This is a genomic window from Pandoraea thiooxydans, from assembly GCF_001931675.1.
Taxonomy (GTDB): Bacteria; Pseudomonadota; Gammaproteobacteria; order Burkholderiales; family Burkholderiaceae; genus Pandoraea; species Pandoraea thiooxydans.
In genome coordinates, this window is record NZ_CP014839.1 from 2049722 (window position 1) to 2107392 (window position 57671).

Consider the following 57671-nt stretch of genomic DNA (forward strand, 5'->3'; position numbering starts at 1 on the left):
ACGCAGGCGGTAACCCAGTTCGGCGGCAAGAATCACGCCCCGCCCCAGGTAGGTGCGGTCCTGCGCGTGAAAGCCGTCAACCTCGGCGCTGCCCTGCATGAACCAATGCGCCTGCGAGTCCCACTGCGCGCCCACGCGCAGCATGTCCTTGGTCGAGGCCACCTGCATCTGCGGCGAAATATCGGTGAACTGGTTGAGCCCGGCGGTAATGTCCGTGGTGAGCGGGCCGCCCCGGTTGAATTCGCCGTGCACCTTGAAGGTATAAAAGGAATTGACCGCGTTGCGATGCCCGAGGGTCGCCGACAGGTCGCGCTCGACCGTGTGGTCGCGCAAGGTGGCTTCGATGGAGCGGTCTTGCGCCGGCACCCAGGCCAGCTGGCTCGTATCGGACGAGTGCTGATTGCGCTGGATCGCCTGGATGATCAAAGCCAGCCGGCCGGTCAGAGCAACGCCGCCCAGCAGGGAGCTCGTGATGCTGTTGAGCGGGCTGGCGCGCGTGCCGTACACATCGAAGCCAAGCGCCGGGCGGTCGCGCAGCAGTGTCTCGCGCAGCGACTCCTGCAGCGCGTCGTTGTCCGGCGCGCCCTGCATGGCGTCGAAGGCGACGGTCTCGGCCTCGTCGGTGCGTCCCAGGCGATTGAGCGCATCGATGCGATTGCCCATCGGCACGCCGCCGCGACCGTGCGCCAACGCTCGCGTCAGCGCCTCGCGGTCGTTGTCGGCTAGTGCCAGCGCAATCTGCGCATCGGCGGGCCGCAGCAGGCGATCGGTGTACTCCCTGGCCAGCCAGGCGCGTGCAAGTTCATTGTGCTCGCCGCTGATCGCCCAGGCCTCCACGACGTCCTTGGCGGCCGCGCTGATCAGTTGCCGGCGGGCCTCGGCCGCTTGCGCGGCCTGGCCGGGTGCCTGGTCCGGCGTCTCGAGATCGGACGGCAGCCCTGCGGCACGCATGCCGAGCAGGGAACGGGCCACCGCGGCACTGCCGCTCTCGCGCCGGTCGGCCTTGAGCATGGCGATCAGCAGATCGCGCGAGCGGTCGCCATTGGTAAATGTCTGGCTTAGCGTCGCCTGAGCCATGCGCGCCTGGGCAATCGCCTCGGGCGTGCCGGGTAGCGCGGCGACGTGAGGCCGGGCTGAGCCGGTGCCGCCGCCATGGGTCGGCGCAACTGCAGCGAGCTTGCCCGGCAGAGCCCGCCAGGCCGCGCGGCGCAGTCGCCAGGCGATGTCGGCATGGCCGGCCGACTCTTCCGCATCGGCAGTCGCGATCAGCCACAACGGATCATCCGGCGCCTGCGACAGCTGGCGGCGCAGATAACTGAGCGCTTGCGCCGGGTTACCCAAACGTACCTCGGCCGCGCCATAGGCACCCCAGTAAGCTGAATTGCCGTCGGCCAGCGCGCGCCATCGGCGCGTTGCCAGCCGCAGCTCGCCATCGGCGCCAAAGTCGACCAGCGCCCATAAATACGAGACCTTGGTATCGTCGCTGGCGTCGGGCAGTGACGCGGCGCGCCGCAGATCGGCGAGCGATGCATCCCAGCGCCCGATCTGGCGCTCGTAGTCGGCGCGCGCGGCCAGCAGCGCACTCGAGTGATCGAACATATCGCGCTGCGCGGGGGTGAGGCTGGCCAGCAAATGCCGGATGCGCGGCCACGCCTGAGCCACGGTGTAGAAGTACAGCGCCGATTGCAGCGATCTGGCCGAACCGTCCTTGCGGAACGCCATTTCGGCGGTGCGCCCGGCGTCGATCGGATAGCCCTGATAGAAATAGGCCATGCCGCTCAGGTCGGTCGCCTCGGCCTGCCCGGTGGCCAGCAGACGCTGGTAGGCGAAGTTGGCATCCTCGTCGTGCCGCGTGAGCCGCGCCAGCTCGCTGTAGGTGCGCCAATACAGTGCGTCCTGCGGACGGCTCGCCGTTTTGCCGCGAACCTGCCGCAGGGCTTCGAGCGCCACGTCATAGTGGCCCTGCTGGTATTCGAGGTTGGCAATATGCAGCGCGTATTTGGCGTTCGGGCCAAATTCGGTTTGCAGGGTGCGGTACGTGCGCAGCGCCTCGCCGTCGTGCCCCGCCCGTTCGGCGACCAGCGCATAGCGCTCGAGCAGCGGCTCTCGCTGCGCACCCACCGCGCGTCGCTTCAGATAATCGAGCGCCTGCTGCGGCTGCCCGAGGCGCTCATAGGCGTTGATCAACTGGTCTTTCAAGACCAGGTTGGCAGGTTGACGATCCGCTTCGTGAATCAAGGCCGCGACATAGGCGGTGTCGTCATCGAGTTGCGGCGCCAGCTTCAGGACGTTTTGCCACGCCTCTTCGTTGCCGGAATCGCGTGCAAACGCCAGCCAGGATTTCAGCGCCAGCGCCGGGTGGTTGTTCCATTGCGCGACCTGTGCCAGCCGACGGGTCCAGACCAGCGGATCCATGTGGTGGGCGAGCGCCTGCTCGGCAAGCTTCTCGGCGTCGTCGAGCGCGCTGCTCTCGACAAAGGCCTTGAAGGCGAGATCGTAATCGCTGGGGGTAACGGCATTGGCGTTCGCCCCAGGGGTGTCGGCGATCAATCGAAGTCTGGCGCCGCCGAATCGGGCATTGCGCAGACTGGCCTCGTATCCGTCCAAATAGCGCGGCTGGTGGCGGTCCGCGCGGCGCGAATTCGCTGCCGCGAAGGCCGCGACGTGAGGGCCGGCCGGCTCGAGACTGGAGAGTTTGCCCAAGGCGCGCGCGTAACGGGTCATCAGATCGGTGCGATGCGCCTGGCGTGCCAGATCGATCAGGAAGCGCAGGGTTTGCGGATCGTCGGCCAGCTCGCCGATGCGTTGCGCGGCTTCGTCACAGGCTTTGCCCACCTGATCGCCCGAGACCAGCACCTTGAGCGCGGCGAGAAAATAGCGCCGCTTGTCCTGCAAGCTCTGCGCGGCATCCTGTGCCGCGAAATATGCATTGGCGGCGTCGCCATAGGATTGCTGAGCCAGCGCCTCGGTGGCGAGTTTTTCGTCCCACTCGGTGCGATTGGCGCTGTCGGCGGCCGCCAGCTCGCGATAAAAATGCAGCATCACGCCGGTGGCGCCCGCGGCATGGGCCTTGGCCGCCAGCTCCCGCATCACCGGCACGTCCCAGGTCCGCTGCGTGGTGCGCTCGAGCAGCGCAATGTACTCGACCATCAACGGCGGCCGCCGGGGATCGTCGGGACCGACCGCGTAGGCTCGCCGTTCGGCCGCCGTGAGCTGGATCAGCAGCGCTCTGGCGCGCGCATCCTCGCCCCCCATCAGGGCCAGCTTTTGCGAGGCCAGCTCCGCTTTCTCCCATTGCCCCAGCCCCATGTACTGATCGACCAGCAGACTCATGTAGGTCGACGAGTTCGGCTCGATGCGAAGCCACGCCTCGAGGTAGGCGACTGTCACTTCGCTCGGCGGCGACGCCGCCAGCATGCGGGCCTGCATGCCCCCGCGCGGATAGGCCGCCGCCAGGGCCAGCACGATGCCCACGGCGATCAGACCCGAGAGCCATGGCGGACAAAGGCGAGGACGATCGCTATTCACAGTTCACCTTGAGCGAATGGTAGGTCACTTGCTGCGCCGCGCGCCCGGCAACGTCGACGCGCAGCACGCCGTTCCTGACCGGCGCCGCGACCGCCTTGCCGTCGACTGTCACGCGGCAGCCGTTCGCATCGGCGAAGCTCACGAACGGCTTGTAGTAGCCGCCAAAATCGAAGCTCATGGCGCGTGCGTCTCGCCGATAGTGGCGCACGAATCCCGCCGCCTCGGCGATATAGGGAATATCGCCGGCGCCGCGGGGGGCGATCGAGAAACTGGCCTGATCCCCGCCCATATGGATATAGAGCCCGCCGGGTCCAGGCAGGTAGCCGCTCACCCCGGTGGCGGTCTTCAGGTCGGGCACGCCGTGTCCGAGCGGCCAGCGCAATTCGCGCAGATTGGCACCCGAGCGCACCAGCCAGCGGTTGCCCTCGCGGGCCACGGCGACCCGGCGCCAGTCGAGTACGCGCTTGATGTACTCGGTGGTATAGATGGGCAGAACCGCCTGCTTGAGGGTGCTCTCGTATACCTGGCGCAACGCGCGCAGCGAGGCGAGCTTGGTGCCCGAGTAGAAGTGGTAGTAGATGTCGATTGCCTTGAAACGGATCGGCCGGTCGGTCAGCGCATAAGTCTCCAGCACACGCGTGAAGCCGTAAAACGGGCCGGTCCAGTCGCCCGTATAGACGTTTTCGTCCATGTCGGCGGCATAGACCTGAAAATCGTCGGGCTGCGGTCCCTTGGATACGCCGTACGGCGCAATGTCGGTCCAGCTGTTGTTGGTTTTGGTAATGACCGTATCGCCGCCGTTGATATTGAGCACGCCGGCAGCATAAGCACGACGCACCGCGATGGCCGGCGGCGCGGCATCCCCAGGCCATTGCAGCACGACCACATGTTTGCCGGGCGGCGCCAGGCGTCGATCGATGTAGTCGATCGAGCCCTGGATTTCGCGATTCAAATTGAATTTGTAGTGCGGGATATCGAGCGAGAACGCGCTGTCCCCGCCCCACTCCTTCTTGACCTTGCCGGTGATGCGCGCGCCGGTCTTCGGGTCGATCATCTCCAGATTGAACGGATGCGAGTACGTATGGCTGCCGATTTCGACGTTTGGCAAGGCAAAGATCTCACGCGCGATGGACTCGAGCGTAGGCGATATCTTCGGGTACAGGCCGGTCGGCCCCACTTCCCCTTCGATCACCGAAAGGGTCATCGGAATCGGGAATTTGGTGAAAATCTGATCGTACAGCGCCTGCCCGCCATAGGCCGGCCCGGGGAACTCCGTGCGCGAGGCGAAGCCGTCTCCGTCGACATGCACGAACAGCAGCCTGCGGCCATTCTCGGTCGTCACGTCAGGCACGGGCATCTCGGGCAGCGCCAAGGCCTGCTCGAAGAAATCGATCGGCTGGATCGCCCAGCGCTCCTGCTGGATACCGCCCAGGGTGGCAATACCGTAAGGGTCGAGCGTATAGCCACCCCACGGCAGCATGCCAGCCATGTCATAGACATAGCTGCCGGCCTTCAAACGCAGCAGCGGCTTGCCCTGCGCACCGACGCGCACGCCCAGTGCGTCGCGAATATCCGGCGGCGGCAGAATCTCGAAGCCCATCATCGGCGCCTTGTCCACGATGTGCGGTGCAACGTCGGGGGGCGCAGCCCCCGGCACAACCTCGAGTCCGAGCGCGCGGGCGGCTTCCTGGTCGATCGGGAACCCGAACTGACCGAGCACCGCCACCCGCACGCCGGCGCGGATGCGCCCGAGCAGCCAGCGGCGCCAGGCATCGGGGTTGTCGACTGTCCGATCGATCGCCACCACGATACCGGCATAGCGGTCGCTATCGATGTCGTGCGGCAACGCCTGATTGGCGTCGGCATACTGAATATCGTAGCCAAGATAATTGAGCGGCATCGCGATGTCTCGCACACCGGCCGTCAGATCGAGCGGCTCGCCCTGCTCCGGGGTCTGCACCACCAGAATCTTGCGCGGCATGACCTCGATGCGGCCAATGCCGACCGTCGCGAAGCTCGGGTCGGTGACGAACGGCGTGAGCCCATCGTGTTCGAGCCGGTTCGCGGCGTCGCGCCGGCACGCCCGGTCATCGCGAGCACAGTAGTCGACGGCCACCACGGCCAGCGACGCGCCGCTGCGCCGCAGCGCCCCGATCCGCTGCAGCGCTTCGGCACGCTCGGCGGCGGGCACGTCGGCAAAGAATCCGCCCAGCAGGTCGTAGCGCCGGTACAGAGAGTCGACCATCACCGCGCTCAGTTGATCGGCGATGTGCGCGGCCAGTCCCAAGTGATTGCGCAGCATCACCCGCGCCTGAGGGTATTGAGCGTGAATCGCCTGCACCAGCCCGGCCAGCCAGCCATCGTCGGGCCTATCGTTCTGATCCAGCGGGGCGCCATCGTCGAGCAGGAAGCCGCGGTACCCCCTATTCCAGAGCGGGGTTACTGTCTGCGAGACATACGCGGCGGGCGTTTGCGCGGAATTATCGGTTTGCGTACGCAGGTCGATCCGCGCCAGCCAAGCGGTATGAGGCGTGCTTTGGGCGTCGGGAGGCGTCGCGGTGGCGGGATCGATCACCACATCGTCGAACGCCTGCAACTCGTCGACCGGCGGATGAGCGCCGTAGTAAAACGCAATATTGGGATTGGCAATGGCCAGAGCCGGGGTGCCGGCCGCCATCGCAAGGCTGGTGCCCCCGATAGGTAAAAACCCCATGACCGCGAGCAGCAGACCGGTCAGCAGTCCGTTCAAGCCTGCGGCCGACGGTCCCCCGCCAAAATGAAGCCTACGTACGATCACTTTTTTCCCCGAATGATCAAAGCCTGCTTCCAGCATCGTTCTTATCTGGATACCACCGACTAACCAACCCTCCGCCCCCGCCAGCGTCTGTCTGGTCGGGCGACACATCAAACAGGCCGGCCAGCCAGCCTGATCTTCGGGATTCCCGATAATCGAGTTACTCGTAGCAATCCGTAATTTCCCCGGGGCCAAGAATAATCGATTAGTTGTTTTCTGTATATAGGGGTTTTACAAAGCAAAAGATGCTTATTTGATGATATTTATCAATAAGCCGGCAATATTGCGATCGTGGTAAAAAGACGGATTTTGGAGCAATCTTTTTCTCCCTCGCGAGTCGATGGCCGCCACGCCTTAACGAGTTGGCATCGAAGCCAAATTTAAATGAGTTTAAAAATCGCAGAGAAATTTATCTGTCGAACTTAAGGAATAATGAAGAAAAATTTATCCTTTTGATAAGGAGAACGCGATCCTCCGGACAATTTTCCAGCGTGATTTTCCAAAAACATCATCGCCGTCCTGAATCGAATTGCAAACACCCGACCGCAGCAAGTCGACGATTTAACGGTAATTAACAATTTTGGCTCGTGACGGTCGCCAATGCAGATGCTCGGCGAGGTCGCGAAGACATTGTCGAGAGGAGAGTCGCCCCGAGCGCGAGCGCGCCGGGTGAGCGTAAAGTCGCCCCGCCGGGCAACTCGGGCGTCGAGCCCAGCGGTCCGCTGGGCTGCGCCGATTCAGGAAGACAGGAACGATGCCAGCGCCTGTGCCTGGCTTGCGAAGTGCTCCCGGTCGGCGCCCTTGAGGCGATGCTCGACCGGCAAGCGCGCGGTCAGCGGATTGACCGGTACATTGTCGCGACGCAGTTCGAAGTGCAAATGCGGCCCGGTCGCCCAGCCGGTTTCGCCCACGTAACCGATGACCTGCCCGCGGTGCACCGCCTGGCCGCGACGCAATCCATGCGCGAAACGCGACAAATGCGCGAACAGCGTCGAGAAATCATTCGGATTGCTCAGTATGACGACCTTGCCGTACCCCCGTTGCCAGCCGACGAACTTGACCCGGCCAGTAGCCGTTGCGTGCACGGGCGTGCCCACCGGAGCGGCCAGATCGACACCGTCGTGAGGACGCACGCGCTTGAGAACCGGATCGAAACGGGCCAGGGAGAATGGCGACGACACACGGGTAAAGGCAATCGGATAGCGGGAGAAGGCCGGCAGCGTGCTGTTGCCGTTCAGCGTGTAATAGCTTCCAGTGCCGCCCGGCTTGCGATACCAGTAGATGGTGTGCGTGGTCGAGCCGAGATCGATTTTTGCCGCGACCGGCTTGCCGTCGGCTGCAACGTCGCCGGCATCGCCCGGGTCGCGCTTGAACACCAGCGTAAAACTGTCGCCCTTTTGCAGGTCGCGACGAAAATCCACCTTCGCCGAAAACGCCTTGACCAGCGACGCCGCCACCTGAGGGCTGACGCCAGCCTTGAGCGCGGCACTGTCGAACGAGTGCTCGATCGTGACCGAGCGCGTGACGTACGGGGCCGCGGCCGGCGGCGTGGCCGGCCGGGCTGCCGCCGCGTCGCTCGCTGTCGACGATGCGCCGTTGCCGGGGTCGAGCGCATCGTCAGTGGGCGCCGCAGCATGGCCCGACAAATATTCGATGCTGCGCGGAGTCACGGCAATAACCGCCAATCCGAGCATGACGCAGAGTAGCTGTTTGGTTGAAAGGCGAGACAGGGCGGTGCTTGACGGCGGTGGCATCGGCAAATCCGGACAGTGGCAAGCGGGCAGCAAAAGTTTTCCCGATACGCCGATTTGCAATCGTGGATATGACGCGCCGGGGGACTTCGCAAACACACAGAGGTAAAACAGACCGGGCGATGAAGACAGACCACTCGCCCGCGTGAACGCGAATGACTATAGCACGCGTGTGCTCGCGCGCCTAGTCCATTGGACCAAACGACTCGCATCAACTGGTACTATCCCGCCCTTTTTTGCTTGCCCATACTCAAACGATCGCATCGACGTGCCGCCGGGCACGCCATTGCGGCACCGCGGCGACCGATCCTATCGCCGACAAGCGATGCTTCGCGCGTGCCATGCGCGGAACATGCCATGACATGACCGGCATCCTCGATGCCGGCCGCGCCCGAGACATAAAACAGAAAACCTGAAGACAAGCGGAGACAACATGCTCAAATTCTTGATTGGTATCGGCATCCCTTATATCGGCGTGATTGGTTTATTGCCGTGGGTTTCGTCGATCAACCTGACGGTACTCGGCATCCCGTTCCTCTACGCGTGGATCTTCGCCTGGTTCGTTTTGACTTCCGGCTGTCTATTGCTGTGCTGGCGCCTGTTCGACGGCCACGCAAGCGACGCCGACCCGCAAAACACCTAAAGCCAGGAGCGTATCCCCATGTCGACCGTCGTCTTTCTTGGCTTAATCATCTTCTCCATTTACTTGGCAGTTCGATCTAAAAAGGGGCATGGCGCGCAAAGCGTGCACGATTTTTTCGTGGCATCGCGCCAGTTCGGCGCCTACCTGGTGTTCTTTCTCGCGGCGGGTGAAATCTACAGCATCGGCACCATGGTCGGGTTCCCCGGCGGCATTTATGCCAAAGGCCCCACGTATGGCATCTGGTTCCTGGGCTATATCCTGCTGGCCTACCCGATCGGCTATTTCATCGGGCCCAAAATCTGGGAGGCCGGCAAGCGCTTCAACGCGATCACGTTGCCCGACCTGTTCAAAGGACACTATCGCAGCCGCGCGCTGGAGATCGTCGTGGCGGCATCCGCCATTCTGTTTCTGTTGCCATGGGGACAGTTGCAGTTCACCGGCCTGGTCGCCGCGCTCAAAGGGTTGGGCTGGGATTTCCAGCCGCTATATCTGATTCTGATCGCCGCGGCGCTGGCGTTCACCTATATCGCCATCTCCGGCGTGCGTGCTTCGGCCTACATTGCGGTACTCAAGGACGTGTTGATGGTGCTGGCGATTGTGATCACCGGCGTGGCGGTCGCCTGGGAGACCGGCGTGACGCACGTGTTCCACACCGCCAGCCAGCACTTCAGCAATCACATGGATTCGCGGCAGCTGTCGTTCTCGATGAGCACCATGCTGTTTCAGTCGCTCGGCTTTTACATGATGCCGTTCGGCGTGCAGAATTTTTTCACGGCCAGGAGCGCCAATACGATCCGGCGCACCCAGGTGGCCATGCCGCTGTATATGCTGATGTATCCGTTCCTGGTGCTGGCGTCCTATTACGCGCTGAGCCAGAACCTGCATCTGGGCTCGCCCAATGAGGCTTTCTTCGCTGCGGCAATCCGCCTGTTGCCGGGCTGGCTGCTCGGCCTGGTGGCCGCCGGAGCGTCGCTCTCGGGCCTGCTGGTGCTGGCCGGGATCTGCCTGGCGATCGGCCCGATCGTCACGCGCAATCTGTTGCCGCACATGCCGGAGAGCAAGCAAAAGACCGGCGCGAAGGTGGTGATCGTCATCTACCTGCTGGTGTCGATCGTGATGACGCTGCTCACACCGAAGCTGATGCTCACGCTGATCAACACCGCGTACTATGGCATCACGCAGTTCTTCCCCGGCATGATGGTGATTCTGTTCGGCCTGCGGGTGAAGCCCGTCGCAATTGCGCTGGGCATCCTGACCGGTCAGATCATGGCGGTCGCGCTCTACCTGCATCACATCGATCTGGGCGGCCTGAATCTCGGGCTGGTCTGCCTGGTCGCCAATATCGCGGTTGCCTCGGTGGCCAATCTGCTGGCCGGCGGCCAGGCGCGGGTGCAGTCCGCCTCGTGAGCCCTGGCGGGCTCGTTTTTGAATTCGGAAAACCAGGAATAAAAGTCGCATGCAATCCAGTCAGATCAGCATTTTTGTCGCCAGGAAAATCCTGACGATGAACCCGGCTCAACCCTTTGCGACCCACGTGGCCGTGCGCGATGGCAAAGTGCTGGCGCTTGGCGGTCTCGACGACGTACGTCAATGGGGCGAGGCCGAAGTGATCGACACATTGCGCGACAAGGTGCTCATGCCCGGCCTGGTCGAAGGCCATTGCCATCTGATGGAAGGCGCGATGTGGGACGCCGTATACGTCGGCTACTACGACCGGCGCGGGCCGGACGGCAAGCTCTGGCACGGCTTGAAAAGCCTCGATCAGGTGATCGAACGGCTGCGTGCGGCGCAGGCGGCGCTGACCGACCCGGCCGCGCCGCTGCTGGCCTGGGGCTTCGATCCGATCTTCTTCGGCACGCAGCGCCTGTCGGTCAAGGAGCTCGACACCGTCTCGGCACAGCGCCCTATCGTGATATTGCATGCCAGCGTGCACCTGATGAACGTCAACTCGGCCATGCTCGGGCTGGCCGGCATCGACGAGGATACCGATATCGATGGTATCGACAAGGATGGCCTGGGACAGCCGACCGGCGAGCTGCATGAGTTCGCGGCAATGTTCCCGGTGTACCGGGTGATCGGCAAGCAGTTGTCGATTGCCGCCAGCGAGAAGCCGAGCGCGATCTGGAATTTCGGCAGGGTCGCGCAGCTCGCCGGCGTGACCACGGCCACCGACCTGGTCAATGACCTCTCCGCACTGGGCAATCGCAATCTACACGAGGTCACCGCCAGTGCCGACTATCCGGTGCGAATCGTGCCGGCCTTCGCGCCGCAGCGCAGCCCCGGCGAAGGCGCCGAAAAAGTGCTGGCGGCGATGGCCGGGAGCACCGACAAATTGAAATTCGGCCCGATCAAGTTTATCGTCGACGGCTCGATCCAGGGCTTCACCGCCCGCCTGCTGTGGCCCGGCTATTTCGGCGGCCAGGCCAACGGATTATGGCTGGTCCCGCCCGACCAGCTGGTCGAGCTGTTCACGCCCTATCATTGCGCGGGCTTGCAGTTGCATATCCACACCAACGGCGACGAAGCCACCGAGGTGGTGCTCGATGCGCTCGAGACGATTCTCGATCAGCACCCGCGCCGCGATCATCGTCATACCTTGCAGCACTGCCAGATGGCCAGCCCGAGCCAGCTCGCACGCGCCGCGCAATTGGGCCTGTGCATCAATTTTTTCTCAAATCACATCTACTACTGGGGCGACGCCCACTACAGCCAGACCATGGGGCCGGACCGCGCCAACCGGATGAATGCCGCGGGCACGGCCCGGCGCCTGGGGATTCCGTTCGCATTTCATTCGGACGCGCCGATCACCCCGCTCAACCCGCTGTTTACCGCATGGTGCGCGGTCCAGCGCACCACCGCCTCGGGCCGCGTGCTCGGCCCGGGCGAGCGCATCAGCGTCGACGACGCGTTGCGCGCGATTACGCTGGGCGCTGCCTACACGCTCAAAATGGATCACCTCGTCGGCAGCATCGAGGTCGGAAAATTTGCCGATTTCGCGGTGCTCGACGACGATCCGACCGAAGTCCCCGCCGAACGCCTGAAAGACGTGAGCGTGTGGGGCACCGTGCTGGCCGGCCGCGTTTTCCAATCCCCCGAACATGACTGAGATGCCGTGCGCCGACGCGCCGCCGATCATTCTGGCGGTCATCGGCGGTTATCTCGGGGCGGGCAAAACCACCCTGCTCAACCACGTGCTCGCCCATGCGGGCGGGCGGCGCATCGCGGTACTCGTCAACGATTTCGGCGACATCAATATCGACGCGACGCTGATCCGCGAGCGCAGCAGCGACGTCATTGCGCTTGAAAACGGCTGCATCTGCTGCTCGATCGGCGGCCGCCTGGCCGACGCGCTGATGGCCATCGCCGAGCGCGCCGAGCGGCCCGAGCTGTTGCTCATCGAAGCCAGCGGGGTTTCCGACCCGACCAAGGTAGCCCAGATCGGCATGCTCGATCCGGCTTTCCGTTTGCACGGCACTATCGTGGCAGTCGACGCCGAGCGGCTCGACGCGACCCTGGGCGACGCACTGGTGGGCGATATCGCGCGGCGCCAGATCGCCGGCGCAACGGCGTTGGTGCTGACCAAAGCCGACCGCGTCGAGGCGCCCCAAAAAGCCGCCGCACGGCGCACCCTCCAATCGATCGCACCCGCCGCCTTGCAATTCGAGGCGGTGCACGGCGCGGTGCCGCTGGCGCTGTTTTTCGATACCGAGGCCATGCCGCGCGCGCCGCGCGGCGCTTCGGAGCTTCTGCGTGCAGCGCGCCCGGCGCCGCCGCACCCGGGCATCAGCAGTTTCTCCTGCCGCTCCGACACGCCGTTCGACAAGGCCTGCCTCAAGCAATTGTTCCACGACTTTCCAGCACCGTTGCTGCGCGCCAAGGGGATTGTCCGGCTTGCCGGCAAATCCGCGCCCCAGACCTTGCACGTGGTCGGCGGGCGAATGCGCGTCGCGCCTTTCACCGGCGCGGCCCCGGCGGATTCGGTGCTGGTGTTCATCGGCTGCTTCGATAGCGACGTCGAGTCCATCGTCGCCGCACGGCTGGACGCAGCCAAAATCGTTCACCGCGGCTGACGCGCCTTCGAAATTTTAGGTATTCTCGCGGGGACCTTAGGGTCGATTGAATCAACCGGATCACCAGCCGACGCGACTCTGCTCGCGTCAGCCACTACCCAGGAAAGACAAGCATGAAACAGATTCCCACGCTAGAAGCCGCCGACGTGCGCAAGATCCTCGACGCCGCGCAAGCCGAAGCGCTCGCGCAACAATGGAACGTCTCGATCGCGGTGGTCGACAACGGTGCCCAACTGCTCGGCTTTGTGCGCCTGGACGGCGCGGCGCCGCTGTCGGCGAAAATCGCCGTGGGCAAGGCCAATACCGCCGCCATCTCGCGCAAGGAAAGCAAGTTTTACGAGGAAGTCGTCAAAGGCGGGCGCACCGCGTTCCTGTCGGTGCCCGACATGGTGGTGCTCGAGGGCGGTGTGCCGATTCTGGTCGATGGACAATGCATCGGCGCGGTCGGCGTGTCGGGTGTGCGCTCCGACCAGGACGCCCAGGTCGCACGGGCCGGCATCAAGGCGCTCGCCGACGCGCACGGCCTGAACATCGCACTCTGAGCCGCGCGAGCGCCGGCACCGCCGGCGTTCGCCGAAACGGCAGCCCTTCGTTACAGCCCCTTCTCGACCATCGCCAACAGCCGCAGTCCGATCGCGTCGATCTGCTCGCTTGGCTGGGCCCGCAAGGGGCCGTCGATCACCAGCAGCGCCAGCCCGTGCACGGCCGACCACGCCAGGTATTCGGCGTCGGGCCGCCGCTCGTGTGGCAACACGCCGGCCACCACCAGCCGGTCCAGCGCGGCACTCAATAGCTGAAACGGATTCAGCCCGCTGTTGCCGGCCTTGGCCGGATCGACATCGTTCTCCACCTCGTCAGGCACCGAAAAGGCCGTGCGGAACAGCCCGGTTTCCGTCCGGGCAAAGCGCAGGTACCCAGCGCCAATGGCCGCCAGGCTCGCGCGGGCGTATTCCGGCGAGCGCGGTGGCGCCTCCAGCTTGTCCAGTTCCTCCTCCATGGCGATCGCCAGCGCCGAGAGCGACGCCGCCCTGACCGCCTGCAGCAGATCCTGCTTGCTGGCGAAATGACGGTAGGCCGCATTGGGCACCACGCCGGCGCGCCGCGTCGCCTCGCGCAACACGACCGCCCCCGGCCCGCCGTCGCGCGCCAACTGCAACCCGGCCTCGAGCAGCGCCTGGCGCAAATTGCCGTGCCGGTAGGTGGTTCGGGCGGGCTGCTTTGCTTCCAGATTCGACATTCTGACTCCTTGTGGACGGCGTCCATTTTATCTGCTATCTTTTGTGGACAGTGTACACAAATTTTCCATCAAGCGCGGCCAAACCGCTTGACCCACGGCGTTCGCGCCATCCACCTGAAAGGAGTCACGATGCAAATTTTCCCGTACCTGTTCTTTGATGGACGTTGCGACGAAGCGATCGAGTTCTACCGCGGCGCGCTGGGCGCCGAGGTGACCATGCTCATGCGCATGAAGGACGCCCCGCCCGACGTGCAAGGGCAATGCGCGCCGGCCGGAGCCGAAGAGAAAGTCATGCACGTCACGATGCGCGTGGGCGACACGCTGCTGCACGCGTCCGACGGCGCCACGGGCGGCATGACCTTCAGTGGCAAGCCGGAATTTCGCGGCGTATCGCTGTCGCTGACGCTGAGCGACCCCGATGACGCCCGGCGGCGCTTCGACGCGCTGGCTGCAGGCGGTCAAGTGCTGATGCCGTTGGACAAGACCTTCTTCTCGCCCTGCTTTGGCATGGTGACCGACCGCTTCGGTGTATCGTGGATGGTGATCATTCCCGAACACCCGTAGGCCAATAACCCGTCTGCAAACCTGGAGGAACAACCTGCATGACCCACGCTGACGACGAACGCACACGCTGGCTGGCCCTGCTGGTACTGTGCCTGGGCGTGCTGATGATCGTGCTCGATACGACCATCGTCAATGTCGCCCTGCCCTCGATCCGAGCCGATCTTGGCTTTTCCGAGACGTCGCTGGTGTGGGTCGTCAACGCCTATATGCTGACCTTCGGCGGCTTCCTGCTGCTCGGCGGCCGGCTGGGCGACCTGTTCGGACACCGCCGCCTGTTCCTGTGCGGCATCGTGTGCTTCACCGCCGCCTCGCTGGCATGCGGTCTGTCGAACTCGCAGTGGCTGCTGATTGCCGCGCGCACCGTGCAGGGCTTCGGCGGTGCGGTGGTGTCGGCCCTCGCGCTGTCGCTGATCATGAATCTGTTCGTCGAGCCGGCCGAGCGCGCCCGGGCGATGGGGGTCTATGGCTTCGTGTGCGCCGGCGGCGGCAGTATCGGCGTACTGCTCGGCGGCGTGCTTACCGCATCGTTGAGCTGGCATTGGATTTTCCTGGTCAATCTGCCGATCGGCGTCGTGGTCTTTTTCCTGTGCCGCACACTGCTGCCCGCCCACCGGGTCACGGCCGAGGCTGGTCGCCTCGATGTCGCCGGCGCGCTCACCGTGACGGCGTCGCTGATCCTGGCGGTCTATGCCATCGTCAACGGCAACGCGGCGGGCTGGGGGTCGCTGCGCACGCTCGGCCTGCTGGCGATCGCCGCGCTGTGCTTCGCGTTGTTCATCGGCATCGAGGCGCGCATGCGCCACCCGCTGGTGCCACTGGGCCTGTTTCGCGCACGCAACGTCACCATCGCCAACGTCGTCGGCGTCCTGTGGGCCGCCGCGATGTTCGCGTGGTTTTTCATCTCCGCGCTGTATCTGCAGTTGGTGCTTGACTACAGTCCGATGCAGGTCGGCCTGGCATTTCTGCCGGCCAACCTGATCATGGCAGCCTTTTCGCTGGGCCTGTCGGCCAGGCTGGTGATGCGCCTTGGCATCAAACGGCCGCTGGTCGCCGGGCTGTTGATGGCATCGGTCGGCCTGATGCTGTTTGCCCGCGCTCCCGTGCACGGCAATTTCCTGGCCGACGTGCTGCCCGGCATGCTGCTGCTGGGGCTGGGCGCGGGGATCGCCTTCAACCCGGTGCTGCTGGCGGCGATGAGCGACGTCGCGCCGAGCGACTCCGGACTGGCCTCGGGCGTGGTCAACACTTCGTTCATGATGGGCGGCGCGCTTGGTCTGGCAATTCTCGCCAGCCTGGCTGCGGCCGTTTCGAGCGGCACGCAAGCCGCCGGCGCGAGTTCCCTCGCGGCGCTCAATGCCGGCTATCACGCCGCCTTCATGTCAGGCGCGATCTCCGCGGTCGCGGCCGCCCTGATCGGCGCTTTGCTGCTCAGGGTGCGGGAGCCCAACGGCGACGGCGCGATTTTGTCATCCGATGCCACGGGCTCCTAGCGGGCCGTCGCGCGCGACGGGTTAGAATTGCCGTCCTGCGCAATACCTCCCGGAACCCGCCTGGCCATGACCGAATCCGTTTCGCTATCGCATCTACCCGACCCATCCGCCGCCGACGACACCGCGCCGATACAGGCCCCGCGACTCTGGCGCCAGGACGGCTGGACCGCACAGGTCATCAAGAATGAAGACGACGAGGGCTGGGCCGTGGCGATGTATAAGGACGGCGAGGCCGAACCCGCGCTGGTCGGCCCGTGGACCATGGGGCGCGACAAGAAGAACCCCAAGCCGCTGGACGGCGCGGCGTTCCGCACCTTGGTGAAAACCGCCTCGGAGGTATTGCGCCGGCACGAGCAGCATCTGCAGGCGATGCTGCACAAGCGCATCGACATCGCGACCGCCGGCGGTACTATCACCGTGCTGCTCGACATCGTGCCGGACGAAGACGATCCTTATGCCTGCCTGAGCGCACGCGACGCGGGCGATGAACTGCTCGCCGAGGTGCGCGTGAGGCCCGGTTTCAAGCTCAACGCCACCACGGCGGCCGCCTGGATCGCCGATGACTTCAATCCGCCGCGCTGATTCGCGAGATTTTCAGTAGGTTTCCAGATGCAGCCGGCCGTCGCGTTTTAGCTTGGGCCACAAGGTCTCCCACGCCAGGCCGTGCTGATCGGCGATGGCCTGCAGCGCCTGCAGCACGCCGTCCTCCATGCCCTTGAGGCCGCACACGTAAATGTAGGTGCTGTCGTCGCGCAGCAGTTGCGCGACGTCGGCCGCACGCTCGCGCATCACGTCCTGGACGTATCGCTTGGGCTGCCCCGGCGTGCGCGAGAAGGCGAAATTGGTGTCGATGAAATCCTTGGGCAGGTTCAGCAGCGGCCCGAAATAGGGCAGCTCCTCCTGCGTGCGTGCACCGAAGAAAAGCATGAGTTTGCCGGTCGCGCCCTTGAGCCGGCGCCGCCGCCGATACTCCGTCATGGCCCGCATCGGCGCCGAGCCGGTGCCGGTGCAGATCATCAGCAAATGCGAGTCGGCGTGGTTCGGCATCAGGAATGTATTGCCGAAGGGGCCGATCACCTCCACCGTGTCGCCTTTCTTCAGATCGCACAGATAGTTCGAGCACACCCCGTCGACGCGCTTGCCCTGATAGTCTTGCGTCACGCGTTTGACCGTCAGCGAGATGTTGTTGTAACCCTTGCGCTCGCCGTCGCGCGGACTGGCAATCGAGTACTGGCGAGCATGGTGCGCCCGCCCGTCGGGCGCCGTGCCCGGCGGCAGAATGCCGAGCGACTGCCCCTCGAGCACGGGGAACGGCGTGGTGCCGAAATCGAGCACGATGTGGTGGATATCGCTCTCGGTCGCGGCTTCGGTGAGGCGGTAATTGCCCACCACCGTCGCCCGCAGCGGCGCCTTGTGCGTATAGAGGTTGACGTACGGCTTGGCGGCCGACCACGGCGGCACGGTCGATCCACGCACCGTATCGACCTCGATGCCGGCCGGCTCGGCAGCAGCCTGCGCGCCAACGCCGCCTTCGGCCTGCCCGGCGCGCAGCGCATCGTCGGCGGTGGTGCCCTGCGCGGGCAGCACGTCCCACGTGAATTGCTCGTCGATGCTGTAGGCTTCGGCCCGCAGCACCGTGCGCCAATTGTCGATCGCGCCGGTCGGACATGGCGAGACGCACGCCATGCAGCCGTTGCAGACGTCGGCCCGCACGACATAATTATTGTCGTCGTGGGTGATCGCATCGATCGGACACGTCTCTTCGCAGGTATTGCAGCGAATGCAGATTTCGGGATCGATCAAATGTTGCTTGAGTACCTCGATCGAAACTGGGCCGTTCATAGTTGTCTCCACCACCGTCCGATAACCACCGTCAGCGCTTAGTTGAAGCGGACGTATTCAAAATCCACCGGCTGGCGATTGATGCCCATCGCCGGCGGCGCAATCCAGTTGGCGAACTTGCCGGGTTCCATCACCCGTCCCATCAATGACGCGACGTAAGCGCGGTCCTCCGGCGTGGGCAGCCACTTGGCCTGGTTAGCCTGCCATTCGGCCTCGCTGATCACGCGCCCGTCGGGCGCCACGCGCACCCCGGCGAAGGTGCCGATCTGACGGTTGAAAGCCTTGTGCGGCACCGTCAGGCGCACGTCGATGCCCGCTTTCTCCAGCACTTTGTTCCAACGCCCGACGCCAGCCACGGAGTCCTTGATGTAGTCGTCGCGCAGCACTTCGTTCATGGCGTTGAGCATCGGCACTTCGCGCTCGACCAGCTTGCCGTCCTGCACGTCGAGCAAGCGGTACATCTGGCCGTTCAACTGATGATCGTCGTCGCGCTTGCCTTCTTCGTAGCGCCCCTTCAAACCGGAATTATAGAAAGTGGCTGCGTTCGACGACTGATCGGCGCCGAACAGATCGATGGTTACCGAATAATGGAAATTGATGTAACGCTGGATGGTCGCCAAATCGATCACGCCGGCCGCGCGGATCTTGCTCACATCGTCGGTCTTGAGTTCGTTCATCACTTGCGCGGTGCGCTGGATCACGCGCGAGACGCCCGATTCGCCGACGAACATATGATGCGCTTCTTCGGTCAGCATGAACTTGGTGGTGCGGGCCAGCGGATCGAAGCCGGATTCGGCCAGCGCGGAGAGCTGGAACTTGCCATCGCGGTCGGTGAAGTAAGTGAACATATAGAACGACAACCAGTCAGGCGTCTTCTCGTTGAAGGCACCGAGGATGCGGGGATTGTCGGCGTCGCCCGAGCGCCGCTCGAGCAGCGCCTCGGCTTCCTCACGGCCGTCGCGGCCGAAATAGCGATGCAGCAGATACACCATCGCCCACAGGTGGCGGCCCTCTTCCACGTTCACCTGGAACAGGTTACGCAAATCGTACATCGACGGCGCGGTCAGCCCGAGGTGGCGCTGCTGCTCGACCGACGCCGGTTCCGTGTCGCCCTGCGTGACGATGATGCGGCGCAGGTTGGCGCGATGCTCGCCCGGCACCTCCTGCCATGCCGCTTCACCCTTGTGTTCGCCGAAGTGAATCTTGCGGTCTTCCTGACCCGGAGTCAGGAAAATGCCCCAGCGGTAGTCGGGCATCTTCACGTGATCGAAGTGCGCCCAGCCGCCGGCGTCGACGCTGACCGCCGTGCGCAGATACACGTCGTAGCCGTGCGAGCCCTCCGGGCCCATATCGCCCCACCACGACAGAAAATTCGGCTGCCACTGCTCGAGCGCACGCTGCAGTGTGCGATCGTCTGCCAGATTGACATTGTTCGGGATCTTTTCGCTGTAATTGATCGAAGACATGATTCGGTTCCTGTGCAAAGGCGCTGCATTGTCTCCAGCGGTCGGTGCAGACGCGCACCGGCCGCCGCTTGATATGAATTGGGTTAAACGCGCGAGATGTCGAACTGGGCCTTGCTGCCCTTGCCGTACACCTTGAGGGCACCGCGCTCGCCGACCGCGTTGGGCCGGTTGAAGATCCAGTTCTGCCATGCCGAGAGCCGCCCGAAGATGCGCGTTTCCATCGTTTCCGGGCCATTGAAGCGCAGGTTCGCCTCCAGTCCGGTCAGCGCGTCGGGCGACATCGCCGCGCGTTCCTCGAGGGCGATGCGAATTTCATCGGCCCAGTCGATATCGTCGGGGGCGGCGGTCACCAGCCCCAATTGCTCGGCTTCGACCGGCCTGACCGGCACGCCGATCCTGGCGCGCGCGGCCTCCAGCGGCGCCGCTTCCTCGTAGAAACGGCGCGCCAGACGTGACTGGTGCGTGACCATCGGGAATAGCCCGAAGTTGGCTTCCGAGAGCGTGATGGCCGGTTCTTCTTCCTCGTTGCTCGGCAGCGCGGCCATGTAGGTGCGGTCGGCGGCGAAGGCGAACTCGGCGAAGATCCCGGCAAAGCAGGAGCCGGGCTCGATCAGCGTGAACAGCGAGCGGGACGACACGTCGATGCGCGCCAGCGTACGGCGCAGCATGCCGATGGTCTCGCGCACGAACCAGTGATCGCGGTGTTCGAGCAGCGCCGCATCGATGGCGAGCATGGTTTTCGCCTCGCCTTCGGCCTTGAAGATCCAGGTGCCGATATCGAGCTCGTTGGTGCGCATCGAGAGAATCGCATCGTCCAGCTCGCGGGCGAACTGCAGCGGCCACCAGCGCGCGCCGGCCGCCATGATCGCGTCGATCTGCGTCGCCGGCACGCCGGCCGGCGCCTTGACGGTGAAGGTCGCGGTGCGCTTGGCGCGATCGATCGCGACTGAAACGTACTCGTAGAACAGGCCGTCATCGCGCACCGAGCGCTCCAGGCGCGGCAGAGTCACGCCCTGCGCAGCGTCGGGCCGGTCGCTTTGCGCGGCCAGTTCGAGCGCGCGGGCCTGAACGCTTTGCTGGAATTGATTGGGCTTGACCACTTCGTCGACCAGGCGCCAGGTCTTGGCGCGCTCGCCGCGCACGCCTTCGACGATCGTGCAGAAAATATCGGCGCGATCATGGCGCACGCGACGCTTGTCGGTCAGGCGGGTGAGGCCGCCGGTGCCCGGCAGCACGCCCAGCAGCGGCACTTCGGGCAGCGCCACCGACGACGAGCGGTCGTCGACCAGATAAATTTCGTCGCAGGCCATTGCCAGCTCATAGCCGCCGCCGGCGCAGGCACCATTGACGGCCGCCAGAAACTTGAGCCCGGAGTGGCGCGACGAGTCTTCCAGGCCGTTGCGGGTCTCGTTGGTGAACTTGCAGAAATTGACTTTCCACGCATGTGCCGACAGCCCAAGCATGAAAATATTCGCGCCCGAGCAGAACACGCGATCTTTCAAGCTGGTGATGACCACCGTCTTGACTTCGGGGTGCTCGAAACGGATGCGCTGGATTGCGTCGTGCAGTTCGATGTCGACGCCCAGGTCGTAGGAATTGAGCTTGAGCTTATAGCCTTCGCGAATGCCGCCATCTTCGGCGATATCGATGCCCAGCGTGGCAACGGCGCCGTCGAATGACAATTTCCAATGCTTGTATTGAGTGGGATCGGTGCGGTAATCGACCGGGGGGATGGCTGACATGCTTGTCTCCTGAAATACGCGACTGGCGGGTTACAGGAAGCATAGTGCAGCAAATTGCACGAGTCAAGCATTTTAATGCATTTTATCGCAGAGGCGACTCCCGCCTCCGCCCTCGGTCGTCTATTCGGCGGCCAGACGCACCGCCAGACGGTCCCGCAGTTGCAGATAACTGTCGGCCAGCGTCTTGCCGCTGGTGTCGAACGTCATGTCGGCTTTGGCATAGAATTCGGCGCGCCCGGCCAGGATGCGCTTGAGGTCGTCCATCGCCTCCTTGTTGCCCGACATCGGACGCAGATCGCCCTGGGCGATCACGCGGCGCATATGCTCCTCGGGCGACGCCTGCAGCCAGACCGTATAACAGTGCGCAAGCAGCTGATTGAAGGTGGTGGTTTCGGACACCAACCCGCCGGGCGAGGCGATCACGGCCCGCTCATGCTCGCTGATCACGGCCTCGAGCGCGCGCTGCTCGTAGCGCCGATAGGCATTCGCGCCATATAAGGCATGAATCTCCGACGGCGGACACCCGGCCAATTGCTCGATCACGCGATTGAGTTCGACGAACGGCACCTTGAGGTCGTCGGCCAGCATGCGCCCCAGCGTCGACTTGCCCGCGCCGCGCAGGCCGATCAGTGCGATGCGATGCCGCCGGTTCGGGTCGGGCGGCGCCTGCGCGAACAGTTCCGCCAGCGCTTGCCGGGCCCGCTTGAGCGAGTCGGCATCGCGCCCGTGCAGCAACTCGCGAATCAGCAGCCATTCGGCCGAGGTGGTGGTTTCGTCGCCGATCAATTCCGCCAGCGTGCAGTTCAGTGCGTGCGTCAATTGCCGCAGAAACAGGACCGATGCATTGCCGGTGCCGGACTCGAGATTGGCCAAATGCCGCTCGGAGACCGCGGCCTCCTGTGCCAGCGCCTTGCGCGTCAGACCCCGCCGCGCGCGCAGCAGCCTGACCCGCTCACCCATGGCGCTCAGGAATGGGTCGCGCGGCGCATCCTTCTCGTGGTCGGACTCCGGCACGACTTCCAGAGGTTGCATTGCAGCACTTTGCTTCATCATTTCAATTCCATCACTTGATTTTATGTAATATAGTGCTTGACGCCGATTTTGTCGCGTGCTAATTTTCATCGCACCTCGGCAAAAATACAACGGCGTGGTCGCCACGCCCGCTCGGGCACCCGCCGCCCGCGCCGCGCCTGTTCGCACGATGATACAAGGAGACGTGCCATGTCCCCCAACGAATTCCAGCAATTGATTGCCGGCGTGACCGCGCGTCTGGCCGGACGCCCGCTCGACGGCGCCCTGGCCGCCTGGCTCAATCGCGAATACGGCGCCGGCAGCGCCGCCTACCAGGCGTTGGCCAGCGCCTGCCGGGCCGGCGTGGAAGATGGCTGGTTGTGCAACCGGGAGGCTGGCGGCATCAAATATGGCCGCATCTTCAAGGCGCTGCCGGAAACGCATGGCTTTTCAGTCGATGTTGTCGACATGCAAAACATTGCAGGCCCGCATCATGTACATCCGAACGGCGAAATCGACCTCATCATGCCGCTGACCGAGGGCGCGACGTTCGACGGCCATCCCGCAGGCTGGTGCGTCTACCAGCCGGGCAGCGCCCATCGCCCCACGGTCGCCAACGGCCAGGCGCTGGTGCTGTACTTGTTGCCCGGCGGCGCCATCGAGTTTTCCAAGACCGGCGCATAGCGCGACACCGGCTGCCTTCATGCCGATCGGCGAGGCGGACTCGTCGACTGCCCTTTCAGAGAGATTTCATCCCCATGACAGAGTTATTGAAAAACTACGTCGCCGGCCATTGGGTCGCCGGACGCGGCGACGGCAGCCTGCTGACCGATCCGGTCACCGGCGAGGCATTGGTGCGCGTGTCCAGCGACGGGCTCGATCTCGACGCGGCGTTTCGTTTTGCCCGCGACGAGGGCGCAGCGGCGCTGCGCGCACTGAGCTATGGCGCGCGTGCCGCGCTGCTGGGCGAGGTGGTCAAACTGCTGCAAAGCAAGCGCGACGACTACTACGCGATTGCGCTGGCCAACTCGGGCACCACCCGCAACGACTCCGCAGTCGACATCGACGGCGGCATTTTCACGCTGTCGCACTACGCCAAGCTTGGTGCAACACTGGGCGACGCGCAGGTGCTGAGCGACGGCGCGCCGGTCAGCCTGAGCAAAGACCAATCGTTTAACACGCGGCACGTCCTCACGCCCACGCATGGCCTCGCGCTGTTCATCAATGCGTTCAACTTCCCTTCCTGGGGATTGTGGGAAAAAGCCGCCCCGGCGCTATTGTCGGGCGTGCCGGTCATCGTCAAGCCAGCCACCGCCACCGCCTGGCTCACGCAGCGCATGGTGGCCGACGTGGTCGACGCCGGCATTCTGCCGCCGGGCGCGCTCTCGGTGATTTGCGGCAGCGCCGCCGGACTGCTCGACCGGATCGAAGCCTTCGACGTCGTGTCGTTCACCGGCTCGGCGCAGACCGCGGCGCAGTTGCGCGCCCACCCGGCCTTCGTACAGCGCGGCGCGCGCCTGAACGTCGAGGCGGACAGCCTGAACAGCGCGATCCTGGCCGTCGATGCGACGCCCGGCACCGAGGCATTCGATTTGTTCGTCAAGGAAGTGGTGCGCGAGATGACCGTCAAGTCGGGACAGAAGTGCACCGCGATCCGCCGCGCTTTCGTGCCCGCGCCGCACTTGGATGCGGTAGCCGAGGCGTTGCGCGCCCGGCTGGCCAAAATCACCGTGGGCAATCCGCGCAACGACACCGTGCGTATGGGCGCGCTGGTCAGTCGCGCCCAGTACGACACCGTGCGTGAAGGCATCGCCACGCTGGCCCAGGAGGCGGAACTGGCATTCGATGGTGGGCAAGTGCCGCTCATCGATGCCGACCCGGCGCTTGCCGCGTGCCTCGCACCTCATCTGTTCGTGCAGCGCCGGCCCGAACAGGCCGCGCATTTGCACGACGTCGAAGTGTTCGGCCCGGTCGCCACGCTCGCGCCGTACGACACGAGCGCCGGCGACGAGCGCGACGCGGTTGCGCTGGCCCGGCGCGGGCAAGGATCGCTGGTCGCCTCGGTGTTCTCGAATGACGAAACCCGCCTGGCCCGCATCGCGCTCGAGCTGGCAGGCACGCATGGGCGCGTTCACACCGTCGCGCCGTCGGTGGCGCAAAGCCAGACGGGGCACGGCAATGTGATGCCGATGTCGCTGCACGGCGGGCCCGGCCGCGCCGGCGGCGGCGAGGAACTGGGCGGACTGCGCGCGCTGGCGTTCTATCACCGGCGTACGGCAATCCAGGGCCCGAGCGCCACCGTCGCGGCCACCGCCGAGCATGCAGCGCCTTACGCCCCCTAATGTCCCGTAACGCCACTTAACCCGGAAAACCCCATTCAGCACGATTCGGACGGCGCAACAAAACGCTATTCAATAGCGCCGCCTCGCATTTCCACAGGAGGAAACATGGAAGTCCAGACGCCATCCCCGATTGCCTCGGGCGAGCTGCAGCCGCCGCCGGCGCAATTCAATTTCGCCGCGCACGTCGCAGCGCTCAATGCCGCGCGCGCCGCCAAGCCGGCCTATATCGACGATGCCGGCATGCTCAGCTACGGCGAACTGGCCGATCGCATGCGACGCTGCGCCGGCGCCTTGCGCGCGCTGGGCATTCACCCCGAAGAGCGTGTGCTGCTGGTGATGCAGGACACCGCCGATCTGCCGGTCGCGTTTCTCGGCGCACTGTATGCGGGTATCGTGCCTGTGGTCGTCAATACGCTGCTCACCGCAGACGATTACGCTTACATGCTCGGCCATTGCCACGCGCGCGCGGTGATTGCCTCAGGCCCGCTACTGGACACCGTGCGGCAGGCGCTGGCGCAAAGCGGGCAAGCCGACTGCCAGCTGATCGTGGCCGAGCCCTCGATCGCGACACCCGCCACCGTGCCCGTGTTCAGCGAGTTGGTCGCCGCGGCCACGCCGGCAGCCCAGGCCGTCGACACCAGCGCCGACGACATTGCATTCTGGCTGTATTCGTCGGGCTCGACCGGCAAGCCCAAGGGCACCGTGCACACGCACGCCAACCTTTACTGGACAGCGGAGCTGTATGCCAAGCCATTGCTGGGTATCACTGAAAGCGACATCGTCTTCTCGGCGGCCAAGCTCTTTTTTGCGTACGGACTGGGCAACGGCCTGACGTTTCCGCTGTCGGTCGGCGCGAGCGTCGTGCTGATGGCCGGGCGCCCGACCGCCGAAGCGGTATTCGAGCGGCTGGTACAGCATCGCCCGACGATTTTCTATGGCGTGCCCACGCTGTACGCCAATATGCTCGCCTCGCCGCACCTGCCGGCGCGCGAGCAGGTGGCCCTGCGTGTTTGCACCTCGGCGGGCGAGGCACTGCCGCGCGAGATCGGCGAGCACTTCCGCGCGCACTTTGGCTGCGACATTCTGGATGGCATCGGCTCGACCGAGATGCTGCACATCTTTTTGTCGAACCGGCCGGGCGACATTCATTACGGCACCACCGGCAAGCCGGTGCCGGGCTACGAGATCGAACTGCGCGACGAGGCCGGCCACCCGGTGCCCGACGGCGAGATCGGCGACCTCTACATCAAGGGTCCGAGCGCCGCGCTGATGTACTGGACCAACCGCGAGAAGTCGCGCGCGACGTTTCTCGGCGAGTGGCTCAGAAGCGGCGACAAATATCGGCGCGACGCCAACGGCTGCTACGTCTATGCCGGGCGCAGCGACGACATGCTCAAGGTCAGCGGCCAATACGTATCTCCCATCGAAGTGGAAATGGTGCTTACCCAGCACGAATGCGTGTTCGAAGCGGCCGTGGCCGGCGTCACGCACGATGGGCTGGTCAAGACGCGCGCCTTCGTGGTGCTGCGGCGGGGCTTCACCGGCTCGGACACGTTGGCAGCCGATCTGAAGGCGTTCGTCAAGACCCGCCTGGCGCCGCACAAGTATCCGCGCGAGATCGTCTTCGTCGACGATCTGCCGAAGACCGCCACCGGTAAAATACAGCGCTTCAAGTTGAGGGAATTGTTATGAGCGCCGACGCTTCGCGTTCCGTTGCCGCCGCTTCGTCCGGAACGGCATTGATTTCACTGCCTGCCTCCATATCGACAGGTCCGCTGGAACTCGAATATCAGTGGCTCGACACAGCCGCGCCCGACGCGCCGCTGGCCGTGTTTCTGCACGAGGGACTCGGATCGGTGGCGATGTGGAAAGACTGGCCGCGAACGCTTTGCGCAACCCTCGGCATGCGCGGGCTGGTGTACTCGCGCCCCGGCTACGGTCGTTCGAGCCCTCGCGCGGCCGATGAAAAATGGCCGGTGACGTTCATGCATCGCCAGGCCCGCGAGGTGCTGCCCGCATTGCTCGATGCGCTGGGCGTCGATGCGGATCAGCGCTCGCGCATGTGGCTGGTCGGGCATAGCGACGGCGGTTCGATCGCCCTGCTCTATGCCGCGGCGTTTCCCGATGCGCTGGCCGGCGCGGTGGTGATCGCGCCGCACGTGTTCGTCGAAGACGTGTCGGTGCAGAACATCGCGCAAGCCAGGCAGGCCTACACCGATATCGACATGGGCTTGCGTGCGCGCCTGGCGCGCTATCACGATGACGTCGACTCGGCCTTCTGGGGCTGGAACGATATCTGGCTCGATCCGGCCTTTCGGGACTGGAACATCGAGGGCGCGCTGGGCGCCATACGCTGCCCGTTGCTGGCGGTACAGGGGTTCGACGACGAGTACGGCACGATGGCGCAGATGGACAGCATCGGCCACCACGTGCGGCACGCGCAGGTCGTCAAGCTGCCCGGCTGCGGCCACTCACCGCATCGCGACGCGCCGGACGCGCTGAATCAACACATCAAGGCTTTCGTGAGCTCGCCCGCGGCGCGGCCCGCGCAGCCGGCGCAGTTGCCGTAGCCGCCGCAGGCCCGGCCGATTCCGGTACGCGCGCGGTGAATACCGCTTCGATCCGTTGCGCGTTGGCCGGCTCGCTGGCCGACCCGCGACTGTCCTGCGCGACCAGTTCGCGAATCGTATCGAGAAACAGTTTGAGCGCCGGCGACACGTCGTCGGCGCGATAAATCGCATATAACGGCACCTCCGGCACGGCCGGGCTCAGGCGCCGGAACACCACCCCGGCTGGCGCGATGTGCGCGATCGAGGCCGGCAGCAGGGCTACCCCGAAATCGGCCCGCACCAGACTCAACAGCGTTTGCACTTCGATCACCTGCTGGCGGATCCGCGGCGTGAAACCCGCCTGCACGCAGCACTGGTAAAGAAAGTCGGCAAACCGGGACTGCCCCAGACCAAACGAGACGAACGGATCGCCAGCCAGGTCGGCCAGCGCGAGTTCGTCCTGGCCGGCCAGGCGATGCGTCTCGGGCAGCACCGCCATGATCGGCTCGTACAGCAGCACTTCGTTGCACAGGTTCGGGTCGTCGTGGCTCATGCGAAAGAAGCACACGTCGATGCGCCGCTCACTCAAGGCCGCGAGTTGCGCCGCGGGCGTCATCTCGCGCAGGTTCCACGATACATCCGGATAGCGCTCGCGAAATACGTGCATGGCGCGCGGAATCACCCCGACCATCACCGAACTGATCATGCCGATTTCCAGCTTGCCGAGCTGGCCACGCCCGGTTTGCCGCGTCAGGTCGAGCGCGCGCTCGATCTGCGCGAAGATCAGCGGCACCTGATCCTTGAGGGTTTGCCCGGCCGCGGTCAGTTCGACGCGATGGTGCGTCCGCACGAACAGCGGCGTGCCGATCTCCTCCTCGAGCAACCGGATTTGCTGGCTGAGTGGCGGCTGGGACATGTTGAGCCGGGCCGCGGCGCGCCCGAAGTGCAGCTCGTCGGCAAGCACCGCGAAGTAACGCAAGAGACGGATGTCCATATCGCCATATCGAATAAGTATCAAACATCGCTTTAAATAATATTGTACAGAGCGCATCGCGATCGTGATACTGCGACTCAAGCAGCAGTGCACGTCATGTGTCACCTGATGCAGGGCGGGGGAAAGCGCGGCAACGCGCTTAGTAAAAGGCCGTGGCAAGACGTGGCTGCCCGCGATTAGAAGGTTGGAGTGGAGCCCGCTGCAATGGCAGCAGGGTCTGGCCAACTTCCCTGTCTTAGGAGATCGAGTACATGATTATCGATACCAGCTGCTACCCGACCGACGTGGTCGATCTGGCCTGGCGGCACGATGGCGAGCCGTTTTCCGGCGAGCGCCTGCTGCAAATGATGGACGGCCCTTACCGGATCAACGGCAAGCCGCGCCGCATCGACCGCGCGTTCATCCAGCCCCCGCAGGGCAACACCATCTACACCTGGACCGACGGCGTGCAAAGCGGGCGCGAGGCGATCGACGCCTACATGGCGTACACCCTGAAACTGGTCCAGCAGTATCCCGACCGCTTCCTCGGCTGCTTCGTCTATAACCCCCGCTGCGGCGTGCAAAACGGCGTCGAGGCCATCGAGCGCTATGTCACCGAACACGGCTTCAAGATGGTGCAGATGCAGGCCAACATGCATGCGTACCGGCCCGACCGGGCGATCGACTGGGTGCGGCCCGCGTTCGAAAAATGCGCCGAGCTCGGCGTGCCGGTAAAACTGCATACCGGCGACGGCCCATACAGCATTCCCACCGAGTGGGTGCCGATGATCAAGGAATTCCCCAATGTGAATTTCATCATGGCGCACTTCGGCGTGCAGACCGGCGGCGTGTATTGCTTCGAGCCCTTCCAGTGGGCGATGGAGCTGCCCAACGTGTACTGCGAGTCGAGCTGGTGCCTGCAATCGCGCATCGTCGAGTTCTCGAAGGTACTGCCCAAGCACAAGATTCTCTACGGCTCGGATACCCCTCCCAACGAGCCCGGCATGTGGCTGCGCCTGCTCGAAGTGCTGTGCACCGAGCCGCCGCAAGGGCTCAACCTCGACGAAGACACGCTCGAGGACTATCTCGGCAACAACCTCGCCCGCATGATCGGCCTGGCGCCGACCGAGCCGCCGCGCAGCGTCGAGCAGGCCGAAGCCCAGCTGGCTGCCTACGGCATCGAAAACAAACATTACCTGGCGACGCTGGTTGCCTGAGCGGGAGTCCTTTCAATGATCATCGATACCCATCTGCACCCGACCAACCTCGTCGACGAGGCATGGCGCCACACCGGCGAGCCGTTTACCGGCGAGCGCCTGCTCAAGTTGATGGACGGGCCCTACATCATCAACGGCAAGCCGCGCCGCATCGACATGGGCTTCATCCAGCCGCCGCCCGGCAACACCGGCTACCGCGACGGCAACCGGCGCGGTCGCGAAGGCATTCGCGACTATATGAAGTACATCGCTGAATTGACGCAGAAGTACCCTGACCGCTTCATCGGCAACTTCACCTACAACCCGCGCTGGGGTCCGGAAAATGGCGCCGCGGAGCTCGAATTCCACGTCAAGGAATACGGCTTCAAGATGCTCAAGCTGCACGCCAACATGCACGGTTACCGGCCCGACCGCGCGCTCGACTGGCTGCGTCCGGCCATGAAGAAATGCGCCGAGCTCGGCGTGGTGGTCCTGATTCACACGGGTGACGGCCCCTACACGATTCCGACGCAGTTCTACCCGATCATCCGCGAGTTTCCGATGGTCAATTTCATCATCGGACACTTCGGCATCCAAACCGGCGGCAACTATTCGTTCGAAGCGTTCTGGATGGCGATGGACACGCCCAACGTGTACTGCGAGTCGGGCTGGTGCTTCCAGTCGCGCATCGTCGAGTTCGCCAAGCAATTGCCGCGCAACAAGATCGTGTTCGGCACCGATTCGCCGCCCAACGAACCCGGCATGTGGCTGCGCGAGCTGGAAGTCCTGTGCTCTCCCGAACCGCAAGGCATGGGCCTGGACGAGGACGGACTGGAGGACTACATGGGCAACAACATTGCCCGCCTGGTGGGCATCGAGCCGACCAAGCCGCCGAAAGACCTGGAAGAAGCGCAAAAGCGCCTGACCAGTACGTATGTGAAGTGACGTTCACCGCGGGCGCGTTTTCCCGGAATCCGCGCCCGCTTCTTGCAGAGGTATACGATGACCTTGGGGTCTTTTGCCGAGATGCGGAATGTGCAGGACTTTCACGCATTCGTGAACGCATACCGCGATTGCTTTCCCGACGACGTTCTGACCGTTGGCCAGACGCTGTCCGCCGATCAGGACGTGACTGCCCTGGTGGTCGAGCTGGCCGCTCAAAACCGGCATCCCATGGTCGTGTGCGAGCGCGTCGACGGTCTGGACGTGCCGCTGGCGACCAACGTGTTCGCCTCGCGCGAGCGCATCGCCCGCCTGTTCGGCGTTGAACCCGGCCAGTTGCACGCGGCGTATCAGCAGCGCGCTAACGCGCCCGTCGCGCCGTGCTACGTGGCCAGCGGACCGATTCTCGACGAAGTGATCGAGGGCGACGCCGTCGATCTGGCGCAACTGCCGATGATCAGGCATTTCCAGAGCGATCGCGCCCCTTATGTGACCAACGCCGTGATCATCGCCGAGGATCCGGTCACGGGTGTTGCCAATCTCAGTTATCACCGCTCGATGCGGCACGCGCGCAACGCGCTGGCCACCAGCCTCCACTCGCGTGGGCATTTGTGGCGCATGCTGCAGGCCGCGCGCGCGCGGGGCGACGAACTGCGCGTGGCGATGGTCATCGGCGCGCATCCGTTATTCATGCTGGCGGCGTCGGCACGCGTGCCGTTCGGCACCGACGAGCGCACGATTGCCGGTGGCTTGCTGGGCGCGCCGCTCGAGCTGGTGCGCACGCCGCGTTACGGCATTGGCGTGCCGGCCTATGCCGAATTCGTGCTGGAGGGAGCGATCGATCCGTCCGCCTACGCGGAGGAAGGTCCTTTCGGGGAATTCACCGGCTACTCGTCGGACCGCTCGACCAACAACGTGCTGCGCGTCGATACCCTGATGCGGCGGCGCGATGCCTGGCTGGTCGACGTGGTCGGCGGCCCCTATGCCGAACACCTGACGCTGGCGCGCCTGCCGCGCGAGGCCGAAATGAGCGAGAAGCTCAAGGCACGCTTCCCGTCGGTCACCGCGCTGCACTACCCCAATTCGGGCACGCATTTCCACTGCTATGTGGCGCTTGATCAGACGCGTGACGGCGAAGCGCGACAGATCATGCTCGCCCTGCTCGGCTGGGACCCGTACCTGAAAACGGTGATCGCAGTCGACCAGGACATCGACATCACCGATGACGCGCAAGTCCTGTGGGCGATGGCCACTCACTTTCAGCCGCACCAGGATCTGTTCGTGGTCGACGGGCTGCCCGGCAGCCCGCTCGATCCTTCGTCGTCGGTCGATGGCACCACCTCGCGCCTGGGCATCGATGCCACGCGTGGCTCACGTTTCGAAGGCAAGCGCGCAGTGGTCGAGACGGCCGCGCTCGAGCGGGCGCGAACCTTGCTGCAGCGCCTGGCGGGAGCGCGTCCATGAATGCCCGAATGACGGCGGCGGTGCCACGCACGCGTCTGGTGGTCGGCATCAGCGGCGCGTCCGGCTTCGTCTATGGCGCGCGGCTGCTCGAGCTGCTGCGCACGCTCGATGTCGAGACGCATCTGGTAATCACGCGCGCGGCGCAGCTCACGATGGCTCACGAGACCGATTACAAGCTCGCCGACATCGTCGCCCGCGCCGACGTCTACCACCGTGCCGACAATGTCGCCGCCAGCATCGCCAGCGGATCGTTTCGCACGTTGGGCATGATCGTCGCGCCGTGTTCGATGAAAACGCTGGCAGAGATCGCCTGCGGCGCATCGTCCAGCCTGCTGACCCGAGCGGCCGACGTCACGCTCAAGGAACGGCGCCCGCTCGTGCTGCTCGCGCGCGAGACGCCGCTGACCCTGGCGCATCTGCGCAACATGCTGAGCATCACCGAAATGGGCGGCATCGTCGCGCCGCCGGTGCCGGCCTTCTACGCGCGCCCGGCAAGCCTGGCGCAGATGGTGGATCACACGCTGGGCCGCGCGCTCGACCTGTTCGGCCTGGACGCCGGCACCGCATTGCGCTGGGGCGAGACAGACACCGATTCACCCATTTGTAAGCAACACCCATCCATCACCAAGGAGCACGCATGAACACCTTGCCAATGACACACGACGACCCTCACAAAATCCCCGTCACGGTGCTCACCGGATTCCTCGGCGCGGGCAAGACCACGCTGTTGAACTACATCCTGCGCGAGAAGCACGGACGCAAGATCGCCGTGATCGAAAACGAGTTTGGCGAAATCGGCATCGACGGCGGCCTGGTGCTCGAATCGACCGAGGAAATCTACGAGATGACCAACGGTTGCATCTGCTGCGTGGGTGCCGTGCGCGAAGATCTCGTGCGCATCATCAAGATGCTGCTCGAGCGGCCCGAGCGGCTCGACCACATCATCGTCGAGACCAGCGGGCTGGCCGATCCTTACCCGGTGGCGCAAACCTTTTTCATCGACGATCCGGTCGCCCGCCAGGTCACGCTCGATGCGATCGTCACGATGGTCGACGCCAAGCACATCACCGCGCATCTGGATGACGTGAAGCTCGACGGCATCGACAACCAGGCGGTCGATCAGATCGTCTGCGCCGACCGCATCGTGATCAACAAGGTCGATTTGGTCGATGCGCGCGAAATCGAAGCGCTTACCGAGCGGATCCGCGGCCTGAATGCCACGGCCGACATCGTCACCTCGAACTACGCGCAGATCGATCTCGGCAAGATCCTTGGCATCGGCGCTTTCGAAGTTTCCCAGCGCCTGATGCAGATCGGCGACGACCATGCGGCCGGACAGACCGAACAGGCCGAGCATCCCGACACGCACGGCCACGGTGACCATGGCGATCACGCGCCACACGCACCGGATCACGAGCACGCGGAGTTCTCCCACGAGGCGCATGACCACCAGCACGACCCGAGCGTATCGTCGGTCGGCATCGAGGTGTCGTCCGACGTCGATATTGCCGCCATGCAGCGCTGGATCGACGAACTGCGGGCGGCCGACTCGGAGGACCTGTTCCGCATGAAAGGCATCCTGGCCGTCAAGGGCGAGGAGCATCGCTACGTGCTGCAAGGCGTGCATAGTTTGATCGAGTTTCGCCCCGCCCAGCCGTGGGGGTGCGAGCCGCGCTCGAGCCGTGTCGTTTTCATTGGACGCGACCTCGATCGGGCGGCCTTGAACCAACGTTTCGAGGCGTGTTTAGCTGCATGAACTAGAGTTATTCCATACGGGCGCATAACGCCGAACGGCAACGCCCAATCCATAACGATATTCAGGAGACAACGATGGACAAACCCGTACACCCGGTCGACAAGGTTCTGCCCGCGCGGCAAATGATCACGCTCGGGCTGCAGCATATGCTGGTGGCTTACATCGGCGCTATCGCGGTGCCGTTGATCGTAGCGTCGGCGCTGAAGATGTCGCAGGCCGACACCATCGTGCTGATCAGCACCGCGCTTTTCTGTTCGGGCATCGCGACCTTGATGCAAACCGTGGGCTTCTGGAAATTCGGCGTGCGCCTGCCGATTCTCCAGGGGGTAGCGTTCAGCAGCGTAGGCCCGGTGATCGCGATCGGCACCAATCCGCAGGTCGGCTTCGCCGGTGTGTGCGGCGCGGTCATCGGCGCGGGCGTCTTTACGATGATCGCCGCGCCCTTCGTCGGGCGATTGCGGCGCTTCTTCCCGCCCGTGGTCACCGGCTGCATCGTCACCGTCATCGGCCTCCAGCTGTTTCCGGTCGCCTACGAATGGGTCGGCGGCGGGCGCACGACCCCGCACTTCGGCGCGCCGCTGTTTCTGGCCGTGTCGCTGATCGTGCTGATCACCATCCTTTGCATCAACCGCTACGGCAGCGCGTTGATGCGGAATCTGGCGGTGTTGATCGGCCTGATCGTCGGCGCGGGCCTGGCCTGCGCGCTGGGCATGGGCGACTACAGCGGCGTGGCGCACGCGCCGTGGGTGACGGTGCCGTATCCATTCCATTTCGGCGCGCCGATTTTCAGCATCGTGCCGATTGCCACCATGATCGTCGTGATGATCGTGCAGATGGTCGAGTCGATGGGCCTGTTTCTCGCCATTGGCGACATCGTCGACAAGCACATCAGCGAAGCCGACGTCATCAAGGGTCTGCGCGCCAATGGCCTGGCCAGCGCGATCGCCGGGATGTTCGCCGCGTTTCCGTTCATCGCCTTCATGGAAAACGTGGGCGTGGTGATTCTCACCGGGGTGCGCAGCCGCTGGGTGGTTGCCGTGAGCGGCATCCTGATGTGCGTGGTAGCGCTGGTGCCGAAGGTCGGCGCGGTGTTCGCCTCGACCCCCGCGGCCGCGCTCGGCGGCGCCGGTCTGGCGATGTTCGGGGTGGTGGTAGCCGCCGGCGTGCAGACGCTGTCCAAGGTCGACTACGAACACAACCGGTATAACGTGCTGATCGTCGGCTTCACCCTGGCAACCGCGCTGATCCCGGTCATGGCGCCGGCCGTCTTCAAGCAAATGCCTGAATGGACGCAGCCGTTCCTGCACAGCAGTGTGGTGATCGCCTGCATCGTTTCGGTCATCCTCAATGGCCTGCTCAACGGGCTAAAAAGCTCGGTGGTCCATGCCGAACACGTGCTGGACGATGCATCGCAACGCGCGATCGACGGCGTTTGACCACTCGGGCCCGGTAAAGGAAATACGCATGACAGTCCAACAAGCAAGCTTCAACAGAGCGCCGCTGCCACGCGTCGGCGGGCAAAACCTTCTGGTTCGCAACCCGGTCGCGGTCATGACCGGCCTGCCCGCAGAGGGCGCACGCGCCGGCAGCGTCGATCTGCGGATCGAAAACGGCCGTATCGCGGCAATCGGCCCCAGCCTGCAGGCGCAGCCCGGCGACCGTGTGATCGACGCCAGCCGCTGCGTGGTCTACCCGGGGTGGATCAACACGCACCACCACCTCTTCCAGAACCTGCTCAAGGCCGTGCCCGACGGCATGAACCAGGACTTGCAGGGGTGGCTGGCCAGCGTGCCCTACCCGCGGCTGGCCCGCTTCACGCCCGAGCTCACGCGCATCGCGGCGCGCCTGGGCATGGCTGAACTGCTGCTCTCGGGCGCCACCACCTGCGCCGACCATCACTATCTGTATCACGCCGGTGGCGGCGGCGAGACGGGCGACGCGCTGTTCGAGATCGCCGAGGAATTCGGCATGCGCTTCGTACTGTGCCGCGGTGGCGCGCTGCAGTCGGCCGGCGACCATCCGGGATTTTCCAGAACCGCCCTGCGCCCGGAAAGCCTCGACACCATGCTCGCCGACCTCGAACGCCTCAAGGCGCGCTATCACGATGCCCACCCCGATGCCATGCGGCGTGTGGTGGTTGCGCCCACCACGCCGACCTTCTCGCTGCCGCCCGAGTTGCTGCGCGAACTGGCGCGGGCCGCTCGAGCGATGGACTTGCGCCTGCACACGCACCTGTCCGAGACCGACAACTACGTGCGCTTTTGCCGCGAGCGCTATAACCGCCTGCCGGTGGAATTCGTCGCCGACCATGAGTGGCTGGGCAGCGACGTCTGGTTCGCCCACCTGGTATGCCTGGAGCCGTCTGAAATCGCCCTGCTCGCGCAAACCGGCACCGGCATCGCGCACTGCCCGGTCAGTAACAGCCGGCTCGGCAGCGGTATCGCGCCGATCCCGCAGCTCGCCGCCGCGGGGGTTCCGATCTCGCTGGGTGTCGACGGCGTGGCGTCCAACGAATCCGGCAGCATGATCGGCGAGGCGCACATGACGTGGCTGATCCACCGCGCCGCGCAGGGTGCGGGGGCGACCACCGCCGAGGATGTGATTCATTGGGGCAGCGCCGGCGGCGCGCGGGTGCTTGGTCTTGACGCGGTGGGTACGCTCGAGGTTGGCCAGGCCGCCGACCTGGTGCTGTACGACGTCGATCACCCGCGCTTTTTCGGCTTCCACGACCCGGCTGTGGCACCAGTGGCCGCCGGCGAGCCGATCGCCGTGCGCACCAGCATCGTCAACGGCCGCGTGGTCGTCGACGACGGTGTCATTCCCGGGCTGGATATCGCCAGATTGCGCGCCGACGCGCAACGCGGCGTGCAGCAGTTGCTCGCCGGGCTCGACGCCGCCGCGTGAGCGCGGCGGCTTGGCCCGGCGTTATTGGGCCGTCCAGCCGCCGTCCATGTTCCAGGCCGCGCCCCGCACTTGCGCGGCCGCCTCGCTGCACAGAAAAACGACCAGTCCGGCGAGTTGCTCGGGGGCGACGAATTCGCCGGACGGCTGCTTCTCCTGCAGCAGCGCCCGCTTGGCCTGCTCGTCGTCGACCGACAGTGCAGCCGCGCGCATCGCTACCTGCTCCTGCACCAGCGGCGTGAGCACGAAGCCGGGGCAAATAGCGTTGCAGGTGATCGGTTGGTCAGCCGTCTCGAGCGCCACCACTTTGGTCAAGCCGACGATGCCGTGCTTGGCCGCGACATAGGCCGACTTTTGCACCGAGCCGACCAGACCATGCACCGAAGCGACGTTGACGATTCGTCCCCAGCGGCCCGCACGCATGTGCGGCAAGGCGAGTCGCGTGGTGTGGAATGCCGAACTGAGATTGATCGCGATGATCGCGTCCCATTTCTCGACCGGGAACTCCTCGATCGGCGCGACGTGCTGAATCCCGGCGTTGTTGACCAGAATATCGATACCTCCGAAGGTGCTTACGGTCTGTTCGATCAGGTCGGCAATTTCGCCGGGCTTGCTCATGTCGGCGCCGTGGTAGCTCACGCGACGCCCGTGGGCAGCTAGCTGCGCCTGCGCGCTCCGGTGGTCGCCAAAACCGTTGAGCATCACGTCCGCGCCTTGCCGGGCCAATGCGTCGGCAATCGCCAGGCCGATGCCGCTGGTCGATCCCGTGACGAGCGCCGTCTTTCCTTGCAGTGACATATCGAATCTCCTTTGCTGGTTTAATGTGCGCGCGGCATCTCTCGGCCCCGGTCACAGCCGCTGCATTTCGCAAACACGCACGATCGCATAAAGCGAATTGCGTGCCAATGGCCTGTCGGCCGCCGGGCCCGCCGCTGCGTCTCGAAATCGGGAAATTGTCTCCAGACGGAGACTGATCGGAATCTTGCCGCGACCGCGCAAGGCTCAGGCGCTGCGAGGCGCGGCCACACCAAGCTGCGACATCTTTTTATAGAGCGTGGCGCGTCCGATACCCAGCCGCCTGGCGGCTTCCGTCACCTTGCCGCCGCACTCGCGCAGGGCGTCTTCGATCAGGCCGCGCTCGAAGCGCACCATCGCGTCGTCGTAACGGGTGCCGGCACCGGACGATACGCTGGGCAAGGTGTGCGCCGGGGCTGGCGACTCGACACGCATGCCGGCGGCGATGGCCGCTTCGATGTCACCGGCAGCGAGCGGCGCGCCGTCGGCGGCCAGCAGCGCGCGTTCGAGCACATTGCGCAATTCGCGCACATTGCCCGGCCAGTCATATTGCTGCAGCACGGTCAACGCCCCTTGCGACAGCACCGCGCTTTCGTACCCGCCTTGCGACAACAGGTCGGCAAAGATCGCCTCGCACAGCACCTCGATGTCCTCCAACCGGTCGCGCAGCGGCGGCACCGCTACAGTGAGCACATTGAGCCGATAGAACAGGTCGGCACGAAAGCGGCCTTGCCGCACTTCCTCGTGCAGATCGCGCGAGGTCGCCGCGATAATGCGCACGTCGGCATGGATAACCTCATTGGAGCCGAGCGGCTCGAACTCCTTTTCCTGCAGCACGCGCAGCAGCTTGGCCTGCACTTGCTGCGGCATATCGCCCACTTCGTCGAGAAATAGCGTGCCGCCCTGCGCCGCCTGAAACTTGCCGGGCCGGCCCTTGCGATCGGCGCCGGTGTATGCGCCGGCGACCGCGCCGAAAAACTCGGCCTCGAGCAGCGCTTCGGGGATTGCCGCCAGATTTACGCTGACGAAGGTCTTGTGCGCCCGCTGGGACGTGGCGTGAATCGCATGGGCCAGCAGCTCCTTGCCGGTGCCGGTCTCGCCGAGCAGCAAAATGGGCGATTCGGTGGCCGCCGCGCGGCGCGCGTGGCGCTTGAGCTCCAGCGTCGGCGTGCTGGTGCCGACGAAACTGGCAAACGAGTATTTCGAACGCCGCTCGCGCTTGAGTGTCTCGTGCGCGCGGGCAAGCTGGGCCTGCATCAGCGAGTAGCGCGAGAGCAGCGGCGACAGGGAGCGCAGCTTGTCGAACAGGGCAACCCCGATCGCGCCGATGGTTTGCCCGTGCTCGTCCTTGATCGGCAGGCGCAATACCACCAGGGGGTCGGCCTCGCCCTCGAGAATATCGAGCAAAATGGGTTCGCCGCTTTGCACCACCTCACGCATGCGGCTGTGCGGGATCACCGACTCGCAGGAGCGGCCGATCGCGTCCTCGGCGCACTCCAGGCCGAAACGACGCGCATATCGCTCGTTCATCCAGACGATGCGCGCATCGCGATCGACAATCAGGGTGCCCTCGCTGGCGCATTCGAACGTCTCGAAAAGCGAGCGCATCGCCAGCAGTCGCAGGCGCGCATAGTCTGACGAAGCGTGTTGCGGCGCTCCGAGCCCCCGTGGCCGGGCATCGTCGGGCCTGCCTTGTCGCGACGCGGCGCCGGATTGGGCGTCGACCGCCCGGCTGCCGGCCGCAGTGGCAATCATCAATGTTATGTCGTCGTTCTGTAACGTCATCAAGCGCCTCGATATCGAGTCATCGCGCGCGACCTTGAGCCAAACCCGGCACTGGCGCGCAGCAAACCGCGGCAAGCATAGCGCAAGCCCCGGTTCGTCTCCATCCGTAGAAACGCACATGCGCCGGCCGCGACGAATTTGTCCAGCCATCGAGAACCTTTGTCTCGCAATCGAGACATCCGCGGCACACCGGCATCGCCGGGCCGGCTTCAAACGCCCGGCGCACGGGCTATTGGTGCATCGCGCATTGCTGGCACGCGTTTTGCTCTACTCCATCCGGCCGTAACGGGACAAAAGCAACGGGCGATCTCGCCCGCTGAGGTGGAGTCAGCGCCGAATCCCGGCGGCACGACAAATAAAGCGTGAAAGCGTGGTTGGAGACATGAATTCGTCAAAATACATTTTAGAGACCCGAGGCCTGAGCAAGGGCTTCCGCGGTTTTACGGCTGTCAACGGGGTGGACCTGCGGGTGGCGCGGGGCACGATCCATGCGTTGATCGGGCCCAATGGGGCGGGCAAGACGACGTGCTTCAACCTGCTCACCAAATTTCTGGAGCCCAGCGCGGGGCAGATCCTGTTCAACGGCGAGGACATCACGCATGAGCGTCCGGCGCAGATTGCGCGGCGCGGCATCATCCGTTCGTTTCAGATCTCGGCGGTGTTCTCGCACCTGAGCGTGCTGGAGAACGTGCGGGTGGGGCTGCAGCGGCGCCTGGGCACGGCGTTTCATTTCTGGCGCGGCGGGGCCTCGCTGGCGGTGCTCGACGAGCAGGCGATGGCGCTGCTGGGCGAGGTGGGGCTGGCCGAATACGCGCACACGCTGGCCGTGGAGCTGCCGTACGGGCGCAAGCGTGCGCTGGAGATTGCCACGACACTGGCGATGGAGCCGGAGCTGATGCTGCTCGACGAGCCCACCCAGGGCATGGGTCACGAGGACGTGGACCGGGTCACGGCGCTGATCAAGAAGGTCTCGGCCGGGCGCACGATTCTGATGGTCGAGCACAACATGAGCGTGATCGCGGGTATTTCGGACACCATCACAGTATTGCAGCGCGGAGAGATCCTGGCCGAGGGGGCCTATGCGGAGGTGTCGAAGAACCCGCAGGTGATGCAGGCATACATGGGCACGGCCGAGGCCGAGCTGGAGGGGGCGCACGGGTGAGCACGGCAAGCGAGGGCAAGGCGGGCGGCGCGAGCGCGCCGGCGCTGGAACTGGAGGGGCTGCAGGCCTGGTACGGGGAGTCGCACATCCTGCACGGGGTGGACCTGTCGGTCAATCACGGCGAGGTGGTCACGCTGCTCGGGCGCAACGGCGCGGGGCGCACCACGACGCTGCGCGCGATCATGGGCCTGACGGGGCGGCGCCAGGGCTCGATCCGGGTCGACGGGGCGGAGACGATTCAGCTGTCGACGCACCAGGTCGCGCACCGCGGCATCGGGTACTGCCCGGAGGAGCGCGGGATTTTTGCGGCGCTCTCGTGCGAGGAGAACCTGCTGCTGCCGCCGCTGGTGGGCCCGCGCGCGCAGGCGATGTCGCTCGAGGAGATCTACGCGATGTTTCCGAACCTGTACGAGCGGCGCCACAGCCAGGGCACGCGGCTGTCGGGCGGCGAGCAGCAGATGCTGGCGGTGGCGCGGATCCTGCGCACGGGGGCGCGGCTGCTGCTGCTCGACGAGATCTCGGAGGGACTGGCGCCGGTGATCGTGCAGGCGCTCGCGCGCATGATCGTCACGCTCAAGGCCAAGGGGTACACGATCGTGATGGTGGAGCAGAATTTCCGGTTTGCCGCGCCGTTGGCGGACCGGTTCTATGTCATGGAACACGGCAGGATCGTGGAGCGGTTCGGCGCGGCCGAGCTGAGCACGAAAATGCCGGTGCTGCATGAGTTGCTGGGGGTATGAGGCCCGCAGCGCCTGGCGTGACAACAAAATCCGAGAAGGAGACTGTGGAATGAAGATGCACAAGAAGGTATTGGCGGCAGCGGTGATGCTGGGGCTGGGCGCGGGCGCGCTGCAGGCGCAGGCGGCCGGGAACCAGGTGAAGATCGGTTTTATCACCGACATGTCGGGGCTGTACGCGGACATCGACGGCCCGGGCGGGCTCGATGCGGTGAAGATGGCGGTGGCGGACTTCGGCGGCAAGGTGCTGGGCAAGCCCATCGAGGTGCTGTATGCCGATCACCAGAACAAGGCGGACGTGGCGGCCTCGAAGGCGCGCCAATGGATCGACCGGGACGGGGTGACGATGCTGCTGGGCGGCACCAACTCGGGGATCGGGCTGGCGGTGAACAAAGTCTCGCAGGAGAAGAAGACGGTGTTCATCGACGTGGGCGCGGGCACCGATGCGCTGACCGGCGCGCAGTGCCAGCCGTACGGGGTGCACTATGCGTACGACACGGTGGCGCTGGCGCGCGGCACGGGCTCGGCGATCGTCAAGGCCGGCGGCAAGACGTGGTACTTCCTGACGGCGGACTACGCGTTCGGGCATGCGCTGGAGAGCTCGACCGCGGCGGTGGTCAAGGCCGAGGGGGGCAAGGTGCTGGGTGAGGTCAAGCACCCGCTGTCGGCCTCGGACTTCTCGTCGTACCTGCTGCAGGCGCAGGCCTCGGGCGCGCAGGTGCTGGGCCTGGCCAACGCGGGCGGGGACACCGACAACGCGATCAAGGCGGCCAAGGAATTCGGCGTGAACAAGAAGATGAAGCTGGCGGGGCTGCTGGTGTTCATCAACGACATTCACAGCCTGGGGCTGCCGACCACGCAGGGCATGTACCTGACCACGGCCTGGTACTGGAACCAGAGCGACGCCTCGCGCAAATTCGCCGAGCGCTACTACGCGAAGATGCACAAGATGCCGAGCATGCTGCAGGCCGGTGACTACTCGGCGACCATGACCTACCTGAAGGCGGTCAAGGCGGTGGGCACGACCGACTCGGGCAAGGTGATGGCCGAGCTCAAGAAGATGAAGATCGACGACATGTTCGCCAAGGGCTACATCCGCGGCGACGGGCTGATGATCCACGACATGTACCTGATGCAGGTCAAGGCGCCGGACGAGTCGAAGAAGCCGTGGGACTACTACAAGGTGGTCGCCACCATCCCGGGTGAGCAGGCCTTCACCACGGTGGCCGAGTCGAAGTGCCCGTTGCTCAAGAAGTAAGCCGGGCGGGTGTGTGAGAGACGGCGGCGGCTCCCCCAATCGCGGGGGCTGCCGCCGGGGTGGGACGAGCCGCGCCGGGGTCGGTGCGGCATGAGAATCAACGAGTAATCAAGAATCGGCGATCTTCGATGGCACTGTTCGGCATATCCGCACCGGAGCTCCTCAGCCAATTGCTGCTGGGGCTGGTCAACGGTTCCTTCTATGCGATGTTGAGCCTGGGCCTGGCGGTCATCTTCGGGCTGCTCAACGTGATCAACTTCGCCCACGGGGCACTCTTCATGCTGGGGGCGATGGTGGCCTGGATGGGGGTGAACTACCTGGGGCTCAATTACTGGTGGATGCTGCTGCTCGCGCCGCTGGTGGTGGGGCTGTTCGGCGTGCTGCTCGAGCGCAGCCTGCTGCGCTGGATCTACAAGCTCGATCACCTCTACGGGCTGCTGCTGACCTTTGGCATCACGCTGGTCATCGAGGGGATCTTCCGCTCGATCTACGGGGTCTCGGGCCAGTCGTTCGATGCACCGGACCTGCTCTCGGGGGCCACCAACCTGGGCTTCATGTACCTGCCCAACTACCGGGCGTGGGTGGTGGTGGCCTCGCTCGGGGTGTGCGCGCTGACCTGGTTCCTGATCGAGAAGACCAAGATCGGGGCGTATCTGCGCGCGGGCACGGAAAACCCGAAGCTGGTCGAGGCGTTCGGGGTCAACGTGCCGCGCATGGTCACGCTGACCTACGGGTTCGGGGTGGCGCTGGCGGCGCTGGCCGGGGTGCTGGCCGCGCCGGTGATCCAGGTGCAGCCGCTCATGGGCCAGCACATGATCATCACGGTGTTCGCGGTGGTGGTCATCGGCGGGATGGGCTCGATCGCCGGCTCGATCATCACGGGGCTGCTGCTGGGGGTGGTCGAGGGCTTTACCAACGTGTTGTATCCGCAGGGTTCGGCCACGGTGGTGTTCGTCATCATGGTGCTGGTGCTGCTGGTGCGCCCGGCCGGGTTGTTTGGCAAGGAAAAATAAGGGGCGAAGATGCAACGACGTGTGCTGTACTCGATTCTGCTGCTGGGCCTGGTGGCCGCGCCCTGGCTGGGGGCCTATCCGGTGTTCGTGATGAAGGTGCTGTGCTTTGCGCTGTTCGCGTGCGCCTTCAACCTGCTGCTGGGCTACACGGGGCTGCTCTCGTTCGGCCATGCGGCGTTCTTCGGCACGGCCGGCTACATCGCCGGCTATGCGCTGCGCAACCTGGGCCTCACGCCCGAGCTGGGGCTGCTCGCGGGGGTGCTGGCCGGGGCGGTGCTGGGGCTGGTGTTCGGGCTGCTGGCGATCCGGCGCCAGGGCATCTACTTCGCCATGATCACGCTGGCGCTGGCGCAGATGATCTACTTCTTCTGCCTGCAGGCGCCCTTCACCGGGGGCGAGGACGGGCTGCAGGGGGTGCCGCGCGGCAAGCTGTTCGACCTGCTGCCGCTGGGCAATGACCTGGTGCTGTACTACGTGGTGCTGCTGATCTGCGCGGCGGCGTTCCTGTTCATCATGCGGGTGGTCCACTCGCCCTTCGGGCAGATCCTCAAGGCGATCAAGGAAAACGAGCCGCGCGCGATCTCGCTGGGCTACGACACCGACCGCTTCAAGCTGCTGGCGTTCGTGCTCTCGGCCACGCTCGCGGCGCTGGCCGGGGCCACCAACACGCTGGTGCTGGGCTTCGAGACGCTCTCGGACGTGCACTGGACGCTCTCGGGCATGGTGATCCTGATGACGCTCGTCGGCGGCCTGGGCACCCTGTTCGGCCCGGTGCTGGGGGCGCTGATCATCGTGCTGCTGCAAAACAAGCTCGGCGACATCGGCATGTGGCTGGCCAACCTCACCGGCATCGCCTGGTTCCAGTCCCTGGGCGAGTCCGTGACCATCGTCATCGGCCTGATCTTTATCCTCTGCGTGCTCGCCTTCCGCCGCGGTATCGTCGGTGAACTGGTGGCGCTGGCCGAAAAACGGCGTGCTCCGGCAGGCCCGATCAAGATCGCCTCGACGCAATCGCTCGAGACGCATTGACATGACGCGTCGCGACCGTCCCGGATGGGACGGCGCGTCTCGTCTCGCCTTGCCTCGCTTACTGACTGACCACCTGGGCCTCCAGTTCGGCCAGGCGCTTGCGTAAATTGCGGTCTTCCTGGAAGCGGGCCGTCTCGTCACGAATCACCGCGACGATGCCGCTCACCTGCTGCTGCGCGGAGTACAGCAACGCGACCGTGAATGCGATCGATAGCGCTCGCCCATCCTTGTGCACGGCGGGCACGCGCAGCACGTCGCTGCCATACCGGGTCTGGCCAGTCGCCATGGTCTTGTGATAACCCTCCCAGTGGCGCTCGCGCAAGCGTTGAGGAATCATCAGATCCAGCGACTGCCCGAGCGCTTCGGCGGCCGTGAAGCCGAACATGCGCTCGGCCGCGGCGTTCCATACCGTGATCGCGCCGCTGGCGTCCGAGACGACGACGGCGTCACCGACGGCCGCGACCAGTTGTTCGAAATCGATGCTTCCTTGCATGGCTGTACCCCAATGTTTTGGCATTTTCAGTCAAACGCGGGCGGCACCCGCAAGGATGCCGCCCGCGCCGGCGCCGAGCCTGGCGCCCTACTGCTTTCCTATAACACGTCTGAGCGCGGGCATCAAACCACTTGGCCGTCGCGCATTTTGGCGATTTGCTCCTGGCTGTAGCCCAGGCCGGCCAGCACCTCGTCGGTATGCTCGCCCAACAACGGCGAGGAGGTGATCTCCGGTTTCATTTCGGAGAACTTGATCGGACTGCCAACGGTAAGATAGGTGCCGCGCTCCTTATGCGGCACTTCCGTGATCGTGCCGCTGGCGCGCAGCGACGGGTCGTTGGCCAGTTCTTTCATGGTCAGCACCGGCGCGCACGGAATGTCGTACTTGCGCAGGATATCGACCGCCTCGAATTTGGTCTTGTCGGCCAGCCATGCCTCGATGGTCGCGAAGATGTCGAAGATATGGGGCTGGCGCGCCTTGGCCGTGTTGTAGGCCGGATCGTCGATCCACTCGGGCTTGCCGATCGCGTTGCAGATCGGTGCCCAGGCATGCCCCTGGATGGTGAAGTAAATGTAGGCGTTCGGATCGGTTTCCCAGCCCTTGCACTTGAGCACCCAGCCCGGCTGGCCGCCACCGCCCGCATTGCCGCCGCGCGGCACGACGTCGGTGAATTTGCCATACTTTCCATCTTCGCGGATCGGATATTGCGGATATTCCTCGAGGTAGCCGAGCCGGTCCAGGCGTTGCTGGTCACGCAGCTTCACCCGGCACAGGTTCAAGACGCTGTCCTGCATCGAGACCGCCACCTTTTGCCCCTTGCCGGTCTTGTCGCGGCCGATCAGGGCGGTCAGGATGCCGATCGCCAGATGCATGCCGGTGTTGCTGTCGCCCAGCGCCGCCGCGCTGATGGTGGGAGGGCCGTCCCAGAAGCCGGTGGTGGAAGCCGCACCGCCGGCGCATTGCGCGACGTTTTCATACACCTTCAGATCGTCGTAGTGATGCCCGTCGCTGAAGCCCTTGACCGAGGCCACGATCATCTTCGGGTTGAGTTTCTTGATGTTCTCCCAAGAGAAACCCATGCGATCGAGCGCGCCCGGGCCGAAGTTTTCCACCAGCACGTCGGATTCCCGGATCAGCTTTTCCAGCACCTCCTTGCCTTCGGGTTTCTTGGTGTCCAGCGTCAGCGATCGCTTGTTGCTGTTGAGCATCGTGAAGTACAGCGCATCGACGTCGGGGATGTCGCGCAACTGGCTGCGTGTCACATCGCCCGCCCCGGGGCGTTCGACCTTGATCACATCAGCGCCGAACCACGCCAGCATCTGCGTGCAGGCAGGCCCGGCCTGCACGTGAGTGAAGTCGATAATCCTGATTCCTTTGAGTGGCATGTCCATCGTCGGTGACTCCTCAATATCTACCGTTAGTTGTTTGAAGTGATGCAGGATGCCGACATACCCGATCGGTCGGGCATGCGGGCGGTGCTCTTACTTGTACATCGTCTGATTCTTGGTGCCGGGCGCGTACTCGCTCGGATCGACCCAGATGTTGATGACCGCCGAGCGGCCCGTCTTGGCGATCGCCTCGCGCCCGCGCCGCAGCGCCCCGGCGATCTGCGCCGGATCGCGCACTTCCTCGCCGTAGCCGCCCAGCATCTCCGCGAAGCGCCCGAACGGCACGTCCGACAGCAAGTTGCCCACGTTGCCTCGCTCCGCTCCGTACTTGGCCAGCTGCCCGTAGCGGATCTGGTTCATCGCCGAGTTGTTGCCCACCACCGCCAGGTACGGCACCCCGAACCGGTTGGCCGTCTCCATGTCGAACGCGGTCATGCTGAACGCCCCGTCGCCGTAGTAGCACAGCACTTCCTTGCCCGGATTGGCCAGCCCCGCGGCGATCGCAAAGCCCGTGCCCACCCCCAGCGAGCCCAGCGCTCCCGGGTCCATCCACTGTCCCGGATTGCGCGGGCGAACCGCCTGCGCCGAGATCGTCACCACGTCCCCGCCATCGCCGATGTAGATGGTGTCCTCGCCCAGGAATTCGTTGAGCTCATATGCCACCCGGTACGGATGGATCGGCGTGTTTTCCGACCGGAACAGCGGCATCACCTTGTCCAGCGCCACCGCCTCGGCTTCGCTCAGTTGTTTCATCCACTGCCGCCGCGCCTGCCGCTTGTCGTTCTTGATGCGCCCGCCCGCAGCCTGCAGCACCGCCCCGAGAATCGCCCCAGGATCGCCCACCAGCCCCAGGTCGATGTCCCGGTTCTTGCCCACCGTGCGGTAGTCCATGTCGATTTGCACCAGCTTGAGCTCGCGGCTGATGCGCTTGCCGTAGCCCATGCGGAAGTCGAACGGCGTGCCTACGATCACCAGCACGTCCGCGTTGGCAAATGCCTGCGAGCGCGTACGGTCGAAGTGGTGCGCATCGCCCGGCGGCAGCAGCCCACGGCTGGCGCCGTTGAAGTACCCCGGGATGTCGAGCCCGCGCAGCAGCGCGATCGCTTCTTGGTGCCCGCGCGCGGTCCACACTTGCTGGCCGAACAGGATGGCCGGGCGCTCGGCATCGACCAGCAGGTCCGCGAGCTTTTCGATGTCGCGCGGATCTCCCACCGATTTGGTCGACGCACGGTAGTGCCCCGGCTTGGGCAGTACCGCCTTGGCCAGATCCACCTCCCGGTCCAGCACGTCGCGCGGAATCTCCAGGTACGCCGGGCCCGGCGCGCCGTTGAAGCACTCCCGCGCGGCCATCGAGATCATGTCCGCCACCCGCTCGGTGCTCGGGATGCTGGCCGAGAATTTTGTGATCGGCGCCATCATGTCGACGTGCGGCAGATCCTGCAGCGAGCCCATCTTGTGCTGCGTGAGCGCGCCCTGCCCGCCAATGTGCAGCACCGGGCTCTCCGAGCGAAATGCGGTGGCCACCCCCGTGACCGCATTGGTGCACCCCGGCCCCGCCGTGGTCACCACACATCCCAGCTTGCCGGTTTGCCGCGCGTAGCCGTCGGCCGCGTGCGCGGCCACCTGCTCGTGGCGAACGTCGATGATCCGGATGCCTTCATCCACGCAGCCATCGTAGATGTCGATGATGTGACCCCCGCACAGCGTGAAGATCGTATCCACCCCCTCCGCCTTGAGCGCCTTGGCCACCAGATGGCCTCCGGATACCACCCCGGCTTCCCGGCTTTTTTGCTTCAGCGTGTCTTCGGCTGTGGTCGACTGCATCGGGGTCTGAACTACTTCTGACATGAGTCTCCTCCTTGGCGGAGCGTTGCGTAATTTGTGATATACAATATTCCATACACAATATTAGTCAAGCGTTTTTTGCCAAGAATTTTTTATGCTGCATTGAAGCAATTATTTATTTATATGATTAAAAACATATTTATAAAATTTTCCTTTGCGCCGCACAAAATATTCCCTAAAGAAAATGCGGTTTCACAAAAGCATGCAGCAGCGCTTTTCGGTGAAGGATTTATGGTATTTTTTGTACACCACATACCAAATTCAATTGGAAGCGCATTTAGTCAGTCAAGGAAATCGCAGTGCGCGTCGACGAATGCAGCGAGTTCGAGCGAATGCTCCCGCACAAGGCGCTCGACCAGTTCGGTATTGCGCCGCTCGAGCGCTTCAATGATGTTCATGTGATCGACGATCGAGCGCGAGGCGCGATCGCTTTGGGCGATGGTCATGCGCCGAATGGCCCGCACGTGCATGAATATGTTCTTGATGGTGTCGACGATGATGGGCGACTGGGACAGTTCGACAATCGCCTGGTGGAACGTGATGTTCGCCTCCGAGTACTCCTCGATCTGATCGACTGGCGTCTTGCTGCCGAAATGAATGAACATGCGGCGCAGCGTGGCGATGTCCTCGTCCGGCGCGCGCAGGGTCGCCAGCCGCGCGGCGGCGCCCTCCAGCGCAGCCCACATGTGAATCATTTCGACGATCTCTTTTTTCGTTTTGCGCAGAATGTACACGCCGCGCCGCGGCACCGTGCGCAGAAAACCCTCCTGCTCGAGCAGCGTCATGGCTTCGCGGATTGGCGTGCGGCTCACGCCAAGCGCTTCGGTCAATTCTTTCTCGTCGAGCCGGATTTCCTCACGCGTGCCATAGATATCGGTTTGTGCAATCGCCTGCTTCAGCCTGGCATAGGCCTGGTCGCGCAAAGAGGCGGCCGCATTGATCGGCGCCAGCGCCAGGGTGACGGTCGCCAGACGGATTTCGGCGGGCGTTTCGGTAGGCATCGGTTTGTGTCCCCTATGTCCGATAAACCGTTTTCAGGGTGCTGCTCGCTGACGCTCGCGCCAGCGTCGGCTGACGTCGCAGCAAGCACGCAGGCAGCCGGACAGTCGGCTTCGGCGCAACGGGCGGAGAAGTTTGACTGGAAATACATATTACACATTGAAAATACTGTATATCACAATAAGATCAAATGACCAAGCGGGTTTACGTCCATCATGCAAAGGGCGGCCAGGCATCGGCGAGGCGGACGCAGCGCGCTCCGCCGGGATCAAGGTGAGTGCCAGGCTGGGTGAGGCAACGGGTAACGCCCCGACACCGATCAGGGCAGCGAACGCGGCAAGCGAAACATATGCGGTGTTGGTCGGCCGCCCGGCCGATTCATGGCAGATCGGCCGAAAGCGGGCACGCTTGCCCACGCGATGCGTGCGTGGGCCGTGCGGGCGCCCTCGCCGTCAGCGTGCCGATCCAATCCGCTCGCCGGTACGCCGTGACAGGCTTTCCCAAGCGGCCACGATGATCAGCACAAGCATCACCACAACACCAGCCGGCAGGAGTTCGCTCAGGCGCGCGAACAGCGCGAGCGCACACAGCGACGCCAGTCCGGCGATATGTGAAAGCGGAAACCGGCCATAGACGACCGTCTTGTAGAGACCATTGCCGAACAGATAAAGCACCGGTCCGCCCAGCAACACGGCAATCGCCGTCTGACTCGTCGGCGCGGCTGGATGCGCGATGACCAGTTCGTTGCCGACTGCGCTGACGATCACGCCGCCGACGATAAGGACATGAATGTAATGGAAATAAGCGCCGACCCGGCCCGGATCCCGCGCCTGCGCAATTGCTGCGCTGCCGGCCTTGCTGCCGGTATCGAAATACACCCACCACATGGCCAGGCTGCCGACAAATGTCACCAGGCCCGCGGCGATCACCGGTGCCTGCCATTGCAGCGTATGACTGATAGTGGCACCGGTCACGAGAATCGATTCACCCAGCGCCATAATGACGAACAGCTGGCAACGCTCGGCCAGATGCCCGCCTTCGATGGTCCACTCGGCCGTGCGCGAGCGGCCCAGCCCCGGCAGCCAGAAGCCGATCATCGGCGCGATGTATTCACCGCCCACAGCCACCGTCCAGAGCAGCAGCCGTGGCGAACCGGAAGACAGGCCGCCGGCGATCCAGAACAGGCCGGCGATGCACGTCCACCCGAGGATGCGGCGAAAATTCGGGGCCAGCGCATGACGCGGGCCGAGGTGCAGCACCACGGCCAGGGTACGCCCGATCTGGATCGCCGCGTAGCAACCGGCAAACACCAGGCCGCGCGCACCGAAGGCTCCCGGAATGCTCGCAGCCATGAACAGCCCCACCAACATCACGCCGAACAGCAGCAGGCGTACCGGCAGAGTCTCGGGATCGAACCAGTTTGTCACCCAGCAGGTGTATTGCCAGCCGAGCCAGACGGCAAACCAGAGCACCAGGGTTTGCAGCGCGCCGAGCAGCGTCAGATTGCCCAACAGGCGGTGCGACAACTGCGTCACCGCAAAAACGTAAATCAGGTCGAAGAAAAGCTCGGCAAACGAGACATGGGCCTCATGCCCGTCACGTGCCCGCAGGAGGTTCCTGTTGCCAAGGATCGCCATCGTCTCGCTCTGCCATGGAGGTGCACGACAGCATAGCGCAGCTTGACCTGCCGGCAAACGCCTGGACCAGGGCTCGTCACAGCACGAACGGTATCAGCGCGGCGACTTCGTTGCGATAGGAGGTGTAGGCAGCCCCGAAGGTTTCGATCATCCAGCGCTCTTCCAGGCGCAACTTGCGCCACAGCGCGGCGAAGACAAGCAGCACGGCAAGCCCGCCACGCCATTGGCCCAGCGCGATTGCGGAGCCGATGAACGCCAGCAGCAGGCCGGTGTAGATCGGATGGCGTACCCAGCGATACGGGCCGCTGCGAATCAGTTCGTGGTCCTGCTTGAGGGTGACGATACCGCTCCAGTTGCGCCCCAGGTGTACCCTCGCCCACACCGTGAACAGCAGTCCGAGCAGGACGAGCCCGGTGCCGGCGAGCGACCCGGCAGGCCCCGCCGGCATGAAGCGGGCGCCGAGCATGCCGCCGGACAGGCGCGGCGTGACCAATAGCCACGCGGCAATCAGCAACGGCACGCCGTGGCCGGCCCGAGACAGCAGGCTTTCCCGGCGCCGGGTGGTCTTTACGTTGAGCGCCGAGACGCTCCAGTAAATGAGCCAGGCGGCCCATAGGCCCAGAATCAGGTACCGGTAATGATCTGGCATCTCGTCCTCACGCCCCGTAGACGTCAGTGGAATCGAACGGATAGTACTGATACAGCCAGGTCTCGGTCAGCGTTTGATCGCCCAGCTTCAGGTACAGCCGCATATCGACCGGCGCCTTGCCGTCGACCTTCAGATCGAATTGCGCGCGCCAGTGTCCGGGCACGCCGTCGGGCACCGCCTCGGTGAACACGTACGAGAACGTGCCGCGCGAGGCCCACGGCACCGCCTCGGGCAGCGTGCCGAAGGGCAACTTTTCGAGCGGCTTGCCCAGAAACTCGACGACGAACTTGCGCACTCCCTTGGGTCGCGGCAGGCCCGGTTGGCCGCCCCGCCCCAGGCGGGTCGCCACACAGCGCGCGAGCGGACTCGGGAAAGGCTCGTCGGCCAGCCAATAAAGCCGGTAGCGCAAGCGGTAGTTGTCGCCCGCCTTGGCCGGCGCCTTGGGCACCCACATGGCGACGATGTTGTCGTGAATTTCGTCATCAGTGGGAATTTCCACCAATTGCACGGTACCCGCGCCCCACCCTTCGAGCGGCTCGACCCACAGACTCGGGCGCCGCTCGTAATGCACGCCGTCGAGGTAGTGATCGAAATTGCGGTCGCGCTGCAGCAGGCCGAAACCGCGCGGGTTATCGTCGGTGAACGCCGAGGCGGTGGTGTGCGGCGGATTGTTCAGCGGGCGCCAGATGTGCTCGCCCGCCCCGGTCCACATCGCCAGGCCATCCGAGTCATGAACTTCGGGGCGCCAATCGACCCCTGCGCCCTTGGCCGTCTCGGAGAACCAGTACATCGACGTGGCCGGCGCGATACCCAGGCGCGCGACGTCGCGCCGCAGAAACAACGCCGCATCGATGTCCATCAGCACCCCCTTGGCGCGCTGCATGACGAAGCGATACGCGCCGGTGATGCTCGGCCCGTCGAGCAGCGCGTAGACGGTGACCGTGTCGCTATCTGACGTGGGGGTCTCGAAGTAAAAATTGGTGAAGTTCGGAAATTCCTCCGGCTGCCCGGCCTGCGCGACGTTGATGGCGATGCCGCGAGCCGACAGACCATATTGGTAGAGCGCCCCGATCGCACGGAAATAGGAAGCACCAAGAAATGCGACCCAGTCGTTCTTGCGCCAATCGAGTTTGTGCTGGTCGCCCAGCCGGCTTTCCTGAAAACGAAAACCCGCAAATCCGCTACCGGGCGGCAACTGGCGTGCCGGACTATCGGCCGGCATGTGGAAGTCGGACGCGTCATAAATGATTTCACGCGCCTTGGCACCGGCCGCGCCGTGCGAGACGACATGCATGTGCACGGCAACCGGGAAGAATTTGCCGAGCGGAAAAAACGTCACGGGAAATTGGCCTGGCCCATTCGCGAACAATGCATGGTCCGTATTGAATTTGACGTGCCCGAGCGCCTGGTAATTGATTTTGTCGAGAATGTCCCTGGGCGGCGACGGCGGCGCCACATAAGGCTTGCCCGACAGTGCGCGAGCCTGGTCGATCAGTCCGTCGAACGAAAATGGCGAGGCCTTGCCGAGTTTGAGACGATCTGCGGCCAGCACCGGCGGCGTGAGACCCAGGGCTGCCAGCGCGGCGGCGGCGGAAGTGGAGGCGAGGAAGGAGCGGCGTTTGACCATAAGACCGGCGGGGCAATAAGAAAAAACGGATTTGATGGTAGCACGCGGGGTAAGTTCGGTCCGCGCGGCAAGCCTCGGGACAGTGAGGCTCACGCCGATTTACCCGGAGTTGGCGGGGCGATCGGGCGCGCAGCAGCACCGCGCGCGGCGCTTTATACTTGGCAGGCCTTGATTCGTCCCATCCACCACATTTCTCGGGAGTACCGCCATGCCGCATTTCGACGTCGATCTTTTTGTCATCGGAGCTGGCTCGGGCGGCGTGCGCGCTGCGCGTATCGCCGCCGGGCACGGCGCCAAGGTAACGATCGCCGAGGAATATCGGGTGGGTGGTACCTGCGTGATCCGCGGCTGCGTGCCGAAGAAGCTGCTGGTCTACGCGAGCCGTTTCGCGCATGAATTCGAGGACGCCGCCGGCTTTGGCTGGCAGGTCCCGGCCCCCGCATTCGACTGGGCAACGTTGATCCGCAACAAGGATGCGGAAATCGCACGGCTGGAGGGTGTCTACCGTGCCAATCTCGATCGCGCCGGTGTCACGCTGGTGCAGGAGCGCGCGTTGATTGCCGGGCCGCAGACCGTGCATTTGCCGGCCAGCGGCCGCCAAATCAGCGCTCGAACGATTCTTGTCGCCACCGGCGCTCGCCCTCACGGGCTGAATATCCCGGGCGCCGAACATGCAATCAGCTCCAACGAGGCTTTCCACCTGGCGCGGATGCCCAAGCGGATCCTCATCGTTGGCGGCGGGTATATCGCCATTGAATTCGCCGGTATCTTCGCCGGCCTGGGCAGCCGCGTCACGCTGCTGCACCGCGGCCCGCATATTCTGCGCGGCTTCGACGACGACTTGCGCGAAGGGGTCGAACAGGCCTACCGCAAACAGGGTGTCGACGTGCGGCTCAACCTGACGCTGGCACGTATCGACAAGACCGACAGCGGGCTTGCCGCGACGCTCTCCGACGGCAGCCGGCTTGAGGTCGACGAGGTCATGCTGGCGACCGGGCGAGCGCCATACACCGACGGGCTCGGGCTCGACATGGCAGGCGTGGCGCTCGACCAGGCGGGCGCAATCCTGGTGGATGAAGAGTCACGCACGAACATTGCGTCAATCTATGCCATCGGCGATGTGACCAACCGGGTCAATCTCACGCCGATGGCGATCCGCGAAGGTCACGCGTTTGCCGACACGGTATTCGGCAACCGGCCGACACGGGTCGATCACACGCTGGTGCCCACGGCGGTGTTCTCCACGCCGGAACTTGGCACCATCGGCCTGACCGAGGCCCAGGCGCGCGAACGCCATCCGCGCCTGCAGGTATACAAGTCGCAGTTCCGCCCGATGAAGGCAACGCTGTCGGGACGCGACGAGCGTGTGTTCATGAAATTGCTGGTCGACGGACAGAGCGACAAAGTGGTCGGCGCGCACCTGCTGGGCGAGGCCAGCGGCGAGATGATTCAGCTGCTCGGCGTAGCGATGACGATGGGCGCCACCAAGGCCGACTTCGATCGCACGCTGGCCGTGCATCCGACTGCTGCGGAGGAATTGGTGACAATGCGCACGCCGGTGGCATGAACAGCTGGCGGGCGGTCATCGTGTCGCCGCCCCGCCTGCGGCATCACTGGCCCAACGCGACTTCTCCCGAGGCTGCCGAGCGGGTGCCGGCCAGCGGTGGATTGCTCGCCCCGCGATAGGCAAACACCACCGAGAACTTGGTGTCAGTGGTGGCATTGCGATTGGCGGCGTGAAAGGTGCCGCTATGAAACAGCACGACGTCGCCCTGCTGCAGTTCGATGGTTTTGCCCTGGGCCATGAGCGCTTGATTCTCGGGTACGTCGGGGCGCAGGAAATCGAGCTCATCGAGTTGCGCGCGGCCGATATCCATCCGGTGCGAGCCGGGAATGAAGCGCAGGCCGCCGTTCGTTTCGGTTTCCGGTCCGAGCGCCAGCCACACGGAAATCAGATCGGGCTTCGCGAACGACCAATAGCGAATGTCCCGGTGCCAGCCCGTCGCGGTACCGTAAGCCGGGTGTTTGGTCATCACGCAGTTGTGATGGGCCAGTGTCAGATAAACATCTTCGCCGAACAGCTGTGCCAGCGCGGCAACCAGACGCTCGTCACTGGCCCACGACTTGAAGCAGGCATGCCGCCCGTAAGCTTGCAGCAGCCGGCGCACGGTGCGCCCGCCCGGCGCCTCGAGCGAAGATGGGGCGCCCTCATAGCCCACCTGGGCCTCGTATTCGACCGGGGCCTCGGCACGGGCCAGGTGCTCCCTGGCCACCTGCAGCATCTCTTCACAGCTGTTTTGCGGCACCATGCCGCGGATCACCAGGATGCCATCGGTACGGAATGTTTCGACTTGCGTTGCTGAGAGGGCCATTGCGCGCTGCTGCGTGGGGTGTTTCGAAGGCGCTATCTTACTCCGGCTGGTCGCCATTGTGGGTCTGGTACGGGTGCTGGACGATCGCTTGCAGGCGGGCGAGTTCGCGCGTCATGCAAGCCAGCTGATATTCGAGCTGGCATGCGCGCCGCCGCATTTTTGTCAGCTTGTGGCGCAGCGTTTCGGTCTGCATCCAGTGGTCCGGATACAGCACGAACCGGCCGTCGGGCCGCTCGACCGCGCCAATGCCGGTTTGCCCCATCACATCGATGGTTTCCAGGGCAAACCGCCGAACCTTTTTCGTGATACCTGCGGCCATGGGGATTCTTTGCGTGGGTCGTCGGGCGCGCTATTTTGCCACGAATCACGCCTTGCCAGCGACTGTGTCGCAATGATCCCGGCACTCGGCCTCTGCATGATCAAATGCGGCACACGCCCCCCCTTCAGACGCGCGGCGCCGATTACGACGCCGCGTCGGGTTCATTTGGAGTTCAGGTAGGCTGCCACGGCCTGGGCTTCTTCGCCATTCAAGGCGTGCGCCACCGCCGTCATCATCGGCGCGTTGGCACGCGTGCCGTTTTTGAAGACACCGAGCTGGCGCAGCAGGTACTCTTCATGCTGCCCCGCCAGACGCGGAAATTGCCCCATACCCTGGGCTTCGGCGCCGTGGCACGACGCGCAGGCCGGCACCCCGGCGCTGGGCACGCCATGATGGAAAATGTCCTCGCCCTTGGCGATCAGGGCCGGATTGCCGCCAGGCGTGCCGGGTGTCGGGGTTTGGTGCGAGTAGTACTCGGCCAGCGACTTGATCGTCGCGTCATCCAGTTGCGAGGCCATCGCCCACATGTAGGAGCGCGCATCAGTCTCGCCGCGCGCATGATTGTGAAAACTATGCAGCTGGTTCTCGAGGTACTCCTGAGTTTGCCCGGCCAGGCGCGGAAACATCGGCGACTCGCTGTGCCCGCCGGGTCCATGGCAGCTCGCGCATAGTTGTTGGGCCAGTTTCTCGCCGTTCTGGGCGTAACTCAGGGTCGCGGTCGACGCCAGCCCGGCAGCGGCCAGCATCGCCATCGTCAGCAAACGCAAAGCGAAGGTATTTTTCATGATGGTAGTGTCCGGTCAGTTAGCAGATATGGTGGACGATCCCGTCAGAACACGAACCATCCCGACATGTAGAGGAAATTATTGTCGCTGGCATTTCTGCCGTTGCCGTCATAGTTCGACTTCGCGCCGTTGAAAGCGAGGTACCAGGTGTACTGCAGCGAGAGCTTGGCCTGCGGCACCGGCAAGTAATCGACCTCGAAGATCAGGCCGCGCGTGTCGGGCAAGCCGTTGGCGCTGCCGGTGACCGGCGCCGGCGCATACAGCCCCGGGTCGGCGGTGCCGGTGGTGGAGAAATAGGCCAGCGTCGCGCCGTATTTGCGCAGGTAGTAATAACTTGCCTTGACCTTGAGCGTGTTCAGGTTATCGCTCGGGTTCGAGGGCGTGGGCCCGGCGCCGATGCCGCCGCTCGCATAGCTCGCACCCCAGTTTTGTTTCTCGTGGATCCAGGTCGCCTGTACCGAGAACGCATTGGACAACGTGATGAACTGGTACTGTGCGTCAAGCGCGTAATCGCTGAACCGATCGGTTGGTGTGCCCGGAATGGTGTTGTCCGGGTAGCGGTCGGCGATCATACCGTAGGTGCCGATCATCAGGGAGTTCGGGCCCCACTCCTGATTGTACGCAAGGCGCCAGTAAGGGTTCTCTCCTCTGAGGCGGGCCACGCCGCCAGGCGTGCCGGTATCCTGGCCCGCGCGGAACACCGAGAACATTTGGTCAGCCGTGCGATACATACCCAGTTCGGCATAGATATGGCGTTGCCAGAACACGTAGGCACCGACCCCCATGACCTGTTGCGCCAGGCCGCCGTCGATCAGTGCACCGGCGAGCGGCGGCACCGACACGCTGCTCGACGCATACGGGAATCCGAAAGCCGGCGTGCTGTTCCAGACGTCGGAGACGGTCGGATTATTGTTGACTGTCACCCCGAAGATGAAATCAACGTCCTGTTGCGTGAAATGCCAGGCGGCGCGGATATCCGTATTGTCGAGCGCGCCGTGGTGCGCAACGCCGTCGTAAGTGACCTGAGCGAATGCGCCGACCGGGCCGGCGATGCGTCCGCCGTAAAACAGGCTCACTTGCTGCAGCGGCACGAAATCCTTGTCGCGCACGAAGTCGTAGTTGTTCTGATCGATGGTGCGCGTGCTGGTTATCGACGACTGCACCATCGCTGCCAGCGGAATCGTCCGGTAGTTCGTGAGTGTATATCCGGTCAGCTTGAAGAAGCGCCCGAAAGGCGTCAACTCCGGAAAACTGACGTGGCACGCCACGCACGCCAACCCTGTCTGGCGGGCGAAGGCCGGTACCGCATCGGCCTCCTGGTTGAACAAGGCGGCCAACAGGATGGCCGTCAACGCGAGCAGGAACCGCTTCTTCCCGGTAGCCATTTTTATTCCCCTTTTTACGCTTTTTAAGTCTTTCCTACGGCATGACTAACCGTAGCACGCGCGTTTTGGGGCAGGAAATGGTAGCCGGGGGTTTCTTGATATGTGTCAAAAATCGGCGCCTTCGGCGCGCTA

Annotated in this window: 47 protein-coding genes and 1 pseudogene (2 of these 48 running past the window's edge); 25 read left to right on the forward strand and 23 right to left on the reverse strand. The window is 64.4% G+C overall.

The window, feature by feature from the left end; genetic code table 11:
• The 3 genes from PATSB16_RS09445 to PATSB16_RS09455 all read right to left on the reverse strand — a co-directional run.
• Window positions 1–3528, reverse strand: the 5' portion of a protein-coding gene (locus PATSB16_RS09445; RefSeq protein ID WP_047213907.1) for a tetratricopeptide repeat protein. Its footprint begins 390 nt before the window's first position; 3528 of the gene's 3918 nt are visible here — the first part of the coding sequence; it begins with the start codon at window positions 3526–3528; its stop codon lies off the left edge, out of view.
• Window positions 3521–6277 (reverse strand): bifunctional glycoside hydrolase/polysaccharide deacetylase family protein, encoded by a 2757-nt coding sequence (locus tag PATSB16_RS09450; RefSeq protein WP_156884694.1) that lies wholly within the window; start codon window positions 6275–6277, stop codon window positions 3521–3523. The genes PATSB16_RS09445 and PATSB16_RS09450 overlap by 8 nt, the downstream gene beginning before the upstream one ends.
• A gap of 782 nt (window positions 6278–7059) precedes the next feature.
• Window positions 7060–7992, reverse strand: coding sequence for a peptidoglycan DD-metalloendopeptidase family protein (locus PATSB16_RS09455; protein ID WP_169834615.1), 933 nt, complete (start codon window positions 7990–7992; stop codon window positions 7060–7062).
• Window positions 7993–8506: 514 nt separating this feature from the next.
• Between PATSB16_RS09455 and PATSB16_RS09460 the strand changes: the two genes are divergently transcribed.
• The 5 genes from PATSB16_RS09460 (at window position 8507) to PATSB16_RS09480 (ending at window position 13328) form a co-directional block, all read left to right on the forward strand.
• Entirely contained in the window at window positions 8507–8716 is a 210-nt protein-coding gene (locus tag PATSB16_RS09460) for a DUF3311 domain-containing protein (RefSeq protein ID WP_047213908.1), read from the forward strand.
• 18 nt (window positions 8717–8734) lie between these two features.
• Window positions 8735–10123: a sodium:solute symporter family protein gene (locus PATSB16_RS09465; RefSeq protein ID WP_047213909.1), complete on the forward strand. Its 1389-nt coding sequence runs from the start codon at window positions 8735–8737 to the stop codon at window positions 10121–10123.
• A gap of 49 nt (window positions 10124–10172) precedes the next feature.
• Window positions 10173–11822 (forward strand): amidohydrolase, encoded by a 1650-nt coding sequence (locus PATSB16_RS09470; RefSeq protein ID WP_047213910.1) that lies wholly within the window; start codon window positions 10173–10175, stop codon window positions 11820–11822.
• Window positions 11815–12786, forward strand: a complete 972-nt coding sequence (locus PATSB16_RS09475; protein WP_047213911.1) for a CobW family GTP-binding protein — start codon at window positions 11815–11817, stop codon at window positions 12784–12786. Before PATSB16_RS09470 ends, PATSB16_RS09475 begins: the two co-directional genes overlap by 8 nt.
• Before the next feature lie 113 nt (window positions 12787–12899).
• The gene (locus tag PATSB16_RS09480; protein WP_047213912.1) at window positions 12900–13328 is read left to right on the forward strand and encodes a GlcG/HbpS family heme-binding protein; all 429 of its coding nucleotides are present in this window, start codon (window positions 12900–12902) and stop codon (window positions 13326–13328) included.
• A gap of 50 nt (window positions 13329–13378) precedes the next feature.
• Here PATSB16_RS09480 and PATSB16_RS09485 read toward each other — a convergent pair whose 3' ends face one another.
• Window positions 13379–14023 (reverse strand): TetR/AcrR family transcriptional regulator, encoded by a 645-nt coding sequence (locus PATSB16_RS09485; RefSeq protein ID WP_047213913.1) that lies wholly within the window; start codon window positions 14021–14023, stop codon window positions 13379–13381.
• Between the two features lie 129 nt (window positions 14024–14152).
• Here PATSB16_RS09485 and PATSB16_RS09490 point away from each other — a divergent pair, with 129 nt between their 5' ends.
• From PATSB16_RS09490 to PATSB16_RS09500, 3 genes are all read left to right on the forward strand, one after another.
• Window positions 14153–14587, forward strand: coding sequence for a VOC family protein (locus PATSB16_RS09490; protein ID WP_047213914.1), 435 nt, complete (start codon window positions 14153–14155; stop codon window positions 14585–14587).
• Window positions 14588–14625: 38 nt separating this feature from the next.
• Window positions 14626–16077, forward strand: a complete 1452-nt coding sequence (locus PATSB16_RS09495) for a DHA2 family efflux MFS transporter permease subunit (protein ID WP_047213915.1) — start codon at window positions 14626–14628, stop codon at window positions 16075–16077.
• Between the two features lie 66 nt (window positions 16078–16143).
• A complete protein-coding gene (locus PATSB16_RS09500) occupies window positions 16144–16659 on the forward strand; it encodes a hypothetical protein (protein ID WP_047213916.1) in 516 nt (171 codons plus the stop codon).
• A gap of 12 nt (window positions 16660–16671) precedes the next feature.
• On the opposite strand, the gene boxA is transcribed toward PATSB16_RS09500, so the two are convergent.
• The 4 genes from boxA to PATSB16_RS09520 all read right to left on the reverse strand — a co-directional run bounded on the left by boxA (window position 16672) and on the right by PATSB16_RS09520 (window position 22159).
• A complete protein-coding gene (boxA, locus tag PATSB16_RS09505) occupies window positions 16672–17919 on the reverse strand; it encodes a benzoyl-CoA 2,3-epoxidase subunit BoxA (protein ID WP_047213917.1) in 1248 nt (415 codons plus the stop codon).
• A gap of 38 nt (window positions 17920–17957) precedes the next feature.
• Complete coding sequence (gene boxB / locus PATSB16_RS09510; RefSeq protein WP_047213918.1) at window positions 17958–19385, reverse strand: benzoyl-CoA 2,3-epoxidase subunit BoxB; 1428 nt, start codon at window positions 19383–19385, stop codon at window positions 17958–17960.
• Window positions 19386–19468: 83 nt separating this feature from the next.
• On the reverse strand, window positions 19469–21127 hold the full coding sequence (gene boxC / locus PATSB16_RS09515) for a 2,3-epoxybenzoyl-CoA dihydrolase (RefSeq protein WP_047213919.1): 1659 nt from the start codon (window positions 21125–21127) through the stop codon (window positions 19469–19471).
• A 120-nt stretch (window positions 21128–21247) separates the two neighbouring features.
• Window positions 21248–22159, reverse strand: coding sequence for a helix-turn-helix transcriptional regulator (locus PATSB16_RS09520; protein ID WP_237170361.1), 912 nt, complete (start codon window positions 22157–22159; stop codon window positions 21248–21250).
• 189 nt (window positions 22160–22348) lie between these two features.
• Here PATSB16_RS09520 and PATSB16_RS09525 point away from each other — a divergent pair, with 189 nt between their 5' ends.
• From PATSB16_RS09525 to PATSB16_RS09540, 4 genes are all read left to right on the forward strand, one after another.
• A complete protein-coding gene (locus PATSB16_RS09525) occupies window positions 22349–22822 on the forward strand; it encodes a DUF4863 family protein (RefSeq protein ID WP_047213920.1) in 474 nt (157 codons plus the stop codon).
• A 74-nt stretch (window positions 22823–22896) separates the two neighbouring features.
• Complete coding sequence (locus PATSB16_RS09530; RefSeq protein ID WP_047213921.1) at window positions 22897–24480, forward strand: 3,4-dehydroadipyl-CoA semialdehyde dehydrogenase; 1584 nt, start codon at window positions 22897–22899, stop codon at window positions 24478–24480.
• Between the two features lie 105 nt (window positions 24481–24585).
• On the forward strand, window positions 24586–26172 hold the full coding sequence (locus PATSB16_RS09535) for a benzoate-CoA ligase family protein (RefSeq protein ID WP_047213922.1): 1587 nt from the start codon (window positions 24586–24588) through the stop codon (window positions 26170–26172).
• Window positions 26169–27050 carry an alpha/beta fold hydrolase gene (locus PATSB16_RS09540; RefSeq protein WP_047213923.1) on the forward strand — a complete coding sequence of 294 codons (882 nt, stop codon included), beginning with the start codon at window positions 26169–26171 and terminating at the stop codon, window positions 27048–27050. The genes PATSB16_RS09535 and PATSB16_RS09540 overlap by 4 nt, the downstream gene beginning before the upstream one ends.
• Before the next feature lie 94 nt (window positions 27051–27144).
• Here PATSB16_RS09540 and PATSB16_RS09545 read toward each other — a convergent pair.
• Window positions 27145–28023, reverse strand: a pseudogene (locus tag PATSB16_RS09545) (LysR substrate-binding domain-containing protein); the annotation flags it as partial.
• 251 nt (window positions 28024–28274) lie between these two features.
• Here PATSB16_RS09545 and PATSB16_RS09550 point away from each other — a divergent pair.
• The 7 genes from PATSB16_RS09550 (at window position 28275) to PATSB16_RS09580 (ending at window position 36264) form a co-directional block, all read left to right on the forward strand.
• The gene (locus tag PATSB16_RS09550) at window positions 28275–29219 is read left to right on the forward strand and encodes an amidohydrolase family protein (RefSeq protein WP_047213924.1); all 945 of its coding nucleotides are present in this window, start codon (window positions 28275–28277) and stop codon (window positions 29217–29219) included.
• A gap of 15 nt (window positions 29220–29234) precedes the next feature.
• On the forward strand, window positions 29235–30143 hold the full coding sequence (locus PATSB16_RS09555; protein WP_047213925.1) for an amidohydrolase family protein: 909 nt from the start codon (window positions 29235–29237) through the stop codon (window positions 30141–30143).
• A gap of 57 nt (window positions 30144–30200) precedes the next feature.
• A complete protein-coding gene (locus PATSB16_RS09560) occupies window positions 30201–31604 on the forward strand; it encodes a UbiD family decarboxylase (RefSeq protein WP_047213926.1) in 1404 nt (467 codons plus the stop codon).
• A 20-nt stretch (window positions 31605–31624) separates the two neighbouring features.
• On the forward strand, window positions 31625–32245 hold the full coding sequence (locus PATSB16_RS09565; RefSeq protein WP_156884855.1) for a UbiX family flavin prenyltransferase: 621 nt from the start codon (window positions 31625–31627) through the stop codon (window positions 32243–32245).
• Complete coding sequence (locus PATSB16_RS09570) at window positions 32242–33360, forward strand: CobW family GTP-binding protein (RefSeq protein WP_047213928.1); 1119 nt, start codon at window positions 32242–32244, stop codon at window positions 33358–33360. The genes PATSB16_RS09565 and PATSB16_RS09570 overlap by 4 nt, the downstream gene beginning before the upstream one ends.
• A 74-nt stretch (window positions 33361–33434) precedes the next feature.
• Entirely contained in the window at window positions 33435–34796 is a 1362-nt protein-coding gene (locus PATSB16_RS09575) for a nucleobase:cation symporter-2 family protein (RefSeq protein ID WP_047213929.1), read from the forward strand.
• A 28-nt stretch (window positions 34797–34824) separates the two neighbouring features.
• Complete coding sequence (locus PATSB16_RS09580; protein WP_047213930.1) at window positions 34825–36264, forward strand: amidohydrolase family protein; 1440 nt, start codon at window positions 34825–34827, stop codon at window positions 36262–36264.
• A 21-nt stretch (window positions 36265–36285) separates the two neighbouring features.
• On the opposite strand, the gene PATSB16_RS09585 is transcribed toward PATSB16_RS09580, so the two are convergent.
• Together PATSB16_RS09585 and PATSB16_RS09590 are read right to left on the reverse strand one after the other, a co-directional pair.
• The gene (locus PATSB16_RS09585) at window positions 36286–37059 is read right to left on the reverse strand and encodes a 3-hydroxybutyrate dehydrogenase (RefSeq protein ID WP_047213931.1); all 774 of its coding nucleotides are present in this window, start codon (window positions 37057–37059) and stop codon (window positions 36286–36288) included.
• Window positions 37060–37263: 204 nt separating this feature from the next.
• Entirely contained in the window at window positions 37264–38664 is a 1401-nt protein-coding gene (locus PATSB16_RS09590) for a sigma-54 interaction domain-containing protein (protein WP_047216442.1), read from the reverse strand.
• Window positions 38665–39223: 559 nt separating this feature from the next.
• Between PATSB16_RS09590 and PATSB16_RS09595 the strand changes: the two genes are divergently transcribed.
• The 5 genes from PATSB16_RS09595 to PATSB16_RS09615 all read left to right on the forward strand — a co-directional run bounded on the left by PATSB16_RS09595 (window position 39224) and on the right by PATSB16_RS09615 (window position 44040).
• On the forward strand, window positions 39224–40003 hold the full coding sequence (locus PATSB16_RS09595) for an ABC transporter ATP-binding protein (RefSeq protein WP_047213932.1): 780 nt from the start codon (window positions 39224–39226) through the stop codon (window positions 40001–40003).
• Window positions 40000–40743, forward strand: coding sequence for an ABC transporter ATP-binding protein (locus tag PATSB16_RS09600; RefSeq protein WP_047213933.1), 744 nt, complete (start codon window positions 40000–40002; stop codon window positions 40741–40743). Before PATSB16_RS09595 ends, PATSB16_RS09600 begins: the two co-directional genes overlap by 4 nt.
• 55 nt (window positions 40744–40798) lie before the next feature.
• Window positions 40799–41998: an ABC transporter substrate-binding protein gene (locus PATSB16_RS09605; protein ID WP_047216443.1), complete on the forward strand. Its 1200-nt coding sequence runs from the start codon at window positions 40799–40801 to the stop codon at window positions 41996–41998.
• A gap of 128 nt (window positions 41999–42126) precedes the next feature.
• Entirely contained in the window at window positions 42127–43011 is an 885-nt protein-coding gene (locus tag PATSB16_RS09610; protein ID WP_047213934.1) for a branched-chain amino acid ABC transporter permease, read from the forward strand.
• A 9-nt stretch (window positions 43012–43020) separates the two neighbouring features.
• Complete coding sequence (locus PATSB16_RS09615; RefSeq protein WP_047213935.1) at window positions 43021–44040, forward strand: branched-chain amino acid ABC transporter permease; 1020 nt, start codon at window positions 43021–43023, stop codon at window positions 44038–44040.
• A gap of 58 nt (window positions 44041–44098) precedes the next feature.
• Here PATSB16_RS09615 and PATSB16_RS09620 read toward each other — a convergent pair whose 3' ends face one another.
• From PATSB16_RS09620 to PATSB16_RS09650, 7 genes are all read right to left on the reverse strand, one after another.
• The gene (locus PATSB16_RS09620; protein ID WP_047213936.1) at window positions 44099–44533 is read right to left on the reverse strand and encodes a PAS domain-containing protein; all 435 of its coding nucleotides are present in this window, start codon (window positions 44531–44533) and stop codon (window positions 44099–44101) included.
• 122 nt (window positions 44534–44655) lie between these two features.
• Entirely contained in the window at window positions 44656–45924 is a 1269-nt protein-coding gene (gene frc, locus PATSB16_RS09625; RefSeq protein WP_047213937.1) for a formyl-CoA transferase, read from the reverse strand.
• A gap of 90 nt (window positions 45925–46014) precedes the next feature.
• Complete coding sequence (locus PATSB16_RS09630; RefSeq protein ID WP_047213938.1) at window positions 46015–47769, reverse strand: thiamine pyrophosphate-binding protein; 1755 nt, start codon at window positions 47767–47769, stop codon at window positions 46015–46017.
• 278 nt (window positions 47770–48047) lie between these two features.
• Window positions 48048–48767, reverse strand: coding sequence for a GntR family transcriptional regulator (locus PATSB16_RS09635; RefSeq protein WP_047213939.1), 720 nt, complete (start codon window positions 48765–48767; stop codon window positions 48048–48050).
• A gap of 450 nt (window positions 48768–49217) precedes the next feature.
• On the reverse strand, window positions 49218–50402 hold the full coding sequence (locus tag PATSB16_RS09640) for a low temperature requirement protein A (RefSeq protein WP_047213940.1): 1185 nt from the start codon (window positions 50400–50402) through the stop codon (window positions 49218–49220).
• Between the two features lie 76 nt (window positions 50403–50478).
• Entirely contained in the window at window positions 50479–51051 is a 573-nt protein-coding gene (locus PATSB16_RS09645) for a methyltransferase family protein (RefSeq protein ID WP_047213941.1), read from the reverse strand.
• Between the two features lie 7 nt (window positions 51052–51058).
• The gene (locus tag PATSB16_RS09650; protein WP_047213942.1) at window positions 51059–52678 is read right to left on the reverse strand and encodes an OpgD/OpgG family glucan biosynthesis protein; all 1620 of its coding nucleotides are present in this window, start codon (window positions 52676–52678) and stop codon (window positions 51059–51061) included.
• Between the two features lie 208 nt (window positions 52679–52886).
• Between PATSB16_RS09650 and gor the strand changes: the two genes are divergently transcribed.
• Window positions 52887–54245 (forward strand): glutathione-disulfide reductase, encoded by a 1359-nt coding sequence (gene gor / locus PATSB16_RS09655; protein ID WP_047213943.1) that lies wholly within the window; start codon window positions 52887–52889, stop codon window positions 54243–54245.
• Window positions 54246–54288: 43 nt separating this feature from the next.
• On the opposite strand, the gene PATSB16_RS09660 is transcribed toward gor, so the two are convergent.
• The 5 genes from PATSB16_RS09660 to PATSB16_RS09680 form a co-directional block, all read right to left on the reverse strand.
• Complete coding sequence (locus PATSB16_RS09660; protein WP_047213944.1) at window positions 54289–55050, reverse strand: phytanoyl-CoA dioxygenase family protein; 762 nt, start codon at window positions 55048–55050, stop codon at window positions 54289–54291.
• A 37-nt stretch (window positions 55051–55087) separates the two neighbouring features.
• Window positions 55088–55369 (reverse strand): hypothetical protein, encoded by a 282-nt coding sequence (locus PATSB16_RS09665; RefSeq protein WP_047213945.1) that lies wholly within the window; start codon window positions 55367–55369, stop codon window positions 55088–55090.
• A 161-nt stretch (window positions 55370–55530) separates the two neighbouring features.
• On the reverse strand, window positions 55531–56154 hold the full coding sequence (locus tag PATSB16_RS09670) for a c-type cytochrome (RefSeq protein WP_047213946.1): 624 nt from the start codon (window positions 56152–56154) through the stop codon (window positions 55531–55533).
• Window positions 56155–56198: 44 nt separating this feature from the next.
• Entirely contained in the window at window positions 56199–57539 is a 1341-nt protein-coding gene (locus PATSB16_RS09675) for a hypothetical protein (protein ID WP_047213947.1), read from the reverse strand.
• 129 nt (window positions 57540–57668) lie between these two features.
• Window positions 57669–57671, reverse strand: partial view of a peptide chain release factor 3 gene (locus PATSB16_RS09680; RefSeq protein ID WP_047213948.1) — the end only. It continues 1608 nt past the right edge of the window; 3 of the gene's 1611 nt are visible here — the last part of the coding sequence; the start codon falls outside the window, past its right edge; its stop codon occupies window positions 57669–57671.

Excerpts from the sequence above, each read along its gene's own strand:
- PATSB16_RS09460 (WP_047213908.1), top strand. The coding sequence starts at position 8,507 with ATGCTCAAATTCTTGATTGGTATCGGCATCCCTTATATCGGCGTGATT.
- PATSB16_RS09465 (WP_047213909.1), top strand. The coding sequence starts at position 8,735 with ATGTCGACCGTCGTCTTTCTTGGCTTAATCATCTTCTCCATTTACTTG.
- PATSB16_RS09470 (WP_047213910.1), top strand. The coding sequence starts at position 10,173 with ATGCAATCCAGTCAGATCAGCATTTTTGTCGCCAGGAAAATCCTGACG.
- PATSB16_RS09475 (WP_047213911.1), top strand. The coding sequence starts at position 11,815 with ATGACTGAGATGCCGTGCGCCGACGCGCCGCCGATCATTCTGGCGGTC.
- PATSB16_RS09480 (WP_047213912.1), top strand. The coding sequence starts at position 12,900 with ATGAAACAGATTCCCACGCTAGAAGCCGCCGACGTGCGCAAGATCCTC.
- PATSB16_RS09485 (WP_047213913.1), bottom strand. The coding sequence starts at position 14,023 with ATGTCGAATCTGGAAGCAAAGCAGCCCGCCCGAACCACCTACCGGCAC.
- PATSB16_RS09490 (WP_047213914.1), top strand. The coding sequence starts at position 14,153 with ATGCAAATTTTCCCGTACCTGTTCTTTGATGGACGTTGCGACGAAGCG.
- PATSB16_RS09495 (WP_047213915.1), top strand. The coding sequence starts at position 14,626 with ATGACCCACGCTGACGACGAACGCACACGCTGGCTGGCCCTGCTGGTA.
- PATSB16_RS09500 (WP_047213916.1), top strand. The coding sequence starts at position 16,144 with ATGACCGAATCCGTTTCGCTATCGCATCTACCCGACCCATCCGCCGCC.
- boxA (WP_047213917.1), bottom strand. The coding sequence starts at position 17,919 with ATGAACGGCCCAGTTTCGATCGAGGTACTCAAGCAACATTTGATCGAT.
- boxB (WP_047213918.1), bottom strand. The coding sequence starts at position 19,385 with ATGTCTTCGATCAATTACAGCGAAAAGATCCCGAACAATGTCAATCTG.
- boxC (WP_047213919.1), bottom strand. The coding sequence starts at position 21,127 with ATGTCAGCCATCCCCCCGGTCGATTACCGCACCGATCCCACTCAATAC.
- PATSB16_RS09520 (WP_237170361.1), bottom strand. The coding sequence starts at position 22,159 with ATGCAACCTCTGGAAGTCGTGCCGGAGTCCGACCACGAGAAGGATGCG.
- PATSB16_RS09525 (WP_047213920.1), top strand. The coding sequence starts at position 22,349 with ATGTCCCCCAACGAATTCCAGCAATTGATTGCCGGCGTGACCGCGCGT.
- PATSB16_RS09530 (WP_047213921.1), top strand. The coding sequence starts at position 22,897 with ATGACAGAGTTATTGAAAAACTACGTCGCCGGCCATTGGGTCGCCGGA.
- PATSB16_RS09535 (WP_047213922.1), top strand. The coding sequence starts at position 24,586 with ATGGAAGTCCAGACGCCATCCCCGATTGCCTCGGGCGAGCTGCAGCCG.
- PATSB16_RS09540 (WP_047213923.1), top strand. The coding sequence starts at position 26,169 with ATGAGCGCCGACGCTTCGCGTTCCGTTGCCGCCGCTTCGTCCGGAACG.
- PATSB16_RS09550 (WP_047213924.1), top strand. The coding sequence starts at position 28,275 with ATGATTATCGATACCAGCTGCTACCCGACCGACGTGGTCGATCTGGCC.
- PATSB16_RS09555 (WP_047213925.1), top strand. The coding sequence starts at position 29,235 with ATGATCATCGATACCCATCTGCACCCGACCAACCTCGTCGACGAGGCA.
- PATSB16_RS09560 (WP_047213926.1), top strand. The coding sequence starts at position 30,201 with ATGACCTTGGGGTCTTTTGCCGAGATGCGGAATGTGCAGGACTTTCAC.
- PATSB16_RS09570 (WP_047213928.1), top strand. The coding sequence starts at position 32,242 with ATGAACACCTTGCCAATGACACACGACGACCCTCACAAAATCCCCGTC.
- PATSB16_RS09575 (WP_047213929.1), top strand. The coding sequence starts at position 33,435 with ATGGACAAACCCGTACACCCGGTCGACAAGGTTCTGCCCGCGCGGCAA.
- PATSB16_RS09580 (WP_047213930.1), top strand. The coding sequence starts at position 34,825 with ATGACAGTCCAACAAGCAAGCTTCAACAGAGCGCCGCTGCCACGCGTC.
- PATSB16_RS09585 (WP_047213931.1), bottom strand. The coding sequence starts at position 37,059 with ATGTCACTGCAAGGAAAGACGGCGCTCGTCACGGGATCGACCAGCGGC.
- PATSB16_RS09590 (WP_047216442.1), bottom strand. The coding sequence starts at position 38,664 with ATGCGCTCGCTTTTCGAGACGTTCGAATGCGCCAGCGAGGGCACCCTG.
- PATSB16_RS09595 (WP_047213932.1), top strand. The coding sequence starts at position 39,224 with ATGAATTCGTCAAAATACATTTTAGAGACCCGAGGCCTGAGCAAGGGC.
- PATSB16_RS09605 (WP_047216443.1), top strand. The coding sequence starts at position 40,799 with ATGCACAAGAAGGTATTGGCGGCAGCGGTGATGCTGGGGCTGGGCGCG.
- PATSB16_RS09610 (WP_047213934.1), top strand. The coding sequence starts at position 42,127 with ATGGCACTGTTCGGCATATCCGCACCGGAGCTCCTCAGCCAATTGCTG.
- PATSB16_RS09615 (WP_047213935.1), top strand. The coding sequence starts at position 43,021 with ATGCAACGACGTGTGCTGTACTCGATTCTGCTGCTGGGCCTGGTGGCC.
- PATSB16_RS09620 (WP_047213936.1), bottom strand. The coding sequence starts at position 44,533 with ATGCAAGGAAGCATCGATTTCGAACAACTGGTCGCGGCCGTCGGTGAC.
- frc (WP_047213937.1), bottom strand. The coding sequence starts at position 45,924 with ATGGACATGCCACTCAAAGGAATCAGGATTATCGACTTCACTCACGTG.
- PATSB16_RS09630 (WP_047213938.1), bottom strand. The coding sequence starts at position 47,769 with ATGTCAGAAGTAGTTCAGACCCCGATGCAGTCGACCACAGCCGAAGAC.
- PATSB16_RS09635 (WP_047213939.1), bottom strand. The coding sequence starts at position 48,767 with ATGCCTACCGAAACGCCCGCCGAAATCCGTCTGGCGACCGTCACCCTG.
- PATSB16_RS09640 (WP_047213940.1), bottom strand. The coding sequence starts at position 50,402 with ATGGCGATCCTTGGCAACAGGAACCTCCTGCGGGCACGTGACGGGCAT.
- PATSB16_RS09645 (WP_047213941.1), bottom strand. The coding sequence starts at position 51,051 with ATGCCAGATCATTACCGGTACCTGATTCTGGGCCTATGGGCCGCCTGG.
- PATSB16_RS09650 (WP_047213942.1), bottom strand. The coding sequence starts at position 52,678 with ATGGTCAAACGCCGCTCCTTCCTCGCCTCCACTTCCGCCGCCGCCGCG.
- gor (WP_047213943.1), top strand. The coding sequence starts at position 52,887 with ATGCCGCATTTCGACGTCGATCTTTTTGTCATCGGAGCTGGCTCGGGC.
- PATSB16_RS09660 (WP_047213944.1), bottom strand. The coding sequence starts at position 55,050 with ATGGCCCTCTCAGCAACGCAAGTCGAAACATTCCGTACCGATGGCATC.
- PATSB16_RS09665 (WP_047213945.1), bottom strand. The coding sequence starts at position 55,369 with ATGGCCGCAGGTATCACGAAAAAGGTTCGGCGGTTTGCCCTGGAAACC.
- PATSB16_RS09670 (WP_047213946.1), bottom strand. The coding sequence starts at position 56,154 with ATGAAAAATACCTTCGCTTTGCGTTTGCTGACGATGGCGATGCTGGCC.
- PATSB16_RS09675 (WP_047213947.1), bottom strand. The coding sequence starts at position 57,539 with ATGGCTACCGGGAAGAAGCGGTTCCTGCTCGCGTTGACGGCCATCCTG.